The organism is Desulfobacter sp. (assembly GCA_028768545.1).
GTDB lineage: Bacteria > Desulfobacterota > Desulfobacteria > Desulfobacterales > Desulfobacteraceae > Desulfobacter.
The window spans coordinates 1,833,261-1,890,931 of sequence record CP054838.1; the positions used below are offsets into that span (position 1 = coordinate 1,833,261).

42 protein-coding genes and 1 pseudogene (2 of these 43 cut by a window edge) are annotated in these 57,671 nt (G+C 48.8%); 25 read left to right on the plus strand and 18 right to left on the minus strand.

The features are described from left to right. The 5 genes from HUN05_08850 to hrpA all read right to left on the minus strand — a co-directional run. Nucleotides 1–603: the 5' portion of a CZB domain-containing protein gene (locus HUN05_08850; protein WDP85225.1), read on the minus strand. It extends 1,341 nt beyond the left edge of the window; 603 of the gene's 1,944 nt are visible here — the first part of the coding sequence; it begins with the start codon at nt 601–603; its stop codon lies off the left edge, out of view. A 9-nt stretch (nt 604–612) separates the two neighbouring features. Then, nucleotides 613–1,122, minus strand: coding sequence for a purine-binding chemotaxis protein CheW (locus HUN05_08855; GenBank protein WDP85226.1), 510 nt, complete (start codon nt 1,120–1,122; stop codon nt 613–615). A 61-nt stretch (nt 1,123–1,183) separates the two neighbouring features. Further along, nucleotides 1,184–3,658, minus strand: a complete 2,475-nt coding sequence (locus HUN05_08860) for a GAF domain-containing protein (GenBank protein ID WDP85227.1) — start codon at nt 3,656–3,658, stop codon at nt 1,184–1,186. Next, a complete protein-coding gene (locus tag HUN05_08865) occupies nt 3,607–4,329 on the minus strand; it encodes a transporter substrate-binding domain-containing protein (GenBank protein WDP85228.1) in 723 nt (240 codons plus the stop codon). Before HUN05_08865 ends, HUN05_08860 begins: the two co-directional genes overlap by 52 nt. Nucleotides 4,330–4,677: 348 nt before the next feature. Beyond that, nucleotides 4,678–8,718: an ATP-dependent RNA helicase HrpA gene (gene hrpA / locus HUN05_08870; GenBank protein ID WDP85229.1), complete on the minus strand. Its 4,041-nt coding sequence runs from the start codon at nt 8,716–8,718 to the stop codon at nt 4,678–4,680. 198 nt (nt 8,719–8,916) lie between these two features. Here hrpA and HUN05_08875 point away from each other — a divergent pair, with 198 nt between their 5' ends. From HUN05_08875 to HUN05_08895, 5 genes are all read left to right on the plus strand, one after another. Continuing rightward, entirely contained in the window at nt 8,917–10,236 is a 1,320-nt protein-coding gene (locus HUN05_08875) for a (Fe-S)-binding protein (GenBank protein WDP85230.1), read from the plus strand. Between the two features lie 146 nt (nt 10,237–10,382). Next, nucleotides 10,383–11,141, plus strand: a complete 759-nt coding sequence (locus HUN05_08880; protein WDP85231.1) for a ParA family protein — start codon at nt 10,383–10,385, stop codon at nt 11,139–11,141. Next, a complete protein-coding gene (locus HUN05_08885) occupies nt 11,138–12,013 on the plus strand; it encodes a ParB/RepB/Spo0J family partition protein (GenBank protein WDP85232.1) in 876 nt (291 codons plus the stop codon). Before HUN05_08880 ends, HUN05_08885 begins: the two co-directional genes overlap by 4 nt. Further along, nucleotides 12,010–13,719: a 4-hydroxy-3-methylbut-2-enyl diphosphate reductase gene (gene ispH, locus HUN05_08890; GenBank protein WDP85233.1), complete on the plus strand. Its 1,710-nt coding sequence runs from the start codon at nt 12,010–12,012 to the stop codon at nt 13,717–13,719. Before HUN05_08885 ends, ispH begins: the two co-directional genes overlap by 4 nt. 22 nt (nt 13,720–13,741) lie before the next feature. Further along, nucleotides 13,742–15,934: a DUF342 domain-containing protein gene (locus HUN05_08895; protein ID WDP85234.1), complete on the plus strand. Its 2,193-nt coding sequence runs from the start codon at nt 13,742–13,744 to the stop codon at nt 15,932–15,934. A 72-nt stretch (nt 15,935–16,006) separates the two neighbouring features. Here the strand turns inward: HUN05_08895 and HUN05_08900 are convergent, their stop codons facing one another. Both HUN05_08900 and HUN05_08905 read right to left on the minus strand, forming a co-directional pair. Beyond that, nucleotides 16,007–17,029, minus strand: coding sequence for a hypothetical protein (locus tag HUN05_08900; protein WDP85235.1), 1,023 nt, complete (start codon nt 17,027–17,029; stop codon nt 16,007–16,009). A gap of 226 nt (nt 17,030–17,255) precedes the next feature. After that, complete coding sequence (locus HUN05_08905) at nt 17,256–18,053, minus strand: hypothetical protein (GenBank protein WDP85236.1); 798 nt, start codon at nt 18,051–18,053, stop codon at nt 17,256–17,258. Between the two features lie 410 nt (nt 18,054–18,463). Here HUN05_08905 and HUN05_08910 point away from each other — a divergent pair, with 410 nt between their 5' ends. After that, nucleotides 18,464–19,675, plus strand: coding sequence for an IS256 family transposase (locus HUN05_08910; protein WDP85237.1), 1,212 nt, complete (start codon nt 18,464–18,466; stop codon nt 19,673–19,675). 1,055 nt (nt 19,676–20,730) lie between these two features. On the opposite strand, the gene HUN05_08915 is transcribed toward HUN05_08910, so the two are convergent. Both HUN05_08915 and HUN05_08920 read right to left on the minus strand, forming a co-directional pair. Beyond that, complete coding sequence (locus HUN05_08915; protein ID WDP85238.1) at nt 20,731–21,627, minus strand: acyltransferase; 897 nt, start codon at nt 21,625–21,627, stop codon at nt 20,731–20,733. A 6-nt stretch (nt 21,628–21,633) separates the two neighbouring features. After that, the gene (locus tag HUN05_08920) at nt 21,634–23,130 is read right to left on the minus strand and encodes a sigma-54-dependent Fis family transcriptional regulator (GenBank protein WDP85239.1); all 1,497 of its coding nucleotides are present in this window, start codon (nt 23,128–23,130) and stop codon (nt 21,634–21,636) included. A gap of 203 nt (nt 23,131–23,333) precedes the next feature. On the opposite strand from HUN05_08920, the pseudogene HUN05_08925 reads away from it, so the two are divergent. Then, nucleotides 23,334–31,684: pseudogene (locus HUN05_08925) on the plus strand (acyltransferase domain-containing protein). On the opposite strand, the gene HUN05_08930 reads toward HUN05_08925, so the two are convergent. Then, entirely contained in the window at nt 31,632–32,846 is a 1,215-nt protein-coding gene (locus HUN05_08930) for an ISL3 family transposase (protein ID WDP85240.1), read from the minus strand. The pseudogene HUN05_08925 and the gene HUN05_08930 overlap by 53 nt on opposite strands. Before the next feature lie 110 nt (nt 32,847–32,956). Between HUN05_08930 and HUN05_08935 the strand changes: the two genes are divergently transcribed. Beyond that, nucleotides 32,957–34,852 carry a HAMP domain-containing protein gene (locus tag HUN05_08935; protein WDP85241.1) on the plus strand — a complete coding sequence of 632 codons (1,896 nt, stop codon included), beginning with the start codon at nt 32,957–32,959 and terminating at the stop codon, nt 34,850–34,852. 59 nt (nt 34,853–34,911) lie between these two features. Here the strand turns inward: HUN05_08935 and HUN05_08940 are convergent, their stop codons facing one another. Further along, nucleotides 34,912–35,259 carry a cytoplasmic protein gene (locus HUN05_08940; protein WDP85242.1) on the minus strand — a complete coding sequence of 116 codons (348 nt, stop codon included), beginning with the start codon at nt 35,257–35,259 and terminating at the stop codon, nt 34,912–34,914. Beyond that, a complete protein-coding gene (locus HUN05_08945; protein WDP85243.1) occupies nt 35,252–35,629 on the minus strand; it encodes a hypothetical protein in 378 nt (125 codons plus the stop codon). Before HUN05_08945 ends, HUN05_08940 begins: the two co-directional genes overlap by 8 nt. 415 nt (nt 35,630–36,044) lie before the next feature. Here HUN05_08945 and HUN05_08950 point away from each other — a divergent pair, with 415 nt between their 5' ends. The 15 genes from HUN05_08950 to HUN05_09020 all read left to right on the plus strand — a co-directional run bounded on the left by HUN05_08950 (nt 36,045) and on the right by HUN05_09020 (nt 47,273). Then, complete coding sequence (locus HUN05_08950; protein WDP85244.1) at nt 36,045–37,337, plus strand: 2-hydroxyacyl-CoA dehydratase; 1,293 nt, start codon at nt 36,045–36,047, stop codon at nt 37,335–37,337. After that, on the plus strand, nt 37,334–37,708 hold the full coding sequence (locus HUN05_08955) for a 2-hydroxyacyl-CoA dehydratase (protein WDP85245.1): 375 nt from the start codon (nt 37,334–37,336) through the stop codon (nt 37,706–37,708). The genes HUN05_08950 and HUN05_08955 overlap by 4 nt, the downstream gene beginning before the upstream one ends. Continuing rightward, entirely contained in the window at nt 37,701–38,516 is an 816-nt protein-coding gene (locus tag HUN05_08960; GenBank protein WDP85246.1) for a 2-hydroxyacyl-CoA dehydratase, read from the plus strand. The genes HUN05_08955 and HUN05_08960 overlap by 8 nt, the downstream gene beginning before the upstream one ends. 111 nt (nt 38,517–38,627) lie before the next feature. Continuing rightward, nucleotides 38,628–39,383: a 3-hydroxyacyl-ACP dehydratase gene (locus HUN05_08965; protein ID WDP85247.1), complete on the plus strand. Its 756-nt coding sequence runs from the start codon at nt 38,628–38,630 to the stop codon at nt 39,381–39,383. Between the two features lie 5 nt (nt 39,384–39,388). After that, nucleotides 39,389–39,844: an ABC transporter permease gene (locus HUN05_08970; protein WDP85248.1), complete on the plus strand. Its 456-nt coding sequence runs from the start codon at nt 39,389–39,391 to the stop codon at nt 39,842–39,844. Then, on the plus strand, nt 39,793–40,263 hold the full coding sequence (locus HUN05_08975) for an ABC transporter permease (protein ID WDP85249.1): 471 nt from the start codon (nt 39,793–39,795) through the stop codon (nt 40,261–40,263). Before HUN05_08970 ends, HUN05_08975 begins: the two co-directional genes overlap by 52 nt. A 19-nt stretch (nt 40,264–40,282) precedes the next feature. Then, nucleotides 40,283–41,323 carry a substrate-binding domain-containing protein gene (locus HUN05_08980; protein ID WDP85250.1) on the plus strand — a complete coding sequence of 347 codons (1,041 nt, stop codon included), beginning with the start codon at nt 40,283–40,285 and terminating at the stop codon, nt 41,321–41,323. A 16-nt stretch (nt 41,324–41,339) separates the two neighbouring features. Next, nucleotides 41,340–41,798 (plus strand): substrate-binding domain-containing protein, encoded by a 459-nt coding sequence (locus HUN05_08985; protein ID WDP85251.1) that lies wholly within the window; start codon nt 41,340–41,342, stop codon nt 41,796–41,798. Nucleotides 41,799–41,903: 105 nt separating this feature from the next. Next, entirely contained in the window at nt 41,904–42,377 is a 474-nt protein-coding gene (locus HUN05_08990) for a substrate-binding domain-containing protein (GenBank protein ID WDP85252.1), read from the plus strand. Between the two features lie 5 nt (nt 42,378–42,382). Further along, complete coding sequence (locus tag HUN05_08995; GenBank protein WDP85253.1) at nt 42,383–42,790, plus strand: sugar ABC transporter ATP-binding protein; 408 nt, start codon at nt 42,383–42,385, stop codon at nt 42,788–42,790. Nucleotides 42,791–42,816: 26 nt separating this feature from the next. After that, entirely contained in the window at nt 42,817–43,143 is a 327-nt protein-coding gene (locus HUN05_09000; protein ID WDP85254.1) for an ATP-binding cassette domain-containing protein, read from the plus strand. Between the two features lie 10 nt (nt 43,144–43,153). Further along, nucleotides 43,154–44,212, plus strand: a complete 1,059-nt coding sequence (locus HUN05_09005) for an ADP-ribosylglycohydrolase family protein (protein WDP85255.1) — start codon at nt 43,154–43,156, stop codon at nt 44,210–44,212. After that, nucleotides 44,202–45,146, plus strand: coding sequence for a carbohydrate kinase family protein (locus tag HUN05_09010; GenBank protein ID WDP85256.1), 945 nt, complete (start codon nt 44,202–44,204; stop codon nt 45,144–45,146). Before HUN05_09005 ends, HUN05_09010 begins: the two co-directional genes overlap by 11 nt. Further along, nucleotides 45,133–46,014, plus strand: coding sequence for a substrate-binding domain-containing protein (locus HUN05_09015; GenBank protein WDP85257.1), 882 nt, complete (start codon nt 45,133–45,135; stop codon nt 46,012–46,014). Before HUN05_09010 ends, HUN05_09015 begins: the two co-directional genes overlap by 14 nt. 104 nt (nt 46,015–46,118) lie before the next feature. Then, nucleotides 46,119–47,273: a 2-hydroxyacyl-CoA dehydratase gene (locus HUN05_09020; protein WDP85258.1), complete on the plus strand. Its 1,155-nt coding sequence runs from the start codon at nt 46,119–46,121 to the stop codon at nt 47,271–47,273. Between the two features lie 127 nt (nt 47,274–47,400). On the opposite strand, the gene HUN05_09025 is transcribed toward HUN05_09020, so the two are convergent. The 6 genes from HUN05_09025 to HUN05_09050 form a co-directional block, all read right to left on the minus strand. Beyond that, nucleotides 47,401–49,698, minus strand: coding sequence for an aminotransferase class III-fold pyridoxal phosphate-dependent enzyme (locus HUN05_09025; protein WDP85259.1), 2,298 nt, complete (start codon nt 49,696–49,698; stop codon nt 47,401–47,403). Nucleotides 49,699–49,719: 21 nt separating this feature from the next. Further along, the gene (locus HUN05_09030; protein ID WDP85260.1) at nt 49,720–50,532 is read right to left on the minus strand and encodes an aldo/keto reductase; all 813 of its coding nucleotides are present in this window, start codon (nt 50,530–50,532) and stop codon (nt 49,720–49,722) included. Nucleotides 50,533–50,551: 19 nt separating this feature from the next. Further along, complete coding sequence (locus tag HUN05_09035) at nt 50,552–51,850, minus strand: GNAT family N-acetyltransferase (GenBank protein ID WDP85261.1); 1,299 nt, start codon at nt 51,848–51,850, stop codon at nt 50,552–50,554. Between the two features lie 66 nt (nt 51,851–51,916). Next, nucleotides 51,917–52,759, minus strand: a complete 843-nt coding sequence (locus HUN05_09040) for an MBL fold metallo-hydrolase (protein ID WDP85262.1) — start codon at nt 52,757–52,759, stop codon at nt 51,917–51,919. Nucleotides 52,760–52,793: 34 nt separating this feature from the next. After that, nucleotides 52,794–53,411 carry a GNAT family N-acetyltransferase gene (locus tag HUN05_09045; protein ID WDP85263.1) on the minus strand — a complete coding sequence of 206 codons (618 nt, stop codon included), beginning with the start codon at nt 53,409–53,411 and terminating at the stop codon, nt 52,794–52,796. A gap of 300 nt (nt 53,412–53,711) precedes the next feature. Beyond that, nucleotides 53,712–55,103 (minus strand): sigma 54-interacting transcriptional regulator, encoded by a 1,392-nt coding sequence (locus HUN05_09050; GenBank protein WDP85264.1) that lies wholly within the window; start codon nt 55,101–55,103, stop codon nt 53,712–53,714. Between the two features lie 352 nt (nt 55,104–55,455). Between HUN05_09050 and HUN05_09055 the strand changes: the two genes are divergently transcribed. Continuing rightward, complete coding sequence (locus tag HUN05_09055; protein WDP85265.1) at nt 55,456–55,761, plus strand: thioredoxin family protein; 306 nt, start codon at nt 55,456–55,458, stop codon at nt 55,759–55,761. A gap of 51 nt (nt 55,762–55,812) precedes the next feature. Then, nucleotides 55,813–57,671 carry the 5' portion of a DUF4445 domain-containing protein gene (locus HUN05_09060; GenBank protein ID WDP85266.1) on the plus strand. The gene runs 226 nt beyond the window's last position, so only the first 1,859 of its 2,085 coding nucleotides appear in the window; the start codon lies at nt 55,813–55,815; its stop codon lies beyond the right edge, outside the window.

Sequence of the window (57,671 nt, forward strand, 5' to 3'; positions counted from 1 at the left end):
ATCATAATCCCCTTTTTCGTAGGCCAATTTTGCCTGCTCTGTGCCCAACCATTTGCCAAGGGCACAAAGGGAGGGATCGGTTTGAACCCCGAGAGTATCCTTTTTCATGAGAAAGGCGGTCCGTATTTGGGCGGCCCATTTAAGATGGTCCACCTCCCGCTGGAGAAGAAGGGCCGGCAAATTCAGGTCAGCCTGTTTGAATGTTTTGGAAATGGCAATGGCCGAGTCATGCAGGGCTTTGTGCGGTGCTTCAATTTCTTTGAGCAACGGTGCCAGGGACGGCACCATCTGTTCTGCATGTTTTCTGCCTTCCCCAAACAGCCATTTGCCGAATCCGCATTTGTGATCATCTGTTTCAACATCAAGATCGGTAATGCTGTCATCGGTTAGCAGGGCATTGACCCGGTTGGCCCAGTTCAGGTGGTCCACCTCTTTCTGGGCCAGGTTGCCGTCCAGTTGATTACCTGAAATCACCTCTTCGGCATTGGTAACAATGCCTTTGGTCCCTGTATATGCCATGATTCCCACAATAATCAACAGGGTTAGGACAATGCCGAATCCCGTTCCTATTTTTTTCCCAATGGTCATTTCTTTCCAGCTCATATTTTCTCCTTATATTTGGGTTTCTTTGTGTACAATGGAGATTTCGGCCTGGTTCAGGACTTGGTCGATATTTAATAAAATTTTCACCCCGGTCTCTGTCTTGGCCATGCCCAGGATATAGTCTGTTGATAATTTGGTGCCAAAGGCAGGGGCATCTTCAATGGCCTCTTGAACAATGCTCAACACCTCTGATACCGCATCCACAACAATACCGATGAGCACGGTTTCCTCCTGGGTGTCAATTTCAACCACGATGATGCAGGTTCGTTCCGTATAAGGGATTGTTCCCATGTTGAATTTAAGCCTCAAATCCACCACCGGCAGAACCTTTCCCCTCAGATTGATCACCCCTTTGACAAACTCGGGTGTTCTTGGCACAGGGGTAATGGGAATCATTCCAATGATCTCTTTGACCTTGAGAATACCAATGCCGTACTCTTCATTTTCCAGGGAAAATGTCAGATATTTTCCGGTTTCCATGGTCGTGGCCCGTATGGCCTGGTCCATGTCATCACTCATCTTTCCTGTCTCCTGTTTATAAAGTAAAAAATTAAATTTTTTTAAATAGGAATTTACCGTTTTAATTCAAGGTCCCGTCCAAAGCGTCTCTCACGGTTTTAACCAGGTCGGATTTGCTGACCGGTTTTGAGAGGACCCAATTGACCTCTAAGGTTTGTGCCCGTTTGGGGTCCATTCGCTCACTGAATCCCGTACAAATGATGATGGGTATACCCGGGCATATTTTTCTGACCTTTTGGGTGAGCAAATCCCCGGTCATTTCCGGCATGGTCATGTCTGTGACAATAAGATCAAATAAATCCGGGTTGGTACGGACAAGCGCCAATGCGGTTTTGCTCGAGGTTTCGATTTGGACAGTATATCCTGACCGCTCCAGGATTTCCCGTTCAAGCCTGAGCACCTGGAGATCGTCATCCACCAAGAGCAGCCGTTCCGAGCCATGGGCCGGGTCAGGTATTGGCGCCTCTGGGTCAGCCATGGGCTGCCCTGCCTTTGCCGGAATAAAAACCTCGATCCGGGTGCCCCGGCCCGGAACAGAGTCTATTTTTATCTCTCCTCTGTATTTTTTGACAATGCCGTGAACCAGGGATAAACCCAGTCCTGTCCCTTTGCCTGCTGGTTTTGTGGTAAAATAGGGCTCAAAAATTTTTTCAAGGGTTAAAGGATCCATTCCCATGCCATTATCTTCCACCCTGAGCCGGATATACGGCCCCTGACGGGGCAGGTCATGTTCCTGTCCAAGGATGTTTTCAAGTTTGACCGTTAATATGCCGCCCTTGTCTTCCATGGCGTGAAAGGCATTGGTGATAAGGTTCATGGCAATCTGGTGGAACTGGGTGGGGTCTGCCATGATCATTTTACAATCCCGGGCCACATATTTTTTTATATGGATGAAAGAGGGAAGGGTGGACTGAACAAGCCTGATGACTTCCTTGATCACAAGGTCCGGTTTTAACGGGCCAATCTTGTGCTCGGTCTGCCTGCTGAAAGTTAAAATTTGGTCTACCAATTCCCTGGCCCGCATGGCACCGGACAGGATTTCATCAAGTCCTTTATCATGGGCAGGGCTTCCCTGAAATTCTTCTTTGAGCAATTCTGCATATCCTAAAATGGGAAAAAGAATATTATTAAAATCGTGGGCAATTCCGCCGGCAAGGGCACCCAAGGCCTCCATTTTCTGGGCCTGTCGGATTTTGTCTTCATACTCTCTTTGGGTCCGCTCCATTTGTTTGAGCCGGGTGACGTCAGTGGCGATCTGGAGCCTGGCCAGCCTGCCGTCCACCCATTTGATGGCCCGGTCGCGGTAAATATTCCACCGTCCGGTCACAGGGTGCTTGTCTTCCCAGAGATGGATGCCGGTGGGCTCTGAATTTTTGTCTGTTAAAAAACGGTTGGAACAATGGGGACAGGGCTCGTCCAGGTGTCTGAGGGCTTTCCAGCATTTTTTACCGGTCAGGTCCCCGCCAAAGAGAGTTTTCATATAATTATTCATGAACAAAATTTCATGGGTGGTAAAATCAGTCACATAGATGGTGGATTCAATGCCGTTGAGGATGGCCAGAAATCTTTTCTGGGTCAGTTCTATCTCTTCCTGGGTCTGTTTTTTGAGAACAAGTTCCCAGGCGGTATCGGCCAGTGCTTTGACCACCTCAAGATCTTGATCAAGGTAATTATTCTGCTTGTTGCCCACCCCGAGGATGGCCGTGACGGCCTGCCCCCGGATGACAGGGACCACCATCTCCCGGATCACAGGTGCGTGGCCCTGGGGCATCCCCCTTTTATGGGTCAATGCATTATAGTCGTTGTGGATCACAGGTTTTTTCTCTCTGATGCAGTCTGCCCAGACCCCTGCCTGGTGAACCGGATAATGTTTTTTTTCAGGCGCTGCTTTGCACATCTCGTCCCGCGTCCGGGTGGACCAGGCATGCAATTGAATGGTTCTTTGATCTTTGGACAGCAGGTGGAAAAAACCAATGCTGCTCTGGGTAAGTATTTCTGCCTGGTCTAAAAATTTTTGAAGGGTCTGGGCCGTGGTATGATTGGCTGAATATTTATTGAGCATGAGTTTTGATTTGAGCAGTAGCTCATGTCGGTACCGAAGGGAAATATCTTCGAGAAATCCTTCATATATTCGGGTGCTGCCGTTTGACTCGGCCTGCCTAAGATAAAGGTTTCCCCATATCTGTTGTCTGTCCCTGGACACAAGTTCCATCCGTTTGCCCTGGATCGTGCCGGTTTGATCAATTTCCAGGACCAGGTTGTCCAATTGATCAGGATCTTTGAACAGGGTGGCGATGTTTTCATTTTCCTTTAAAAGGGCCTGCTCTGATTCATATCCGAAAATCTGGGCCATTCTCTGATTTGCAAGGACCAATACCCCCTGTCGGGTTACCTGATAAATGCCGACCAGGGCGTTTTGGGACAGTGTCCTGTATTTTTCCTCGCTGGCTTTTAACTTTTGGGTGTGGCGTTTGACCTGAAGGTTTAAAAGCCGGTTCCAGAAACTGCAATGAGACCGGTGATGCCCAGAATCCATTTCAGGACAGTATCCCTATGGGATCCCAGGTTTCCATACCAGCGTGCAAGAATGGCATAATAGACCGAGTCTTTGTCTTTTTTCCACAGGGATAGACAGCGGTCTATGCCTGAAAGAATATGGCTGTTCGTTCCTTTGCGGACGGCAAAATAGGCATCAATCGGGCTGAAGAGAATCGGGGTGGGGTGTAGCTTGTATTTTTGCTGGAAATGGGCACCGTTAATGTTGTTTATGACGGCGGCATGGATTTTTTTTTCTGCCAGGGCAAGGCAGAGGTCATCGTAGACTGGAAAATCCATGAACCTGGCATTTACCTTGAATTTTTGGACAAGATTTTTTAGATGGCGGCCGTTAATATCTTTGGCCATGATTCCAATGGTTTTTTTTTCCAGATCCAGGATACTGGATATGATTTTTTGGGGTTCGGTATAAACCTGGCCCCAGGCCGTGACAACCGGAAGCGTGGAAAAATCGTAGATTTTTTGTCGTTCCGGGGTGCGGACGATGGAGATCATCAGGTCAATTTCTCCTGATTCAAGACGGGCCAGGCAGCCTGACCAATTGTCTTTGATAAATTCAAGTTCCCAGCCTTCCTTTTTGGCGATTTCCCTGAGCAGGTCCGGATAAATACCCTGGGCCTGACCGCTTTCATCCAGGAAACTTAAAGGCATATTCTGGAAAATTCCTACCTTTACACGGATTTCGCCATAGGCAGGGACAAGTCCCCAGATCAGAATAATAGAGGCCATGAAAAATTTATACATAACAGCAACAGGGCGAAAGAATATAGATGCCCGGATGTCCTTTAAATGTTTAAACGAGTTTTGACAAATGTTCTCAGTTTAGTCGAGATAAATTAATGTTTAATTTATAATAATTTTATCAACAAGGCAAATGATTTTCCTCAATGGGTCTTGCCTTGTTTGGAGTGCGAAATAATTTAGGGGATAGCCCAATAGATCAAAAATCAAAGAGACTGTTTGCTTTGATTTGGCCAAAAATATAGAATATCCCGGTTTTTAAACCATGGTTGACAGGTTGGTCAATGCCTTGTCCAGGCGCTTGGCAGAAACCTTGAACCGGGTTTTCAATTCCTGGGCATACACAGATATCTTGTATTCTTCAAGCATCCAGAAAAAATCTTCAACAGCCCTGGTTTTTTCCGGGGATGCATTTTCGGTCAGCCCTGAGATCAGGGATTCAAGCCTGCGTTCAAACGGGGCGATCAATTGCGCTTTTTGGCTTTCTTTGGTTGGGTTGTCAACGGCTTTTCTGGCACGGATGCCCAGGCAGGTGATGATCTTGGGCAAATGGGACATCCGGTTAAAATTGTAAAGTTCTGGAAAATGGGGAGGGCAAATATTTTTAAGCTCTTTAAATACACGGGTCAGGGCTTGGAAGGGCCCGGGTCTGTCCTTGTACTGCAAGGAGAATTTCTGGATCAGGGAAAAACAGTCTCCATAAGCATCTCCTGCGGCTATGACCAGGGCTGAGGCTTTTTGGCCCAGGGCATAAAGCCTGGGGCGGATTTCTTTGACATGGGCCTGGAAATCCTGCTGTGTTCTGATGTCTTTTTCAAGGTATTGTCTCACAATGGCCGAAACCACCATCTCCTGAAATTTTCCTTGACCTTTGAACCAGGGGGAAATTCGGCGAAGTCCAGAATCTTTGTTTATATCTTTTTTCAAGGCTTTGATATCGTCGGGATATTCAAGCTCAAACAGACGGGAAATTCCTTTTTTATGGCTATTTATGGCCTGGTCTTTTGATTTGAACAGGCGCAGGGCCAGTGTTTGTTCTATTCCTTCAACGGCAAGCCCCGGGAAAGCCATTCGGGCAAACCCGGTTTTATCGTCCAGGGGAATGCCGGGCAAAAGATCCGGGAAATTCCAGGACTGGATATCTGTTTTTTCGTAACGAGACCGGGCCTGGTCAAAGGCATTGTTTTTGGACGCTGGCCTTTTTTGGGCAAAGGTGCCGAGCCTTGACAGATCTCTTAAAGATTTGATCTCTCTGTTTTTTTCATCCCTGATGGAGATCCGCATTTTCAGGTGGTCAGGCAGATCTTTGTCCGACCAGGTTGACGCCGGGATAATGAGGTTGTAATGGGCCCGGATAAATTCAGAGAGCAGGGTGTACAGGGGTTTGTCCTCTTTGGGTATGTTTTGGGCAATAAAGGCGGCTTTTTCCTGGATGGGCATGAGCCTGACCCGATGTTTTTTGGGCAGGGCCTTGATCAGAGCCACTATCTTTTCCTTGAACAGTCCGGGCACCAGTGTTTCCACCTGAAAGGCGGAAACCAGGGATGCTGAATCTGCCGGAACCTTGAGGGTGACCCCGTCTGTTTCTGAACCGGGGTTGAACTCATAGCCCAGGGCGAATTCCCCCTGGTCCATGGCCAGGTGGTCGGGAAATTGAGAGAGCAGGGTATGGTCCACCTGGGTTTTTTGAAGATTTTTTCGGGTCATGCGTAAAAACAAGTCATCATCCTGGTCCTTGAGAAATTTTGCAAAGGTCCGGATATTGAAAAAGGGGGTTGGCAGTCTTGACTGGTAAAAAAGGTAGATGTCTTCCTCAGATGCCAGGATATCCCGTTTTCGGGTCTTGTGTTCCAGGTCTTCAATCTCTTGGATCAGGGTCTGGTTATGGTCCATAAAGGCGAATTTTTGGAAAATCTCTCCCTCGACCAGGGCATGGCGGATAAAAATTTCCCCTGATTCCTGGGGGTTGATTTTCCCATAGGCCACCTTTCTTTTGTCCACGATTACAAGCCCGAACAAGGAGACCTGTTCATTGGCCACAACTTCTCCTCGTTTTTTTTCCCAATGGGGATCGCTATAGGTCTGGACACAAAGATCCTGGCCGATCTCCTCCAGCCAGGCCGGATCTATATTGGCCACACACCGGGCAAAAAGCTGGCTGGTCTTGACATATTCCGAAGCCACGATCCAGGTGCCTGCACGGTTAAACAGGGCAGAGCCCGGAAAGATCATGGCCAGTTGACCCTTGGCCGCCATGAATAGATTTTTTTCTTTTTTATGTGCGATTCCGGCAAGATATCCCCGGAGCAGGGCCTTGTGTATGGCGGTGTACAAGGGCCCGCCATGTTCAAACTCTTTGGATTTCTGGGGATCAGACGCCTGAACCGGCAATGGGTTTTGGGGGCCGATTTTATGTTCTTTGAGCATCCGGGTGATCTGGCGGTGGATATCCTGCCACTCCCGGAGACGCTTAAAGGAAAGATAGTTTTCAATACACCATTTTCTGACCCTGGATCTTGATTTAAGCCGTTTACCGGCATCTTCACAACTATTCCAAATATTGAGCAGGGTAATAAAATCTGAAGAGGGATCCTTGAACACCCCGTGTTTTTGGTTTGCGGCCTGGAGTTTGTCCGCCGGACGCTGGCGAATGTCGGAAACGGTCAGGGCCGTGGCAATGATCACTGCCTGTTCTAGGCATCCGGTCTGGGCTGCCTGTATAAGAATTCTGGCAAGTTTCGGGTCCACAGGCAGCCGGGCCATGGTTCTGCCCATGGGGGTGAGAAAAAAAGAGCGGCCCGGTTTCGACCCCTGTTTTTTGCCTGTTTTTTTTTGCCTGATGGCAGATAATTCCAGGAGGGTGTCAAACCCGTCCTTGATGCTTTTGGGGGACGGGGGATCAATAAAGGGGAAGGTGGCAACATCCCCGAGGTTCAAAGAGATCATTCTCAGGATGACCTCAGCCAGGTTGGATCTTAAAATCTCAGGGGCGGTGAAAAAGGGCCGGGACCCAAAGTCTTCTTCATCGTAGAGCCGGATACAGACGCCGTTTTCCACCCGGCCGCAACGCCCCATTCTCTGGTTGGCTGAAGACTGGGAAATGGGCGAAACCGGCAGGGCTGTGGTCCTGGTTCTTGGGGAATATGAGGGGATTCTGGCAAGGCCTGTGTCCACCACATATTTGATTCCCGGTATGGTTAAAGAAGTTTCCGCCACATTGGTTGAAACCACCACTTTTCGGCCCACCCCTTTTGAAAAAACCCGGGCCTGTTCCTTGCCGGAAAGCCTTGCAAACAAGGGCAGAATACTTACCCCTGCCAGGTTTTTTCCTCTCAGGATTTCCATGGTTTCTCCGATATCCTGTTCCGTGGGCATGAAAATCAACAGATCCCCCTGCCGGGTCCGGCTTAGGATATTGGCTGCGGTCTGGGCTGCGGCTTCTACATACCCCTGGTCATCGCTGTTCGAACGCTGGGATTTGCTTTTTTCTTCCGACCGGGAAGAGAGCATGGGGGCATAGGTCAGTTCCACCGGGTACATCCGGCCGGATACCTCTATTACCGGGGCATTGTCAAAGGCTTTGGAAAATTTTTCAGTGTCAATGGTGGCCGAAGTGATGATCAGCTTTAAGTCTGATCGTTTTTTGACCAGCCCCCGTAAAATACCCAGGGTGAAGTCAATGTTCAAACTTCTTTCATGGGCTTCGTCCACAATCAAGGTGTCGTATTGGGTTAAAAAACGGTCCTGCTGGGTTTCGGCCAAAAGGATGCCGTCGGTCATCAGTTTAATATAGGCATGGGCAGGTGTTTTATCGTCAAACCTGATCTTGTATCCCACGGATGCCCCCAAAGGCTCGTTGAGCTCAAAGGCGATTCGCTTGGCCACGGTCATGGCGGCGATGCGCCGGGGCTGGGTACAGCCGATCATTCCGCTGCAGCCGCAGCCGGCCTCAAGGCAGAATTTGGGGATTTGGGTGGTTTTACCCGACCCGGTTTCTCCTGAAATAATCACCACTGGATGGTTCTGGATGGCCTGGATAATTTCGTCTTTTTTGGCTGTGATGGGCAGGTCCGGGTCGAATCCTAATTGTTGGGGCCGGTTGTCCATTCGAAGCTGTCTGCAATTTGCAGAGGCCCTGGCTTTTTTTAACAACCCAAGGGCTGAAGATTCTTTTTTTTTTACGGCATCAGAAGCGTCTGCTTTTGTTTTTCTGATTGAATTTAGACGCTTATGGATGGTATGCTTGTCCTTGCACATTGCTTTTGGAACAAGGGCTTTTATTTGGTTTAGGTGTTTCATGGCAGCTTGAATATTAGCTCTCAGATTGAAAATGTCAAATTAGAATGGATTAAATTTTTTATTGACATGATCTATGGAATAGGAGAAAAAGGAAACTTGCATTTAAAAATAATGGGGGAATTAGGTTTAATTGCAAAGTGAACGAGTATTGTACGATTGCATTTTTAATCTCATTTAAGATAGGGGGAAAATAATAGCATGGGAGAATCAGCTATTAAAATTGGAGGCGCCAGGAAGAGCGTCTTCAAAGACAAGGTTATGACGCTTTTGCCCGACGGTGGAAACCTCAATGCCTGTTTGACCTGCGGGGCCTGTGCATCAGGGTGTCCTGCAACAGGGCTGGACGGGATGGATCCCAGAAAATTTCTTCGCATGGCCGCCCTTGGCATGGACGAGGAAATTTTGAAATCCAATTGGGTATGGATGTGCTCCATGTGCACCCGCTGCATGTATGTATGTCCCATGCAGATCAATATCCCGCAGCTGGTATTTAATGCCAGGGCTACCTGGAAAAAAGAAGACAAACCCAAGGGGATCATCGGATCCTGCGACATGGCGTTGAAGCATGATACCTGTTCTGCCATGGGCGCCAACGAGGAAGATTTCCAGTTTGTTGTGGAAGATGTCCTAGAAGAGTACCAGGAGTCCCAGCCTGAATTTGAGACGATGAAGGCCGATGTCAACCGTAAGGGGGCTCACTATTTTCTGAATCAGAACTCCAGAGAACCGGTGACCGAGCCCGATGAAATGGTGCCCCTGTGGAAGATCATGCACCTGGCCGGAGCCGACTGGACTTACGGGACCAAAGGATGGGCCGCTGAGAATTATTGCATGTTTTCCGCTGATGATGAAAACTGGGAAAAAATTGTCAGAACCAAGGTTAAGGCGGTGGAGGATTTAGGCTGTAAGGTCTGGCTCAACACCGAGTGAGGGCATGAACTCTTTGCAGTCCTGGCAGGACTGAAAAAATTTGACATCCCTTACAACTTTGAAATTAAATCTATTATTCAACTTTACGCCCAGTGGATCAAAGAGGGAAAGCTTAATCCCTCTTCAGACTGGAACAAGGACCGCAAGGTCACATTTACGGTCCAGGATCCCTGTCAGCTGGTAAGAAAATCCTTTGGCGATCCGGTTGCCGAAGATTTAAGATACGTGGTCAAGGCAGTGGTGGGTGAAGAAAACTTCATTGATATGACACCCAACCGGTCCAATAATTTCTGCTGCGGCGGGGGCGGGGGATATCTCCAGTCCGGGTTCCAGGAACAGCGCCGTGCCTATGGTCAGACCAAGGCCAACCAGATTCTGGCCACCAAGGCAGACTATTGCATTACTCCCTGCCATAACTGCCATGCCCAGGTCCATGATATGGCAGATGTCAATGAGCATGCATGGGAAACCGTTCATCTCTGGACCCTTTTGAATCTTTCTTTGGGCATTCTCGGACCCAATGAAAGGGAATACCTGGGTGAAGATCTCAAGGAAGTGGATGTATTCCACCCTGAGTCTGCCATGTAGACCCATGCCCAATATGAAATAAAAAAGCCCGGCCTCTGGCCGGGCTTTTTTATTGAAACCGCTGGATATTCACGGATGTTGATAAAGAGAATCTTGTATCGTATCTGTTTGCCTCTCCGTTTTAATTGTGATAAGAAAATTGGATTATGACTCAAATTATCAGTATTGTAAATCAAAAAGGCGGTGTGGGCAAGACAACAACAGCAGTAAACCTGGCTGCGGCCCTTGCCAAGCTGGGCAAAAAGGTGTTGCTTGTCGATTGTGATTCCCAGGCCAACGCCACCACGGGGTTAGGCATAGACAAACCCTCTTTACCCGCCTCCTTGTATCAGGGATTAATCGGAGAGTCAGGCATTGAAGAGGTGCTTTTACCAACGATGCTGCCCAAGCTTATGGTGATCCCGGCCAATGTTGATCTTATCGGCTTTGAGGTGGAAATGGTTGCTGCCCCGCAGCGGGAGGCCCGGTTAAAATCGTTTATCGCCCCTGTGGCTGAACGGTTTGACTATATTTTTATTGACTGCCCGCCTGCATTAAGTCTTTTAACCCTCAATGCCTTTGCCGCTTCCGATTCTGTGATTATTCCCCTTCAAAGTGAATTTTTTGCTCTGGAAGGGTTGGGCCAGCTTTTAGATACCATTAAGCGGGTCAAAAATGCCTTTAACCCGGGATTGAAAATCAAGGGCATTTTATTGACCATGTTTGATAGCCGGACCAATTTATCCCAGAATGTCGTGGATGATGCCAGGCAATACTTTAAAGATCTTGTGTTCAAGACTAAAATACCGCGGAATGTTAAACTCGGTGAGGCGCCCTCCTACGGCCTGCCGGTTATTTTATACGATAAATTATCACAGGGATCTAAAAGTTATATGGCCTTTGCCAGGGAATTGCTAAAACGATGATGAAAAAGAAAAAGAAACAGACCGGCCTTGGCCGGGGAATCTCTGCTCTCATTCCGGATCTGGACCTGGACAAACCTGAGGCTGGTTCTGATTTTTTTTATTGCAGTGTGGGGGAAATCAGTCCCAACAGATACCAGCCCAGAACCCGGTTCAGTGAAAATGAACTGGAACGCCTTAAATCTTCCATTGCCCAGCAAGGGGTGCTCCAGCCCCTGTTGGTCCGCAATATGGACGGGGCATATGAGCTGATTGCCGGAGAAAGGCGGCTTCGGGCTGCAAAGGCAGCAGGACTTGAACAGGTGCCGGTGGTGGTGCTGGATCTTTCCGACGAGCAGGTCCTGGAAGTTTCCATTATCGAGAATATCCAGCGGGAGAATCTCAACGTTCTTGAAGAGGCTGAAGCCTATTTCAGGTTGATTGACGAATTTGGGTATACCCAGGAAAAGGTGGCGCGAAAAATCGGGAAAAACCGGTCCACCATTGCCAATCTTTTGAGACTGCGCAGTCTTCCCCAGGAAATTAAAGAGAGTTTGATTTCTGAAAAGATCAGCATGGGACATGCCCGGGCCCTTTTAGGGGGCGGGTCTGTGGAAAGCCAGCTCTATCTGTTCAACCAGGTGATCGACCGGGGTTTGTCTGTGAGGGAAACCGAACGCCTGGTGAACCAGGCCAAGCAGCAGCCCAAGAAACTGGCGCTCAAAATGTCTGCACAAGAGCAGCGTTTCCTTGAACAGACCTCTTCTAAAATTTCCTCTTGGATCAACACCCCCGTGAAAATTAAAAAGAACGGGGACAAGGGAAAAATAGAAATCAAATTCAAGTCCGGCTCTGAATTCAACCGTCTTGTGGATCTTTTAAGCCGCATTTCATGAAGATTTCCATAGCAAAAACAGCCGGCTTCTGCATGGGGGTCCGGCGGGCTGTTGATATGGTTCTGGATGCCTCAAACATGGCCAAAGAGCCTATTTTTACCTATGGCCCGTTGATTCATAATCCCCAGGTGCTGGAGATGCTGGAAAGCAAAAAAATTTTCCGTCTGGACACCATTCCTGAAACAGGGGAGGGTACAGTCCTGATCCGTGCCCACGGCGTACCACCCGAGGATGAAACCGCTCTTAAAAAGGCCGGGTTTAACGTGATCAATGCCACCTGTCCCAGGGTGGTCCGTGTCCAGGTCATCATCAATAAATTTGCCCAAAAAGGATATACCACCATTATTATCGGTGATGAAAAACATCCTGAAGTGGTCGGGCTGTTGGGGTATGCCAAGGGAAACGGCCATACCATCACCTCCATGGAACAATTTTGCGCCCTTCCTGAATTTGAAAATGCCGTGGTGGTCGCCCAGACCACCCAGAATACAAAATTTTATGACCAGATCAAACGTTTTTGCGCAAGCCATGCACCCCATTATAAAATATTTGACACCATCTGCGGGTCCACGGAAAAAAGGCAGGACGAGGTCAGGGAACTTGCCAAAACCCATGATGCAGTGATTGTCGTGGGGGGCAAACAAAGCGGGAACACAAAGCGCCTGGCCCAGGTGGCAAGGGAAACCCACACCCAGGCCACCCATATTGAAGATGCAAAAGAGATAGATTATAAGGCCCTGGTCTCGGCAAACTCCATTGCCATCACCGCCGGAGCATCCACCCCCAACTGGATTATTAAAGATACCTGCCAAAAGGTGGATCATGCATTAAAGCATAAGCGGCCTCTGCTGGGAAAATTGACAGGAGGGCTTGATGTGCTGCTCAAGACCAACCTCTTATTGGCCGCAGGTGCGGCTGGATTGACATATGGGGCAGCTGAAATCCAGGGCGGGGCCAATACCCTTATCTATGCCGCCATTGCCATGCTCTATGTCTTGTCCATGCAGATTATGAACAATCTGATGACCATTAGATCAGACACCTATAATAAACCGGACCGTGCTGCATTTTATAGAAAATACGGAATTTATCTTCGGGCCCTGGCCTTTGTATCCGGAGGGGCAGGGCTTTACCTGGCCTATACCCAGGGCCTGGTCTGTTTCGGGGTGCTGTCTGCCATGAGCCTTTTGGGACTTTCCTATAATCTGAACATTATTCCGGCCTTTTTCGCGGGCAGCCGTATTCAGAGTTTTAAAGATGTGCCCGGATCAAAAACCATCCTCATTGCCTTGGCCTGGGGCATTGTCACCAGTCTTTTGCCGGCAGTGGTGGAAAAAAGCCAAATTGGGGCCGCAGGTCTGGCCTTTGGCTTTTCAACAGGCCTGGCCTTTGCCAGGACGGCTTTTGTGGATATTCTGGCAATTCAGGGCGACAGGATTGCCGGCAAGGAAACCCTTCCCATTCTCCTGGGCGAGACAAAAAGCTTTACGGTGATTGGAGCCTGTCTGATACTGACGGCAGCAATGCCTTTGGCAGCAATGTTTTTTCCCCGGGGAAATATGGTGTTCTGGCTTGCTTTGGTCCCTGTTTTTATGCTTTTATTGATCAGACTATTTCGGGAGGATAGTTTTTTATCCGGCAGTCCCTATGAGTTTTTGTTTGAATCAAGTTTTTTGCTGGCTGGTGTTATGGCTGCTGTGATTTAACCTAAATTCCCTTGGAGGCGTCATGACAGACAAGTATAGAAAGAAGAAAAAAGTGCCCCTGATCGGGATGCTTGCATTGAAAAATCAATTGGTGACCAAGGCCGAACTCGAGGTCGCCCTGACCCAGTGTCAGGGATCCAAAAATATTGAAGCCGCACTGAAAAATTATTTTTTATCCAAAGAACTGATTTCCGAGAAAAACATTAAGCGCCTGACCCTGGCGGCCAAAGCCGTTTCCATTCGCCAGAAAGAATATACCTTTGGTGCCGTTGCCATGGCCAAGGGGTTTATTAATAAAAGTGTATTGGACCTGGCATTGGAGGAGCAGCAGGCGGACTTGAAAACCCGTCAAAAACCCCGGTTGATCGGTGATATGATGGTGGAAGCAGGATTGCTGACAATTAAGCAGCGCGACTATATTCTCAAGCTTCAGAACCGGTATCGCAAGGCGGCATCCCAAGCCCTTGCGGGGGATCAGGCATCTGAAAAATCGTTTGGGAAAACAGAACTCCCGGAGACTGAGGCCTTGGCGGATCCGGCAGTTTCAAACCAGGATGAGGCGGACAATGAAAATTCAACCCCAAAAGAAGGCACGGCTCCCCAGGAGGCTGAAGAACCGACCCTTCTGGAACCTGAGATGCTTACCGGCGGAGTCCAGCTTCAGGTGTCCAGTGATTTTATGTCTGCGTTTTTGTCCAAGTCCCCGGAGTTTGACGAAGACGTGCTGGCCTTTGATCTCCGAGATGAATTATTCGACCGGGGGATTATTTCAGGCGTGGTGGCCGATGACCTGATCGACGGATTTATCCGGTCGTCGGGATTCAAGACCCAGGCATTTCGGGTTGCCAAAGGTATTCGGGCCATCCAGGGGCAGGATGCAAAAGTTGAATTCTTTTTTAACATCGATTACCTCAAAGCCGGGGGCATGGGCGAAGACGGCACCATTGATTTTAAGGAAAGAGGGCATATCCCTTTGGTTGAAAAGGGAACGGTGCTTGCGGAAAAAACGCCCAAGGTCGAGGCCCGGTGGGGTCAGAACATCTATGGTGATGAAGTGGAAACGGTCAAGGGAGAGGACAAGGCCCTCAAGTTTGGCAAGGGCGCGGTCCTGTCCGAAGACGGGCTTAAAATTCTTGCAGGACTCAGGGGCTATCCCAAGTATTCTTTGGCCGGAGTTATCTTTGTCCATGATGAATACATCACTTCCGGAGATGTGGATTTTGAAACCGGGCATATTGAATTTGACGGCAATGTCAATGTCAAAGGCTGCATTAAATCAGGATTCAAGGTAAGAGGAAACGATATTGCCACGGTGGAGCTGGACGGGGGGAGTGTGGAAGCCGACGGCGATCTGAAGGTGGTCGGCGGTATCAATGAAGGCCATGTCTATGCCCGTGGTAATGTCTATGCCAAGTTTATTCATAATTCCACCATTGTCTGCATGGGAGACGTGTTTGTTCAAAAAGAAATTGTGGATTCCGCCATTGAGTCTTCAGGCGCCTGTTCCATTGTGAATGGCAAGCTGATTTCATCCAAGGTCTCTGCTAAAATGGGGTTTTCAGCCAAAAATATCGGTACTGAAATGGCTTCTGCCTCGTACATCAAGGTGGGACACGATGCCTTTACCCAAAAGGAGTTGAAAATAAACAAGGTCAATGTGGCAAAGATCAAGGAGAAAATTTTGGGCCTTGAAGAGAGAAAATCACAGATAACACAAGAGAACGCTGAGCTTCAAAAGGAAATTACAAAGCTGGCTCATATTCAGGACAGGACCCAGCTGGAACAGCGGGAAATGGAAGAAAAACTCAAAGATCCGGCCCATTCAGATGAGGTGGACCAGATCAAGCCCAGACTTGCCGAACTGGGAGTCAAGGTTGAAGAGGCTGAAAAAAATCTTGATCTTTGTTTTGAAAAAAGTGAAGCCTTTGACAAGTTGATTGAACAGGTTACCCGGAATATTTTAAAGTTAAAAAAATCAAGGGATATTCTGGTTGAGGAAAAAAATAATCTGGTTAAATGGTCCAAAGGGAATCCCGGGAAATCGGTGGTGGCTGTGGACGGCGTTATTATGGCAGGGACTGTTATTTCAGGAAAACACAGCGAATACACCGTGGACAAGATGATCCGGCATGCCAAAATCAGTGAGGTTTTGTTTAAAAGCGATGACAGCGGTGAAGAACGGACCACCTACCAGATGAATGTGGGGAGTTTTTAGACCTGACGTGCAGACATTTTTAATCAGTGCCTCCCTTCGTTCTCTCCGTCCCCTTGATATCTCCTTAATATTTCATCTGTTTTTAAGAATTCGGCTGATTTCATTCGTGTGACCCCTAATATTTTTTTGGATAAGGTCATATTCAGATGGGCCGGCATGCCATGAATTCACCATCCTGGCTGTGATTGCCTCAAGCTGATCTGAACTGAAATTTAAAATAAATTCATGAAAGATTTCAGGCAGGTCCTGGAAAAATCCTTTATCCATAGCACTCTGTCCCGGACCTGCCTCAGCCTTGCCGGCCAGGGCCTTGAAAAACCCGTTTACGGATGCCTGTGCCACTTGTTTTTTAAGAAAGACGGCAGGGCCGGTGCCATCCAGCCGGTCCAGCCGCATACGCAGAATTGTGCAAAGAAAGAAAAACAACAGGGAGGGCAGTCTGGCATCCTTGCAGGATTTCGTCTCTGCAAGAGGCGAAAACCCCCTGGCCGTGATCAGCCGTACCGGCAATCCAGCTGCTGTGGGGTTTACCACAAAGTCACCAGCCCCATGATGCCAGGGGAAAATAGATGCGCCAGTGCTGACATCATAATATAAGGTGAGGATGTGGGCCGCCTGTTCATAGAGCGGGGCTGCCGTTTCATAGGAAAGGTCCTGCAGATTTTTTCCCCAAACCGCAATGCCCTCTTTTTTCCCGGTCCGGGTCACGTGAAATTCATAAAATCCCTCCAGCCATTCCCCTAAAAAAAAGGCGGTTTCCATTCCTCTGATTTTCTGCCGGCCCGCTCCAAATACTTTGGGAAGACAGCAGGGAGTGAAGGCAGCACCCAAATCCGCCATCAGCTGGCATTCCTGCTCAACAAGGTCCAGGCCGGGACGGTCAACCGCCCCGTTGAGCACCAGGGTACAGCCGTGGTTGTCATTGGATTTTACGGTAATTTTTAGGGGATGGTAAAATGCCCCGTGTTTTTCCAGGGAAATATTCAGACCCTTGACCTGCCCATGGCTTCCGGTGAGGGTGGTTACGGCATTTTCAAGGGCCGGATTATCCGTGTTTGTGAGAAAATGTTCAGCTGCAAGAAAATATTGGCCCACGGCCAAGGTGCCCGGCGATTGGTCTTTACCGGGTAACGACAGGTCCCACAAAGGAGACCCGGGGCAAATCGGTTGGTTTTTTCCTGATATGAAAAAGGAAATCTGCTCGGGCCTGATCATTCAACCCTCCTTGGTTTACCCTTTTGGGTGCAAATCAAGTCAGTTCATTTGCCAGGTTATCCTGAACATTGGCAGGATTGCAAGGGAAATGGTATCCGGCGGCTGTCTAAATTGCCCTTGCCGATATAAAACTAACAACGCCCCGCTCAGTTAAGTCTGTGGTAATTTTATATCGTGTCCCTTCTATACCGGGTGTGGAAAAATCCATCCTGCCATCCCGGGGGGTATACCCTCTCCACGGGGTGGCATGGGGCCGAAACGCTGTTAACCTTATGAATTTATCATTTTCAAGGATAAAAAAACAATGAATAGCAGATTTTCTTCCCCAGACCTTGAAAACCAATTTTCCAATATACCTTCCAGGGGCAATATCCGAAATTTTATATTTTTGGGGATTTAAACCGTCCTGGGCTGCATCTTTAAATCGGTATGCTTTGGATGCACAGATGATATTTTCTCTTTTTAAGGTGGCATATGTAAAAGGGTCGAGTTTTACGCTGGGTTGCATGAACTTAAAAATTGCCCGGGTTTCACAATACTCAATAAACTCTTCAGCATCTTTTTTAGGGAAATTTCGTTGGGTCAGGGGTCTGCCGGATTTGGGGCAGATTTGCTGTGAATAAAAAGAGCGTTTTAACAAATGGCAGCCCGGAGTTTTTTTAACTTTTTGGATTCTATTAATGGATACGCCCAGCCGCTTGGCGATTTCAATAAATGAGTAGGCATCCTTATACAGATCTTTAAATGCCTGCAAAGACGATACTGACACACGGAGATTGGGTGTGTTTTTCCCTGTTTTAACCTCTGAGAAAATATTGGGATGGGTATCCATGATTTTTAAAACTTGGTTCGGCCCAACTTCGATCACAAGCGCGGCATCTTCCAATGAACAGGTGTTTGTCATGATATTCTTACTCCGGAAACTAAAAAAAATTGTATATTCACATTAAAATTGTTTTTTGGCAGGTTGTTTTGTCGGTGCACTGAGCCTGTGATGATGATTATCAAAGGGGTGTTTCATTGCTTCTTTATATGTATTCAGGGTGATAAAAAAAAGATAAATGCCATGTTAAGGCGTTTGAGTCAAGCCATTGTCTTGGTCTGGAATGCAAAAAGGAGAGATTTTTTTGATATATTGATTCTTCCAGAGTCAAGCTGACTTGCATGACCTGGTTTGGCCCATGGTGAAAATCGGGTTTTGAATATGTTTTGCCCAGATAAAACTGCAAATTTTTTGATCGAACTTGAGGGCGTTCAAAATTCTGTGTCAGTTGAATGAAAGCTGATATACTCAGCTAAATAAGGAGAACTGACATGACCGAAGAAAACACCGAATTTGATTTTCAAAAAGCCCTTAAAGGCATCCAGGAAGGTAAACCCTTCACAGGTAAGGGCGGCGTCCTTACATCATTAATCAAAAATCTTGCTGAAGCTGCTCTTGAAGGAGAGTTGGAGTCCCATCTCGGGCAGGAAGTTTCTGCCAACCGCCGTAATGGAAAAAGCAAAAAGACCATTAAATCCCTGGATGGTAAATTTGAGCTAAAAACCCCGCGTGACAGGGCCGGAACCTTCTCTCCACAGATCGTCAAAAAACATCAGACAACGCTCAGCGATGAAATTGAAAGAAAGATAATAGCCCTTTACGGCCTGGGCATGAGTTATAATGATATGGCTTCCCATTTACAGGAAATCTATGGACTTGAGATTTCAAATGCCACTCTGAGCACCATTACCGATAAAATCATCCATACCGTCAAAGAATGGCAGGCCAGGCCGTTGGAAAATGTGTACCCAATCGTATGGCTTGATGCCATACATTATAAAGTACGAGAAAACGGAAAGGTCGGCAGCAAAGCCGTTTACACAATTCTTGGGGTGAATATCGAGGGCCGCAAAGAGGTTCTTGGGCTGTACATATCCGAGAATGAGGGTGCGAACTTCTGGCTGCAGGTGTTAACAGACCTTTCAAACCGAGGGGTAAAAGATATCCTGATTGCCTGTGTTGATGGTCTAAAAGGTTTTCCCGAGGCCATTGAGACCATATTCCCGGACACAGAAGTTCAACTCTGCGTAGTCCACCAGATCCGAAATTCATTGAAATACGTTGGTTCCAAAAATAAAAAGGAATTTATGGCAGATCTAAAACGTGTTTATAAAGCGGTCAATAAGGATCTGGCCGAAGAAGAACTGGATATCTTGGAAAATAAATGGAATGACAAATACCCGATTGTGATAAAATCCTGGCGGAACAACTGGGAACGCCTCAGTCATTTCTTTAAATATCCAGAAGAGATTCGACGGATAATATACACCACAAATACCATTGAGGCTGTGCATCGACAGTTTCGAAAACTGACCAAAACAAAGGGATCATTCCCGAACCAGGACAGCCTGTTAAAGCTGCTTTACATGGGGATCCAGAACGCCAGTAAAAAATGGACAATGCCGATTCAAAATTGGTCACTGACAATTTCCCAGTTGGCAATTTTCTTTGAAGGCCGGCTGGATAAAGAGCTGGGAATTTGATAAGGATTTATTTACAGATGGAAAAGATGGTTCCAGGAACTCCACTCCAGCAAAAGTCAACTCCTCCGACGTGGCTGATTGAAGGCCCATTCTCGGACCTGACTTTTACTTCCGCTGGCGCTGAGGCAGATCCGGGAACCGAAACCGTGACACAGAATTCTGAACATTCCCTCGAACTTTAATTTTCAGGTGTATAAAAATAGTTGCCCTTTGAGCGGTGAATCTGTAAAAGTGCCGAGGTGCATATCAAGACCATACTATGTTTGGGTGTAATAACAATCAGCTTTTTTGGTACATGCTATCCCGAATATTTCATGAACTTTTAAGTGTTTTGTCAAAAAAACATATTATTACAATTGGTTGTGTCGTTTTTTAAGTCGTTTTCCATTATACAAAACCTAACCCTCCGGGCAAAGCGTTTTACCTCATCTGCTGGGTTAAAGTCCGCTCGCAGTAAAGGACTACGGCTTCTCGGTCTGTGCCTTGCAGCTAAGGCAAAAACGCTTTGTAAAATATGCGGTCTATGGGGAATTCATACATAAAAGACTTCTTCTTCACCATAAACTTAGCGCTACCTTTATCGCACCAGGTTCTGAGGGGGATTACATTATCAGCCGGGGCTATCACCTTGATAATGAAAAGGATACAATCCAAGACTATTCTGATCTTGATCTTTCCTATGTCTGGAGTGCAGGGGGACTGTGTCAACTGCAAAGGACCTTGGCCAATGGATTAGGCTTGTAGGGACGGATCAGGCCGTTCCTCTGTCCGTGAAAGAGTATGCTCACAAAGGGATGAGCATTGAAAAAATATATATTACACTGCCGGAGTGATCAATGAGCCTGAAAAGATTTGGCCTAATGGTATTGTTATCGGATTCCACGGAGAGATGTGTTATGTGAAAAACAAAGGTCTTGCCGTTGTCGTTCTTTCCAATTGTACTATTGCCGATGCCGAAGGTGACCCGGTCAAGGAGATCCTCAACAGCATCATTAATTTTTGCAGTCAATAGGCCGACAGGGCTGAATTTATTAAATTCCCCATGGTCTATAGAATCATCCCTTTATGGGCATGATCTGCTTTTGCTTTTTTTCCTTTTCCTCCCAGAGGCGGTTTAGCCAGTCACAGAACTCTTGTTTGAACCCAGGGTCGCTAAAATAATCCCCCATGAGTTCCGGTCCTGTCGAAGTCACCTCAATATCCACAATGATCTGGCTGACCTTGCCGGAGATATAGTCCCAGAATGTGGGGATCCCGTTGGGATAGACAATGGTGACATTGATGATTTTGTGAAGGTATTCCCCCATGGACCCCAGGACAAAGGCGATTCCGCCGGCCTTGGGCGGTAAAAGGTTGGAGAACGGGGAGTTGAATTTTTCATGTTTTTCCGGTGTGAACCGGGTCCCTTCAACAAAGTTCATCACAGAGACCGGGGTGTGTTTGAATTTTTCGCAGGCCTTTTTGGTGCTTTCAAGGTCCCTGCCTGCCAGGTGGGGGTTGGCCGCTAAGAATTTTTTTGAATAACGTTTCATAAACGGAAAATCAAGCGCCCACCAGGCCAGGCCCAGAAAGGGAACCCAGATCAACTCTTTTTTCAGGAAGAATTTGAGCATGGGAATTTTGCGGTTCAGCACTTTTTGAAGGACCAGGATGTCCACCCAGGACTGGTGGTTGGAGATGACCAGATACCACTCTTTTTTTTTGAGCTGGGCAAGCCCGGTCACATCCCAGCGGATCTGGCTGAAAATACGGGAGTTGAGCCCGTTGATGCTGATCCACAGGGTGGCAATGCTGATGAGTATTTTGTCGAGGATCACAATGAATCCTTTGACCGGAATGAGAAATTTGAAAAAGGACAATAGGATGAGAGGAACGGTCAAAAGGATGGTGTTTAATGCATAAACAAGAAAGGAGAGAATGCCTTTGACCGGAGAAGGAAGAAAATGGAGCATGGATGCTTATCCTTGGGTATAATAGTTTATATCTTTTTTAATGGTCCGCCTGTCCAGCCCGGTTTTCCGGGCCACTTTTTCATATGTGCCAAATGCATCGTACAAGAGTTTACAATAGCCTGACACAAGATCGGGCACGGCAATGCTCTTTTCCCGGATACCCTTGCCCAGAACCTGTGCCAGGTCTGTTTGATCGGTATCCAGGGTTTCCTTGCCCGTATAATCCCTTCTGAGCAGGATTGATCTGACGCATTGCTCCAGTTCCCGCACGTTACCTGGCCATTGATAATGTTTTCCCAGGTTTCGGTCAATAATTCTTTTTATTTTTTCAATAAGATCCGGAGCATGGGCGCCTGTCATCCGCTCTATGATAAAGCCGAGAAGATGGTCCAGCTCTTCCGGGGCCTCACTGATACGCACGCTTAAAGGGGGGACTTCAATGATGTCCGAGCAGAGTCTATAATAAAAATCATCCCGAAATGTTTCTCCGCCGACGATTTGTTTTTTGGGCCGGTTGGTGGCGGCAATCACCCGGCCGTTGAACCGGGATGATTCATGGGCGCCCACTGGGGTGAAATGTCTTTCCTGGAGGACCCTGAGCAGTTTGATCTGAACATGTCCGGGGATTTCTCCGATTTCGTCAAGCAGGATGGCCCCGTAGGGACTGCACCGGTTAAATGCGCCCCTATAATTTTCAACCGCCCCTGTGAATGCGCCCTTGGTATGGCCGAACAATTCTGATTCCAGCAGGGTTTCAGGGTATTGGGAAAGGTTGATGGAGGAAAATGCCCGGGTAAAGCTTTGGGCAAATCGTTTTTTTTCAGGATCAAATGGGATAAACCCGCTGCTGCCGATGGCCTTGGCCGCTGTTCCCTTGCCCGTGCCTGTCTCTCCTAGAAGCAGAGTGGAAAAATCTTCCATCCGGTTCCATAAATATTTGTCATACAGTCCGATGTTATGGGTGAACACATTGTACCATAAATGTTTTTTCAGGGTGCGCATGCATGGGCTTGAACCCACCAGGCTGTTTGAAATAAAATAAAAGGCCCTGCGCAGTTGAAAAGACAGGGCAAAATAATGGTAAAATTTATCCGGATCAAACCCTTTATCCAGCCAGATTTGTTTTGCATCATCCACAAAATCGACTTTGATGGGGGTATCTTTGGCCTGGAGCTGGGTTTTGATGTGGTTGTCAAAATTTTCCCTGAACTTGTGGAAAATATCAAAAAGGTAGACCACCCTTAAAATTTCTCTGTCCGAGTCCTGATAGGCATTGATATCAGCCCGGTTAGCCCTTTTCAGCAGGTCTAAGCGTAGGTCCACCTCCCGCACGCAGTCATCCTTGCTTTTTCTTCGGGAGGCAGAGGAGATCAGGCCGGCAATCCGCCGGTCCAGCCGCTCCCTTAACCGGGAAAAAGGGTTGGCAAAGGCGGCATTGTAAACCGTCTTAAAAAAATGTCTCTCTTCTCTGTCCAGTGTCAGTATGGTTTGTCTTTGAGGCATATTCAGTCTTTTCTATAAAAGGTGTGCAAAATTGTACATTGAATGTTCATAAAATGCAAGGCAACTCCAAAGCCACTCGGGGGGCGTATAGTGAGGTGCTTAAAAAAAACTTATTATTTCAAGGTCTTGTGTTCTTTATCCTCGGTTTTCTCCTTGGGGCATTGATCTTGGAATTGGCACAAATATTTTACGGAGATTCAACAATGATCAGAAGAATACTGGGCTCAAGACTGCCTTTGATGATTTATACCCCCTCTAAGGTTTTTGACCTCAAATATATCAAGGCAATATCTGGGGCCGGTGCCCTGCCCGTGTTTGACACCGAGTTTTTAACCCGGGAAGATATCCTTGAAAAAGCCTCGCTGCTTTCCAAAGAGGGGCTTGGGTTCGGTTTGAGGCTGGCCTGTTTTGACAAGAATATTATCAATGAGCTGAAACAGAAAAATCTGCTGAATCTGGATCTTCTGGTGGTTCCTGTTGACCCGGAAGATGATTCCTTTGACCTAAAAACAGGCCTGAAAGATTTTGGAGATACCAAGATCCTTCTCGAAATTCTGGATATAGGGCTCAATGAGGTCATTGGAGAAATAGAGCCCCATGCCTTGGTGGTTAAAGGGAATGAAGCCGGTGGAAGAGTGTCCCGGTATTCGTCTTTTATTCTCATGCAATGGTATCTGAAAAACAGCGGTCTGCCCGTTTTTGTCCATGGCGGGGTAGGACAGTATACGGCTGCCGGGATGTTGGCCGCAGGGGTTGCAGGGTTTGTCATGGACAGCCGGATGCTTTTGGCCGAGGAATCTCCGGTTTCAGACCGGTTTAGACAGGTCCTGGCCAATGTGGACGAAGGGGATTCCACCCAGATCCGGTTTGGAAAAAATGTGATTTTCAGGGTGTTTGCAAAACTTGGGACAAAGATTGTCAAAGACCTGAAACAAGAGGCCATACGCCTTTTTCAAGAAAAAACCGGGGATATTTATCCGCGTATTGCAGAAGAATTAACCGCCCTTGATGATCCTGAAGCTGAGTTTTTCCAATCCCTGTTTTACCTGGGCCAGGATAGTCTTTTTGCCAAGGATTTTGTCAAAAACTCAAACTCCTTATCCCAGATGGTTCATGGGTTTTTTACGCGTTTGGGGATTCATTTGGACCTGGTGGACCAGCATGATCCGGTCCGGGAAAACTCTGAATTTGCCATGGACCAGAATATCCAATATCCTTTGATCCAGGGACCCATGGCTAATATTTCAGACAATCCCGCCTTTGCTTCCAAGGTGCTGAAAGCCGGCGCGCTTCCTTTTTTTGCCGTGGGCAGCCTGCCTGTGGATCTGGCCGACAAGATGATCCGATCCGGGGCTGACAAACTGGATAATTTCGGGGCCGGCCTTGTGGGGATAGAGGCCTTTAACCCCCAGGTGCAAAACCATTTGGATATGGTCAAAAAACATAAGGTGCCCTATGCCCTGTTTGCCGGGGGCGTCCCCTCCCAGGTGGCAGAACTGGAAAAGGCCGGCACAAAAACATACTTGCATACCCCTTCGGTTTCCATGATGAAAAATGCTTTGGAAAACGGATGTACCCGGTTTATTTTTGAAGGAGGAGAGGCCGGCGGGCATGTGGGGTCTTTGACCTCAATGGTGCTCTGGGAGGCAGCCATTGCCGATCTTATCAATACCGGCCGGGATCTTTCAGGTCTTTTTTTGGTATTTGCCGGGGGGATTACCACCTGTTATGCCTCGTTTTTCATTTCTGGCCTGACCTCTTTTCTGGCGGCCAAAGGGGCCAGGATCGGCCTTCAGGTGGGCACTGCCTATCATTTTTTCAAATGAAGTCGTAGAGACACGGGCGGTTCAGAAGCAATATCAGGATATTATCCTGGAACAAAATGAGACCGTGGTCATCGGCAGGACTTTAGGGCTTGCCTCCAGAACCGCACCCACCCCCTTTGCCCGGATGATCCGGGAAAATCGCTCTTTGTCAGACCGGAAGCGCGCTTTTGAAAAGAAGAATATCGGATCCCTCCTCATCGGTGCCAAGGGATTTTTACCTGATTTTAAACAGCCTGGAGAGGAACATTATACCTGGTTTGAGGGTGAGGAGCACAGGGAAAAAGGAAATTTCCTGGTGGGGGACAGCCTGGCCTTTTTTAAGGAACCGGTTTCCATTCAAAATATCTATGAGCAGTATTTTGCAGGTAAATCTCTGATGTTCAGGCATTTAAACGGTCTGGAGATTTTTTCAAGTCCCCAAAACAGGATTCATGACGAGATTGCCGTGGTGGGCATGGGCTGCACCTTGCCGGATGCCGACACCCCGGAAGAGCTGTGGGCCCATATCGTTGACAAGCAATACTCCATTTCGCCCATGCCGGACTCTCGTATGGACCGGGCGCTTTACTATGATCCGGATAAAAAGGCCGAAGACAAAACCTATACTGATCTTGCCGGCCATATCAAGGGATTTGAGTTTGACAAAGAACGGTTTGGTTATCTTGACGGCAAGGAAAAACATTTGTCCAGAAGCCAGCAAATGGTGCTTTCCACAGCGTATAAAGCCGTGGAAAGTGCAGGGCTTTTGGATGAAAATGATAAGATGATCTGTGATGATCCCAAACGGACAGCCGTGATCATTGCCACCTGCCTGTCAAATGAGCTGGGAAACGACCTTCAGCTCAAATACTGGTATCCGGAACTGGTCTCCATGCTGGAAAAACTGCCTGGTTTTTCAGATCTGAGCCAGGCACAAATCCAGGATGTAAAAGATGCCCTCAAGGCAGGCCTTGAAGGGGAGAACAAGGGGTATAATCCGGTACACGGGATCCTTTTGAATATTGAAGCCTCAAGAATTGCCAGATATCTGGGCATACGGGGGATCAACTATATTGTGGATGCTGCCTGCGCCTCTTCCATGATCGCCATTGATGAGGCCTGCGGTGAACTTTTATCCGGGGACCATGACCAGGTGGTGGTGGGCGGGGTCAATACCCATTTGGCCCCTGAATCCTTTGTCGGGTTTGCCAAGATGGGGACCTTGTCGGCCAAAGGCTCTTTCCCCTTTGATTCCAGGGCTGACGGGTTTGTCCTGGGCGAGGGTGCCGTGGTTTATGTGCTCAAGCGGATGAAGGATGCCATCCGGGATAAAAATAAGATTTTCGGGATCATCAACGGGATCGGATCCAGTTCCGACGGGCGGGGAAAGTCCATTGCCGCTCCCAACCCCAAGGGCCAGGTCTTGAGCCTGGAACGCTGTTTTGAGGCGGTCCGCCCCGGGATCACCCTGGAAGATATCGGGTTTATCGAGGCCCACGGCACTTCCACCACAGTCGGTGACCAGGTGGAGCTGACCACTTTGGATGCGGTCTACAAAGATGCCCGGGCCGGGGTTTCCTCTATTAAATCACAGATCGGACATCTTTTGGGATGTGCCGGTGCTGCGGGCATGTTAAAGGCAATTCTGGCCGTGAACAAGGGCATGCTTCCCCCCAACGGACAGTTTGAACAGCTTTCTGAAGATCATCATTTGGATGATTCTTCTCTTTTTATTGTCAAGGATGCCCAGGCCTGGGAACCTGAGAACAAGGCCAGCAGAAAGGCCGGGATTTCATCCTATGGATTTGGCGGCATTAATTACCATCTGGTGCTCGAAGAGATGACCTCCCAATATGATCCCCTGAAGCGAAATATATTCAAGGACCTTGCCTATGATTTCAATGATGACCGTATTGTGGTGGCCGGTTTGGGGACATTTTTGCCCGGGGCTGCCAATAGTGACACATTTTGGGAAAAACTTGAATCCGGGGAAAAGCAGCTCGCCCAAATTCCCGTGGACCGGTTTGACAATCAGGCCTATGCAGATGAAAGTAAGGATTCGTTTTACCATTTGCCCATGGTCAAGGCCGGCATGGTCAAAGGCCATAAATTCAACAACCTCAAGTACAGGATGCCTCCCAAGATGGTGGCATCTGTGGAGCGGGGTCAGATATTCGGCCTTGAGGCGGCAGACAATGCCTTGAGTTCTTCAGGGCTTTTAAATGCCAAAACCGAACTGGCAAAAACCGGGGTCATTCTCGGCACCATTGCAGGAGAGCGCCAGAGCCGGAATATCATCCGGGTGAGAAAACAATTTATCGGCAATCTCATTGAAAATTGCCCGGGCCTGGACAAGACCGTGGGTAAAAATCTGTCCCGTGCCATGGTGGATGCCATTAAAAAGAGTATCCCGGAAAATAATGAAGACACCACCCCCGGGCTTTTGTCCAATATTATTTCAGGCCGGATTGCCAATTTTTTCGGCCTGAACGGTGCCAATTACGTGGTGGATGCCTCCTGCGCCTCTGCCACAATTGCATTCCGCAACAGCATCCGCCATCTGAAACAAAAGGATCTTGACTTTGTTCTGGCCGGAGGGGTGGATTGCAACCTTTACCCTGCCGTGCTCATGGCTTTCAAGCGCCTGGGGCTTTTGTCCCCGGGGGATTGCAATTTCTTTGATTCCAGGGATAGGGGGTATGTCATGGGAGAGGGGGCGGCCATCCATGTGGTCACCACCCTGAAAAAGGCAAAAGCGTCGGGCATGGATATTCTCGGAGAAATTAATGCCTGCGCCATGAGCTCTTCCGTGCTGGATCATCTGCTGGCACCTTCTGAAAAGACCTTTGTGGATGTGATTGACAAGGCCTATGAAGAATCAGGTGTCAGAAAATCCGATGTCAGCCACCTGGACCTCTTTGCCTTTTCCAATATTTTTGGGGATATGGTTGAAAAACAGGTGACCCAGGCCTGCTTTAATCATGAAATGCACTGCGGGAATGTCAAGCCCCAGTTCGGGTATTTCAAGGCAGCCAACCCGGCCGTGGCCCTGGCCAAGCTCATGCTCATGAATGCCAGGGGAAAAATTCTACCGGATTTCAACTATGATGAAAAATTTTCCATTCTCAATCAATGCGAAAATTTAAGGCCTGCCCAAAAGATGATTGACCAGACCCCGGGCAAACCATTGAGGTTTGCCGCCAATGTCAATGGGATCGGCGGCAACCACGGCCATCTGATCATGGGCAGCCTGCCCAGAGCTCTGGACCCGGCCGGAAATACCGCCGGAACTGAACCTGCCCTAACCGCTGATTCGCCTGTGGCGGCCGCCATGGCAGTCCCGGCAGCGGCCATGTCCAAAGAACACCAAACGCCTGAATCAAGAGATCTTGTGCTGACCGATACCCCCCATTCCGCAGACCCCCGTGGTAAACGACTGCGCATGGTGGCCCTTCTCTCCGGCCAGGGGGCCCAGCGTCCGGGCATGATGAAAGAGCTGTACGCGTCTGACGATCATATCCGATCGGTGATGGACAAGGGCGAAGCCATTTTTAAAAAATCCAGGGGATATTCTCTGCTGGATCTTATGTTTGGAGAAGATGATCAGCTCAACTCCACCCAGAACACCCAGCCCAGTGTGTTTCTTTCCTCTGCAGCGCTGTGCAGCCGGCTGGCCATGGAAGGGTTTTCACCCGATTATTATATCGGCCACAGCGTGGGAGAATATACCGCCCTTTTTTGTTCCGGGGTACTCGGGTTTGAAGATGCCATGAATCTGATTATCAAACGGTCGGATCTGATGTTTCAAAGCACCCTGGAAAACCCGGGCAAAATCATGGTGGTGTTTAAAAATGAAAAACTCACCCAGGCGTTGATCCGCAAATCCTATGTCTCCAATATTTATATCACCAACAAGAATTCGGAAAAACAGACGGCCGTCTCCGGCCGGGCCCAGGATATTGAGCTTTTCTGCAAGTTTTTAAGCAGGGAAGGTGAGGTGTATAAAAAACTCAACCTCACCGGCGCCTTTCACACCCCCATGCTGGACGGGGCGGCAACATCCCTTCGGACCTATCTGGATACATTGAAGTTTAGTTCCTCAGGTTATGGCCGGATTATTTCCAATACCCTGGCCAGACCCTATCCTGAAGATCCGGAAGCGGTAAAAGATCTTTTGGCCCGCCAGATCACAAGCCCTGTGGAATTTATAAAATCCATTGAATATGTATACCGGTCCGGCCAGACCCATTTCATTGAAATCGGGCCATCAAGACTGCTGGTCAACCTGCTCAAACATATCAATATCGGAGAGTTCGGCACAGCCGTGTCCGTGGACGGGCGCAAGGGTGAACTTGAGTCGTTTGAGGCCTGCCGCAAATATCTCATGGACTGCTCCAGCCTGTTTGAACCGCGGCCTGTCCAATCGGTCAATGAAAATTTTGAAAATAAAGAGGAGCTGTCCCCAATAGAAATGTCTCAGGATTTTGAGTCCTTTAAACAAAACAACAAGTCTGCAGTTGACCAGATTTTATTCAAGGAATTTAAGCGCCTTAAAGAACAGGCGGCCGTAGATGCCATGGAACGGTTTGAATTTAACACCGATGGGATTGTGATTTCAGGCGTTTCCGTGGGGCTGCCCGGCAAGGGGCGTTAGGTCTTTGCCAAGGATAATTTTGATGCCATTCTCAACGGGGAAAATTTTATTGAACCCCTGGATTCAAGGGCCCTTGCAGGATTTACCGACAAGAATATCACCAAATTGTTCAAGCAGCCCGACGGAAATGCCAGATTTGTCCAGATTACCCGAACCGAGGATGTGATCCATCTGGCAGGGCAGCTGGGCTATTTTAATCTCACCGATGAATACGGCATAAAAGAACAATATGATGTGGCCATGGCCATGGGCATTGCCGCAGGCATTGAGGCCCTCAAAGATGCCAACATCCCTCTGGTCATGCAGTACAAAAAGGTCAAAGACGGCCGTTCCATGATTCCGGACGGTTTTGCCCTGCCCCAGGAGATGCAGGAGGATACCGGCATCATCATTACCTCGCTCTGGCCCAACGGAGAGACCCTGATTTCAGAACTTGAAAAATACTATTATGAAACCTTGTTTCTCAAACCCTATGAGGAATTTGAAAAAATTTATTATTACCTCATGGAAAAGGTGAGCGATCTTGGGATCAAAGATGAGCTCACCGACTGGTTTTTCAAGGCCAAATCCCGGAAAAGAGCGGATATTGGATCCTATAAGTTTGACAGAAATTTTCTGCTCAATGCCTGTCCTCTGGGATCGGCCCACCTGGCCCAGATCATCAAGGCCAAAGGGCCCAATACCCTGGTCTCTTCTGCCTGTGCCTCCACCACTCTGGCCATGGGCATTGCCGAAGACTGGATCCGGGTGGGCCGGTGCAAACGGGTCTTGGTTGTGGGGGGAGAGAATGCCACATCCCCGCACCAGGGCCAGTGGATTGGTTCGGGATTTTTAGCCCTGGGCGCCGCCACCATTAAAAAGCGGATCTCCGAGGCAGCCAAACCCTTTGACGAGGATCGGAACGGCACCATCCTCGGTGCCGGTGCCGTGGGCCTGGTCATCGAAGACAAAGGATCTGCCGCCCAGAGGGGCATGAACGGCCAGTGCGAGATTTTGGGCACCCACATTGCCAATTCCGCCTATCACGCCTACAATATTGATGTGCCCCATATGTCCTATGAGATGAAAAAATTTATCGTCAAGGTGGAGAAAAAAAAATCATCTGACCAAGGACCAGTATGCGGACAAACTTTTGTTCATGTCCCATGAAACCTATACCCCGGCCCGGGGCGGAAGTGCCGATGCCGAAGTCCAGGCCCTGGAAAGCACCTTTGCCAATCATTTGAGCAAAATATGCATTTCCAATACCAAGGGATTTACCGGTCATACCCTGGGAGCGGCTGTGGAAGATGTGGTCATGGTCAAGGCCTTGCAGAAGAGAAAAGCCCCGCCCATTGCCAATCTTTCCAAAATTCCAAAAGAGTTTAGAAAGCTTAATTTTTCCGGCCAGAAAAAGATTGACGCTGAATACGGACTTCATCTGGCGGCCGGGTTTGGGTCTCATTTTGCCTTTGTATTTGTCAAACGGGTGGAGGAAAATCCCGTCAAAGGCAACCGGGTCTATCAAAAATGGCTAAGACAGGTTTCCGGCTCCCAGAATCCCGAACTTAAGACCATTGACAACACTCTCTGCCTGGTGGCCGGGGACAAGGCCCCCTTAAATTCCCGGGATAAGATGGTGTCGGCCAATGAAAATATGGCACCCTTGCAGAACAATAGGGCTGAAAAATCCGTTGTTCTACCGGCACTTTCCTTGACCGGGGCATCAGCCCAGGTGCTTGAGCCTGCGGCCAGGCCCGTGGCAAAGGTCAGGCAGATCATTGCCGAGCAGACCGGGTATGAACAGGATATGCTTGAAGATGATCTGGATCTTGAGGCGGACCTTGGCATTGACACGGTCAAACAGGTGGAGATCTTTGCGAAAATTGCATCTGTGTTTGAATTTTCAGTGCCCGATGACCTCAAGCTCAGGGAGCTGAACACCATTGCAAAGCTTGGGGCCTATATTGAGGCACAATCTTCGGGTACCGCCTCCAATGCCGGGGACAGGGTATATTTTCAGGCCTCGCTCAACAATGAAATCTGGATATCTGATATTAGGTTCATCCGATTAATGCGTACCTTTTATTGTGAAGGTCCAAAAGTTTCAACCTGAAAAACTCCGAATCCCTGTATCCATAAGCTTTCCGTTTCATGGTTTTTATCTTGTTATTTGTCCCTTCTAAAGGACCTGTAGATATCCTGTAATCATAGTATGAAAGGATTCTTTGCCTGTGCACAGCCAAGGTCTTGGCAAATTTCATCAACATTGGAATTTTGGAAATATTGGCCAGATTGATCCAATTGCTGACTATCTTTTCAGCTGTTTCTTTTTTCTTTTGATTCCATATTTGCCTGAGTTCCTCTTTCATGTAGTAGACTACCAATAGCGGCTGATTTATTTTCAATGCTTCTTCTAACCGTTGGGCCTCCTTCTTGTCATCACTGAGGTTTTCGGGATTTTTTAACAAAAGCCACCGGACTCCCTTCAGAAGTTTTTGTTGCCCGGTATTGGCAAGAAGGTTGTAGAGCTTTCGCCTGAAATCCGACAGTTTCTCATTGAACAATTTAACAACATGAAATCTGTCAAAGACAATTGCTGAACCAGAAAGATTTTCAATAACAGCACTCAAGTATGCCGGGGACATATCGATGCTGACGGCTTTGATTTTTGCTTTCGATATTTTCACTTTTGTCCAAAAAGATTTCAAAGCTTCACCACCTTTTCCTTCTCCCACGTGCAGAATTCTACCGGATTCCAGATCCATCACGATGGTCAAGTATTTATGCCCTTTCCCTATGGAAATTTCATCTATGGCAATCTGCCGGACTTTCTCAAGGGGGATATTTCGATAACGCCTCAGCAGGTCTTCTTTCTGGATCTGCTTTATCGTATCCCAGCTGATCCTTAAATGGATGGCAATATCTTTGATTGTCATGAACTGAGACAACTCCAAGACATACCGTTCAAAAGCCCGGGTATAGCTTTTCCCCTCCTGGGCAAAGGATAGTTTGATTTGCCGGACAAATTGACAGAACGAACACCAAATTCTCTGGATAGCCGTCCTGAGAATCACGGGTTTTGAACCTACCGGTATTGTTCTGAGATCTCTTGTCACAATCCCTTTCCTGGTGACGGACCTGGAATTACATTCCGGGCATTTTACCGCCTCCGGTTTTGGTATGAGTTCAAAAGTGATTATTCCACCGATGAAACGCGTTGTTTTATAAAAGTAGTCACGAAGGCCAAAGGCATGGTATATGAAGCTTGTGGACATTAATTCATTCTCCGATTTTGTGCGAATAACACAAAAAAATTAGAACATGATCATGTTCACACCATCATTTCAAGCATAAAAATCCTTACTGTGTTATTGCCTTCCCAGTGATGTTTCTCAGTCCAGGTACGCGATTTTCTGATGAACCTGATATTATTGTCTCACGGGAGTCCGGAAAAAAGGTCTTTGTGATCTCAGTCCCCCTGAGAAAGGGGGGGAAGATTGTGGGGGTTCTGGCCGGCGCCGTCAATGTTTCCGGGTTCAGTTCTTTTTTTATCCATGATTTTGAGCTGGGCCAGGAGGGATTTGCCTATTTGGCCCAGGAAGACGGTCTGGTCGTGTCGGTCTCAGATCCTTCCATTCCCCTGACCTGGATTGGTATCCATGAGTTCGGACAAACGATTCTGGCCACAGGCAAGGGGTCCATTGTCTTTGATTATATCCAAAGGCAATGGCTATCCGCCTATGAGACCCTGGAAAATAAAAAATGGATTTTTGTGGTGACCCAGTCTCTGGATGAAGCCTTTCTGGCAGCCCAGAAGATCGGCTGGTACACCGGGGTCATTGGGTTGGTCTCTTTGGTTCTCATTGGGGTGGTGGTGGTTTATTTTTTCAGAAAATTGGTTTATGAACGGTTTGACCGGATGCTGGATGCCATTGGCAAGGTGGAGAGAGGAGACCTGGATGTCAGAATCACAGGCGGAGATGAAAATGATGAAATCGGCGCCCTGTCCAAGGCCTTTAACCGGATGGCAGACCGGCTTAAAACCACATTGTCCAGCCTCCATGGAGAAATCCAGGTCCGGAAAAAAATAGAAGCCTCCCTGGCCAGGCACAGGGATACGCTGGAGGTCTCCGTGGCCCAAAGGACATCAGAACTGGTTTCCCTTCAGAATTATCTTGAAGATGTGATCAATTCCATGCCCTCGATCATTGTGGGCGTCACCCATGAAATGGAAATCACCCAATGGAACCTCAAGGCAGATGCGATTACGGGGATTTCAGGAAAGCGTGCCAGGGGCAGCTTGTTCCAGGACAGGTTTCCCCATCTCAAATGGATGGCCAAAGAGATGGCAGATGCCGTGGGGGATAAAAAGGTTTTTTTTAAAGCCCGGGTGGCAAGGCCGGATGACAAAAGGCCCGGGTACGAAGATATTACCCTCTATCCCCTGATGGCCAAGGATATGAAAGGGGCCGTGATTCGCATTGACGATGTGACCGAACAGGCAGCATTGGAGGCGAGCATGATCCAGACGGAAAAAATGTTTTCCCTGGGCGGACTTGCCGCGGGCATGGCCCATGAGATCAACAATCCCCTTGCCGGGATTATTCAAAATCTCCAGGTGATGAAAAACAGGATTTCTCCTGAGTTGCCCAAAAATCGTGAAACAGCAGAAGAGCTGGGCCTGGATTTAAACCTGTTTGAAAATTATATGGAAAAACGCGGGATGTTCAGGCTCATGGACTCTGCTGTCATGGCCGGGGGCAGGGCTGCTTCAATTGTGGACAACATGCTTTCGTTCAGCCGCCAGGAGTCTGCCCATCTGTCTGAGATCCACCTTCCCGACCTTGTGGACCAGGCCATTGAGCTGGCCTATAATGATTATTCTTTGAAAAAAAAGCATGATTTTAAAAATATTAAAATCATCCGCAATTATGCTGCCAAGGATTTAAGGATCAAGGGGCATCCGTCCATGCTCCAGCAGGTCTTTTTCAATCTTTTGAAAAACGGCGCCCAGGCCATGGGTGCCCCCCCCTGTCCCGGAATCCTGAGTTCACCATTTCCATTGACCTTAAGGACCGCATGGCGGTTATTCATGTTGCAGATAATGGGCCGGGCATGGATAAAAAGGTCCGTCAAAGGATATTTGAACCTTTTTATACCACAAAGGAGATCGGGGACGGTACAGGGCTTGGTCTTTCTGTCTCTTACTTTATCATTGCTGAAAACCACGGTGGTACCATTGACGTGGTGTCAGACCCTGGAAAAGGCTGTACTTTTGTAATTGAACTGCCCGTGGACGGACCTGATGGGGTCCGTCCTAAGGCCTAACCGATAGATGGGTTAAAAGGTTATAATTTTATATCCTTTTTTTGTAAAATCTGTCATTGACGGATGGCCTGACATTTTACCAACCAGCTCAATGCCTTCCTTTTCAATGGCCTCGATAGCCTTGAGTTTTGTGGCACAGGCCCTGCAAGCCCCGTAAAACAGGTTCAGGGATTTGGCTTTCTGGTAAAGGGTGTTTAAAAAATGTCCGGGTTTGGCCATTTCTTCCACCAACGTGACAGATTCTCCTTCCAGAACAATGAGCCCCTCCTGTCCTTTTTCTTTCATTTCAATACTGTTGAGCAGCACATGGATAAAGCAGAGGGGATCTCCCCTGAACGCAAATAAAACCATTTTATTCATTTTTATTTTCTCCTTTGATGAGGTTTAGCATGGAACCGGGCATGGGGGCTGCCACCACCCGTCCTTTAACACAGAGCCTGCCTTTGGCATGGACTTTGACGGAGACAACCACTTTTTTAGGGGAGATCTCTTCTGTTTTTCCTCTGATTTCAAGCTCAACTCCCAGGGGGGTGGGGGCCAGGTAATCCACATGAATGGAGGCCGTGACAAAGCGCAGGGCAGGTTCGGAATCCATGGGCCGTCCCTGTTGGCGATATGTTGCGCCAGCCGCCGTTCCTGTACCGTGGCAGTCGATTAAAGAGGCAAGAAGACCGCCGTAGACAAACCCGGGTACGGCGGGGTAATAGTCCTGGAATGCGTTTTCAGACATGGCTTTCTCCAAGATACGGGTGAACTTTTTTGTTGCAACCTTAGGGCTAAAGAACGGATCCAAGTCTAATACGATTCTGATGGGAAATCAAACAGGTTCCTTATTTTTATTTCCGCATTCCTGATACCTGGTCAAGGCCCCGGACAAACATGCCAGCGTCCTGCCGGCGAATGACCGTGTGGCTCACACCCAGGCGCGTCATGCCAATGGTCCATTGTTTTTTTCAATGGGTTTTGGATTTTATTAGTCAAATTATGAATTTGATTCTCCAAGGAGGTTTGTATTAGGGATATGTGTCTTGTACCGCCATCCTGCGGAATGCATATTTTTTCGTGAAAAAAATGAGTTGACGCGGATAAAAGTAAAAATGCGCTACCCAAAAAACGGTTGAATACCCAAAGAAGAGGAGAAAAAAATGATAGAATCCTATGAACCCATGTGGAAGGACCTTGGACTGGATCTTGAGGCCCATGACGCCCTGCTCACTGTTTTGGGAACGGCCTATACCGATATTTACCTGGCCCAGGAAAACCGGCCCGAAGGCATGGCTTATTTTGATTTTGTCATGTCCGAGGTGCATGGTCTGAGAATCAAGGAATTGTTGGATGAAAAAAAGGCGGGCCGGAAAATTATCGGCTCCTATTGCGTGTTTGTGCCAGAAGAGATCGTTCTTGCGGCCAATGCCACCCTGGTGGGGCTGTGCTCCGGTGCTGATTTTGCCATGGATGCCGTGGAAAAGTACCTGCCCAGAAATACCTGCGCTTTGATCAAATCCGCCATGGGGTTTAAACTGGGAAAGGTCTGTCCCTATCTTGAAGCCGCAGACATGGTGGTGGGGGAAAACACCTGTGACGGCAAGAAAAAAGCATATGAATCCATGAACGACCTCATGGACAATCTGTATATCATGGACCTGCCCCAGATAAAAACAGACCAGGGCAGAATTCTTTTAAAATCGGAATACAACCGGTTTAAAACTGCTGTGGAAGAACTGACCGGGACTTGCATTACAAAAGAGTCCCTTGGGGCCGCCATCGAACAGGTGAATGCCAAGCGGTCTGCCCTTCATCGCCTGGCAAAGATTAGAAGCGCTAAGCCTTCTCCCATATCCGGCCTGGATGCCCTGCTGGTAAACCAGGTGGCCTTCTATGACAATCCGGACCGGTTTACCCAGTCGTTGAACACGATCTGTGATGAATTGGAAAAACGCATTGAAAAAAAACAAGGTGGTTCCGGCCCCGGGATTCCCCGGGTGCTCATCTCCGGATGTCCCATGGCGGTGCCCAATTGGAAGCTGCCCTGGATCATAGAATCTTCAGGTGCCGTGATTGTGGGGGAAGAATCCTGTGTGGGCGAGCGGGGATGCCGAAACCTTACAGATGTTTCCGGCACTACGGTAGATGCCCTGATGGATGCCATAACCGACCGGTATTTTGGGGTGGACTGCGCCATTTTTACCCCGAATCAAGAACGGCTGGATCACATCCTTGAAATGGCCCAACGCTATGGGGCAGACGGGGTGATTCATTACGGCCTTCAATTTTGCCAGCCCTATACCATGGAAGCCATTCCCGTGGAAAAGGCATTGGAAGAAAAGGGGCTGCCCTGCCTGAGACTTGAAACAGACTATGGCATGGAAGATGTCGAGCCCATAAAAACAAGGGTAGAAGCCTTCGTGGAACAGCTGGGAGATTCTGACCGGGTATGAAGAACAATGATCAAGACGCCATTAAAAAGCCCTTGCCCTATCTTTTGTTTGACGATGTTTATTTAAAAAAGATTGAGAACAGGGGGTATGAACAGGCCGTGGCCTTGAGTGCTGGGGGAAATAAAGTTGTGGGCACCTATTGTGCCTTTACCCCCAAAGAGATTGTGGCGGCTGCCGGCGGCATACCCGTGTCCCTGTGCGCCGGGTCTGAAGATTCTTTTACCGCTGCCGAGGCCCATCTGCCCCCCGTCCTTTGTCCTTTGATAAAATCCAGTTACGGCCATGCCCTGGCAGATACCTGTCCCTATTTTCACATGGCAGACTTTCTTTTGGCCGATGCCACCTGTGACGGGAAAAAAAAAGATGTTTGAACTTTTGCCTCGGCTCAAACCTCTTCATCTGCTGCTGTTGCCCCAGAGTCCGGATCCTGAAATCAGCCTGGGTGTCTGGAAGGATGAATTGTTCTGGGTTAAAAAGTTTTTGGAAACCCAGATGGACACAAGGATCACGGATGAGGCCTTGGCCCAAAAAATCCGGCTCTATAACCGGCTTCGCAGGACTGTGGAAAAGGTGTATCAGATGAATACCGGGCCGATTCCTCTGGTCTACGGATATGAGATTAATAGGATCACCTCCATGGCGGGATTTGAATGCGATCTTGAGGCCAGGATTCAGGACATGGCCGCGGCCATGGAAAAAATCCGTGAGCGGGTCGGCCAGGATTTTCTAAACGAGATGAAACACCGGCCGAGAATACTGCTCACCGGCTGTCCCACCACCAATAAAAAGTTGCTCCACCTCATTGAGGAACAAGGCGGGGTGGTGGTGGCCATGGAGACTTGCAACGGGCTCAAACCCGTGGGGAAAAGGGTGAAAGAGGGCCAGGACCCCATGGACAGCCTGGCCCGGAAATACCTGGACATTGCCTGCGCCTGTATGAGCCCCAATACCCGACGCCTGGACCTTATCGGCGACCTCATTGAGCAATACCGGGTGGACGGGGTCATTGATCTGACCTGGAATGCCTGCCATACTTATAATGTGGAGTCATTCACACTCCAAGAAGCGGTTCAGGACCGGTTTGACACCCCCTATATCCAGATTTTAACGGACTATTCCCAAAATGATCTGGGCCAGCTTGCCACCCGGGTCCAGGCCTTTCTTGAGATGATTGTTTAATACCTTTGCCCCCCCCCTGCAATTAAACGAAAAAAGGAAACAAGGACAGGGGAGCGGATCATGATTTTGAAAATTAAATCGTTTATATAGACCCAAGATGAAGGAGTACCCATGACCTATGCTGGGATTGATATTGGATCACGGTCCATTGAATTGGTAATTATCGATGAAAACGGCCAAATAGCTGAATGCCTGAAAACAGATACCGGGTTTAATCCCGTGGCCCAGGCCCAAACACTGATAAAAGGGCGCACCTTTGAAAAGATCATGGCCACAGGGTACGGCAGGGGCCTGTTTGAAATGGCCTTTGACCATGCCCAAACCGTGACCGAGATCAAGGCCCATGCCCGGGGGGTTGTCCATGAGTTTGAGGATGCCGCTTCCATTCTGGATATCGGGGGCCAGGATTCCAAGGCCATTGCCCTGAATGCCAAAGGACGGGTGATTAAGTTTGAAATGAATGACCGGTGCGCCGCAGGCACGGGCAAATTTTTAGAGATCATGGCCAAAAACCTGGGATTTTCACTGGACCAATTCGGTGTGGCTGCCCTGGCTGCAAATCAGGATTTAAGCATTAATTCCATGTGTACGGTTTTTGCCGAATCCGAGGTTACCTCCCTCATTGCCCAGGGCGCAGACCGGCAGGAAATTGCCCGGGGCCTTCATTTAAGCGTTGTTAAAAGGGCCGCCGCCATGATCGGTCGGGTCTCCTCCCAGGGGCCCATTGTTTTTTCAGGAGGGGTGGCCAAAAATCCCTGTATCCGGGATTTGGTGGCAGAAAAAATGAATCGCCAGGTTCTGGTGCCGAAAGATCCCCAGATGATGGGCGCCATGGGGGCGGCCCTTTTGCTTTTGGACAGGGGCTGAAATCAATGACACGGTTCAATCAATTTCAGCAAATAGGGCTTTTTGTTTTTCTGGTTGCAATGGGTTTGTTTTTTAGTTTCATGTCCCCCTATTTTGCTACCTGGGAAAATGCCACCAATATTCTGGTTCAATCAACGGTTCTCATTATTGCCGGCACCGGCATGACATTGGTGATTGCCACTGCGGGCATTGACTTGTCCATTGGTTCCATTCTGGCCCTCAGCGGTATCATTATGGCTGCTGCCATGAAGGCCGGACTGGGGGTGCCCATGGGTATTTTTTTTGGCGTATTGTCCGGGGCTCTCATGGGGCTCTTGAATGGAATGGGGATCGCCCGGCTTGGCATATCCCCCTTCATCGTTACCCTGGGAACTGCTGGAATATACCGGGCACCGGACGGCTGGGCCCGTTGCCCTTATCTGCTGTCCTCGCCTTTGTTGTTCTGGGGCTTGCCTATGTGATTATTGCCTGGACCCGGTTTGGCATCAATGCCCGGGCTGTGGGTGACAACCCTCGGGGGGCTTTTTTGATGGGGATTCCCCTCGCGCATGTGCTGGTTTTTGTGTATGTGCTTTCAGGGATAGCCGCGGCCTTGGCTGGCATTGTGGTGACCTCCCGGCTGAATACCGCAGAAGCCATTGCAGGACTTGGGATGGAATTGGAGGCCATTGCTGCCGTAGTGATGGGAGGCACCAGCTTTAGCGGCGGAGAGGCAAGTCTTCTGGGAACGCTTTTGGGGGCCTTGATTATCGGGACCCTTGCCAATGGCCTGACCATCATCAATGTACCCTCCTATTACCAGCAGCTGGTCATCGGCATTGTTTTCATTCTGGCGGTAATGGCTGACAGAATAAAAAGAGGTAAAACTCAAAGATATTAACGAATTATAAGGAGTAAAAATGGAGAGAGTATTGAAACCCGTGTGGGGCTTTTCGGCCCTGATGGTAATTGCCGTCAGTTTTTTTGTCCAAGGGACCTTAAACGCGGAACCCACCCGCTGGCAAAAGGTCCGGTCCGAATCTTTTGCAAAACTTGGGGATATTCCTAAGGTCGATCTATTCACCCGCATCGGCGCCATCATCATTACTGAGGCAAACCCTTTCTGGGTGACCGTAAAAGAGGGATATTTGGCTGCCGGAAAGGAATTGGGCATTCAAATGGACGTTCAGGCAGCCCCCCAGGAAAACAGTATTGCCGCTCAATTGAACATCCTTGAAAATATGGTTGCAAAAAATTATAGCGCCATTGTGGCCCATAGCATCACCCGGCACAACCTTATTCCGGGCCTTGTAAAGGCCAATGAAAAGGAAATTGCCACCATTACCGACAGCATCCGGGTGGACATGAAGGCCGCCCGGGACGCCGGCGCCGATCCTTTTGATATTGCGCTGGTGGACTTTTTTGCCCAGGGAACCATTGGGGGAACCTATATTGTAGAAGCGCTTAAACGTCAGGGCGGCGGAAAGGTGGCCATCATCGAAGGCCTTCCCGGTGCCCCCCAGTCCCAAGCAAGAAAAAACGGGGCAAAAAAAGTCTTTGACCAGGATCCTTCCGTTTCCCTGGTCTCTGTGCAACCTGGAAATTGGAACCGCCAGAAGGCCTATGATATCACCACAAATCTGCTCCAGGCCCACCCGGATCTCAAGGGCATCATGTGTGCCAATGACGTGATGGCCCTGGCCGCAGTGGCAGCCATTGAAGAAAAGGGCAAAAAAGGAGAGGTCATGGTTGTGGGCATTGATTTCATTGCCCAGGCCAAGGATGCCATCCTCGACGGCAGCCTGGCAGGATCGGTGGCCCAAACCCCTTTTATCATAGGAGAGCTCTGCTCCCGGGCGGCGGTAAAGGCTGCTGCCGGTGAGACCATTCCCAAAGAACTTTATATTCCCCCTGTATTGGTGACAGGAGAGAACGTCAATGAATTTGCTGACTGGAAATAAAAAAATAGGAGAAAAAATGACTCGTAAATCCCTTGTTAAATTAATACTGCCTTTTATTCTGATTGGCCTTTTTCTGGTGACAGCCAGTCAACCGGCCGCCGCTGAACCCTCTTTGTTTGAAAAATCCCGGGCCCAGGCCTTTGCCATGCTCGGAGAGGTTCCAAAACCTCTTCCCGGATTTCGCATGGGCGCTGTGCTCATCACCTTGTCCAACCCCTATTGGGTTTCCATGAAAGAGGGGTATGAAAATGCCGCCAGGCAGTTTGGTATCACCCTTGACATCCAGGCGGCGCCCCAGGAAAACAGCACCACTGCCCAGTTGGACATCTTAGAAAATATGGTGGCCAAGGATTATAATGCCATTGGTGTTCATACGATCACGGCCCACAACCTGATTCCGGGCCTGGCCAAAGCCCAAAAAAAAGGGATCATCACCGTGGCCAGCAAGCGGGTGGATTTAAAGGCGGCCAAGTAAGCCGGGGCCAGTCCCATTGCTTTGTCATTGGTGGATTATTTTGCCTAGGGCAAAGCCGGGGCCACCTATATTGCCCGGGAACTTGCGAAAAAGGGCGGCGGTAAAGTGGCCATCATCGAGGGACTGCCGGCGGCTCCCCAGTCTTGGGGAAGAAAAAACGGGGCCCGGGAGGGATTCAAGACCGAACCCTCTGTTGAAATTGTTTCAGAGCAGCCGGGAAATTGGAATCGGAACAAGGCATATGACATAACCATGGGGCTGCTCCAGGCCCACCCGGATCTCAAGGGCATTATGTGTGCCAATGATGTGATGGCGCTGGCAGCCCTGGAAGCCATTGACAGCGCCGGAAAAACAGGTCAGGTCCTGGTCGGAGGGATTGACATGATTGATCAGGCCAGACAAGCCATTGCCCAGGGGAGGCTGGCCTGTTCCGTGGCCTTTAGTCCCTATGTCATCGGTGAAATTGTCACCCGCACCGCCATTGCCGCTTCCATGGGACAAAAAATTCCAAAAAATCTGCGGGTGATCAATGTTCTGGCAAACAAAGAGAATATTCACCTGCTCAAAGACTGGAAATAAAGCCAATGGCTCTTGCATTCTCCCAGCCAATGGTCCATATGACAGATACCCAAAAGCGATTTGGCCCAAAAATAGCTCTGGACCGGGCCGAATTGTCCTTGTATCAGGGCGAAATTCTCGGTTTGGTAGGGGATAACGGGGCCGGTAAATCCACCTTGCTCAAAGTCTTGTCAGGCGGTTTAAAAAAAGACGCAGGGACTATTTTTATCCAAGGTCAAAAAGCAGACATTGATTCCCCCATTCAGTCAAGAAACTTGGGCATTGAAATGGTTTACCAGGATTTTTCGCTCTGTGAAAACCTGACGGTCTGGGAAAATGTGTTCCTGGGGCGATGTAAAACCCGCCCCCTTTTTAAATCAATTCTGCCGGTTCTTGATAAGCATAAAATGGTTAAAAAACCATTGAGGTTTTAAAAACCTTTGGAATCAAGCTGTCTGACGTGAATGGTCCGGTTCGCAATCTTTCCGGTGGTGAACGGCAGGCCGTGGTCATCTGCTGCTGCCTGCTGTTTCATCCAAAGATTGTGCTCTTAGATGAACCCACCGCCAGCATGGCGCTCTGGGAACAAGAAAAAATTTTAGACCTGATCTGCACCCTTAAAGCCCGGGGATGCGCCATCATTATGGTGATCCACAATCTGCCCGAGTTATTTAAGGTGGCTGACAGGGTTCTGGTATTGAAAAATGGCCGGGATATCTGGCAGGGGTCTTTGGAAAATCTGACGCCGGATGATCTGGCCCAAATGATGTTCTTGGGAAAAGCATAAAAAGGAAATTATGGAAAAGAATCTGTATAAGAAGATCCTTGGCTGTCTAAGCATGGTGGCCATTGGAGATGCCTTGGGCATGCCCTGCCATGACATGACCACTGACCAAATCCTTGAAAGATTCAAGGGACCGGTAAAAACCTTTTACCCTCCCTTTGATGATACACGGGTTCATTCAACCCTTGGTGCGGGCAGCATTACCGATGACACCCTGCTGACTCTGGCGTTGGCCGACGCCTATATTCAAAACAAGGGTGAGATTACCCTGTCCTCAATTTGCACCTGTTTTTTAAAAACCTATCAACAGGCCGTTGATGCCGGATGCAAAACCATGTTCGGTCCTAGTACCCGGCGTGCCATGGACCTGGTGGCTGCCGGCAAGGATCCGGTGAAAGAAGGCCTGGCTCAAAACCATCCCACAGCAGGTGCGTCCAACGGGGCGGCCATGAAAATTTCCCCGGTGGGGTTGGTTCATCCGGGGGATCTGGATGCCGCCATTGAAGATGCGGTGATGGTCTGCCTTCCCTCCCATTGCACCCAGACGGCCATTGCGTCTGCCGCTGCCATGGCCGCCGGTGTGGCCCAAGCCCTGTCTGATGAGGCAGATGTTTTTAGCGTTGTCCAGGCAGCCTTGTACGGTGCCCGCAGGGGGGAAACCTTGGGTATAAAAAGGGCAAGAACCGTTCCCCTGACTTGTGTGGCAGACCGAATTGAGCTTGCGGTTTCACTGGCCGTAAAAGCCCGTGATCTGGAAGAGGCCAATCGTCTGTTTGCCAGTATTATCGGTACCGGGCTGTCGGCCTATGAATCCATCCCCACGGCATTGGGGATTTTTGTGGCTGCCGCCGGGGATCCGTGCCAATGTGTTATTGGCGGGGCAAATGTCGGATATGATACCGATACCATCGCCTCCATGGCAGGCGCCCTTGCCGGTGCGTTAAACGGATTTGACAAGGTGCCTGAAACGCTGTTCCAGGGGGTGGTCAAGGCAAATGATCTTTGTCTTGAACAAACCGCCCGTGGATTGGAGCAGATTGCCCTGGAAAACCTTAGAAAAAATGAGCATTGATGTATTGGGGCTGGGCGCCATTGCCATGGATATCCTCCTGAATTGCCAAGGCTTGCCAGAAGAAGACGGCTACGCCATCATTGACAAAGAAGCTGCCACGCCAGGAGGAAGCTGTGCCAATGTTATAACGGCATTGGCAGGGCTGGGAACCCAGACAGGGTTTGTGGCCCGTCTGGGAGAAGATGATGCAGGAAGGGTGCTTGAAGCGGATTTAAAAGCCCATGGGGTTTCCACACGATATGTCTCCGTCAAAAAAAAGGGCGTTTCCATGCATTCATACGTGGCCGTGGGAAAAAACGGTTCTAAGATCATCTTCTGCAATATGGGCGACAGTCTTTTGTCTCTGGACGAACAAGACGTCCATGAATCAATGCTTGACGGGGTCAGCTGTTTTTATACGGCATTGCAGCCGGCAAGACCTGCATTGAAGCTTGCGCGACTTTGCCGGAAAAAAGGGATCCCTGTGATTTGCAACCTTCAGGTGGAGCCCCAATTTTTAAACCGTTGCGGGGGGCATGCCTCTCTTGTTGACGAGATGCTGTCTTTGTGCAGTCTTTTGATCACATTTAAAAATGGGGTGATTCTTTATACCGGTCAAAAACAGATCCCCATGGCAGCCAGACAATTGTATGAAAAATACCGTCCGAACATGGGCGTGATCGTCACCCTGGGAAAAGACGGGGCCGTGTGGGTGGATAAACAAAAGACCTTAAGCCTCCCCTCTTTTCATGTTTCTGCAATCGATACCACCGGGGCCGGGGATGCATTTATCGGCGGTATGATCCATGCCGTTTTATTTGAAAAATTTGACCAGGCGTCTGCCATGAGATTTGCCAGTGCCTGTGCTGCACTGAAATGCACCCAGCCAGGGCCGCGGTTAAAGGCGTCAAAACAGGATATTTTAAATTTTATGGGGCAAAATGAAATCATATAAGCTTGGGATTCTTTTTGGACAAAGAGCCAATTCATTCTGGCTGAAAATGAAACAGGCATATGAAACCGCAGCACCAAAATATTCGGTTGACCCTATTTTTGCCTGGCCTGTCCCGGGCAGGGAAGAAAAAACACAACTCGTTGAATTGTTTAAACTGCTGGATGCTGATTTGGACGCCGTGATTGTGAATCCTTTGGACCGATTTAATCTGATTCCGGGAATCCTGGAAGCGGCGGGCAAACAGATACCGATTTTTGATGTGGGTGCCAAGGCAGATGCCAAGGCTGTAAGATCGGCACACCCCTTTTATGTCCCTGTGAAAACCGTTGATTTTTATCAGCAAGGAATTCTTGGGGCCGATTATATCATCCAGCGCCTCACTTCCATGGGCGGCGGCAAGGTGGCCATTCTTGAAGGATCTGAAAATTCCACCCAATCCATTGAACGGTGCAGGGGGGCTGTTGACCGATTTGCACGAGTTTCCCAAATCAGTATCGCTGGCAGGGTGGCGGCAGATTTTGACATGGACAAGGCAAGAAAGGCCTCTGCTGATATTCTTTGTTCACATCCGGATCTGGCGGCCATTTTTTGTGCAAATGATTATATGGCCCTGGGGGCTGCCCAAACCGTTGACACCTGGGGAGGGGCCAACCCGGTTATCATTGTGGGGGTTGATTTGATCGACGAGGCCAGACAGGCGATTTTGGCCGGTAAAATGGCTGCCAGCGTTGCATTTTCCGTGTCAGAGGTTGCCACCCTTCTTCTGAGGGCTGCAATTCAAGGGATTCAGGGGCAAATGACCCCTCCTGCGGGCTATGCCATTGTCAGCCACCTGATAGATAAACACAATAAGACGCTGGGCGAATGAGTTTGATCCTCCTGGATATTCCAATGACACAGCGCCATTTTTGATCTTAGAAAAAATACGGTGAGGCAATACAGAAACTTTACAAAAAAAAGGGGAATCAAATCATGGGGATTGAACCATTAATGAATGACGGGTTTGACGGGGAACCTGCCAAAAGAGTTTTGGCCTACATGGAGGACCATAAGAAAAAAGGGCACCCCATTGTGGGTATTTATTGCGGCTATGCCCCCATTGAGCTGATTTATGCCATGGGCATCGTTCCCACCGTCTTATGCGCTTTTTCCAAGGGGCCGATTCCCAGTGCAGAGGCCATCCTTCCTGCCAATCTCTGCCCCCTTATTAAATCCAGTTATGGCTTTATCCTGGAGGGTACCTGTCCCTTTTTTTCCCTGTCCCAGGCCGTGATTGCAGAAACCACCTGTGACGGGAAAAAGAAAATGTTTGAATTGGCTGCCGAGGTGAAGCCTTTGCACGTCATGGACCTTCCCCAGCTTCCTGATGAAAAGGAAGCCTTGAATAATTGGACGGTCATGATTCGCAAACTTCAAGGATTTTTGGAAGATACATTTGAAAAAAAGGTAGACGATCAGCAGATTGAAGCCGCCATTCAAAAGACCAACCTTAAGAATCGCATGATGAGAAAATTTTATGAGTTTGCCGCCATTCACCCGCCGGTGATAAATTGGCAGGAAATGTATGATGTGGGATTTCTGGCCTTGCCCTCCACAGGAGATGAAATGATTCCCATTTTAAAAACCCTGTTGGAGAAATTGGAAAAACGGGTGGAACAAGGGGTGCATTACGGGTCTCAAGATTCTTTTAGGGTGCTTGTAACAGGCTGTCCTGTCGGCGGTGATGCCCTTAAAATATTTAAGATCATCGAAGCTGCCGGCGGCCTGGTGGTGGCACCGGATGCCTGCACCGGCATCAAGGCCTTCATGGGTGAGATTAAAGAAAACACCCTATATCCTGTCCAGGCCATTGCCCAGAGGTATCTTGAGATTCCCTGTGCCTGTATGACCCCCAATGATCGCCGGTTGAGTTCCCTTTCAGAAATGATTGAAAAATTTAAGCCGGACGCCGTGGTGGATTTTGTGCTGACGGCCTGTCATTCCTATAATGTGGAAGCCCATAAGGTCGGTGAGTATGTGGGAAGACAGCATGGCTTGCCCTATTTGAAAATAGAGTCTGATTATTCGGACAATGATGAGGGGCAGATTCGAACAAAGATTGAAGCCTTGTTTGAAATGCTGGGGTAAATATCATTTGCTGAGCCAGAAAAATAGAAGCCGTATGGATTGCTTTGAGCAATTTAAGACGGCCTGACAGGCAAAGCCCCAATGTCCGGAAATCCATAAACAGCAGGTTCCCCCCTTTTTATGGGGGTTAATCCAACGCTTCCAAAACCTGGTCAAGGACCCGGACAAACATGGCAGCATCTGCCCGGGTAATGACCATGGGGGGTTTGATCTTGATCACATTTGAAAAAGGCCCGTCTGTTCCAAGGAGTATTCCCTGGTCCCTGAGGCGGTTCACTACAAAGGCGGCCTCTTTGGCCGCAGGGGCCAGGGTCTCCCTGTCCTTTACCAGCTCAATGCCCATAAAAAGGCCTGCGCCCCTGATATCCCCGATAAGGGGATGGCGGTCCATGAGAGGCAAAAGCTGGCTCAGCAGAAATTGTCCCACATCCGCTGCATTTTTTTGAAGTGCTTGATTTTCAATGACATCCAGAACAGCCATGCCGATGGCGCAGGAGACCGGGTTGTCCCCGAATGTGGCAAAGAACTCCATGCCGTTGGCAAAGGTTTGGGCAATCTTTGCAGTGGTGACCAGGGCAGACATGGGATGGCCGTTGCCAATGGGCTTGCCCATGACCACGATATCCGGCACCACATCCTGGGCCTCAAAGGCCCAGAAATGGCTGCCAATTCTGCCGAATCCCGTCTGGACCTCGTCGCAGATGCACAAGCCCCCGGCATTTCTCACATGGGCAAAGGCGGTTTTAAAATAATTTTCAGGCGGGATCACCTGGCCTCCACAGGAGAGCAGGGATTCTGTGATAAACCCGGCAATGGGCCGGTCCAATTGCTCAATGATCTTTCCCACCTCATCTCCATAGGCGGTTCCTGCGGATTTGTCTTTTCTCCTGTACTTTCCTCTGAACCCGTCAGCCACGGGCACCACATGGACCCAGGATTCGGGTCTGCCCTTTCCCCCCTTGTCCATGAATTTATAGGGGCTGATATGGATCATGGCCTGGGTATGGCCGTGGTAGGCATTGTCCACCACCAGGAGGTCGGACTGGCCGGTCACTGTTTTGGCCATGCGCAGGGCAAGTTCATTGGCCTCACTGCCGGAGTTGACAAAAAAACAGGTGTCCAGGGAAGGGGGCAGGGTGGCCGTAAGGCGCTGGGCATACACCATAAGGCTGTCGTAAAGATAGCGGGTATTGGTATTGAGTTTTGCCATCTGAGCTTGCCCTGCCGCCACCATATGGGGGTGGCAGTGGCCCACATGGCAGACATTGTTGTACAGGTCCAGGAACGGACGGCCCGAGGCCTCGTGGAGAAATTGTGCTTTTCCTTCAACCATTCTCAAGGGCCGGTCATAGGCAAGGGAGATACAAGGCCCAATGCAGGATTTTCTTTTTTGTGCAAGTTCATCATGAGTGCATCCCGGATCTGGATAGGGACGGATTTTGGTATGGGCCGCTAAGATGTTTGCCGCCTCGGCAGGTGAAAATTTTGAATAGTATTCCAGTTTTTCCCAGGCCCTTTTTTCCGAGACAAACCAGGAATCGCGTCCGGGATTGAGTTTTCTGCGCTGGGCAGAGATAATGACCGAAACCGCCAGGCGGGTGCAGACTAGGGGGAAAATGACTTTGAGTTCATTTTGGCTTAAGGGCCTTTTTTCGTGGTAGGCCTTGATGATCTGAGCGCCTGCCCCAAGGGGGTCGGGTTCATCCAGGGTATGGTAGGCCAGTCCAATGGCCAGTTCATTGACCAGGGGGTTGTCCAGGCAGTCCCCAAAGTCAAGGATGCCTGCCACCCGGGGGCCTAAGATCAGGACATTGTCATCATTGATATCTCCGTGAATGGGTCCCCTGGGCAATTCAGGCAAAAGGGGCTGAACAATGGCTGAAAATGCCAAAAAGACCTGTTCCAAGATACCTCTGTGATAAGGATCCTGGATCAGTTCTATGGATGCCCTGTGCTGGTCCGCTTTTTCAAGGTCCCAGGGATGGGTCCGGGCCAGGTCCGGATGGCGAATGTTTGACATGGCATGGGTCATCCGGGCAATGGTGGCACCTAAATTTTTGAGCCGTTCCTTTGGGGCGGGGGCATCTGTACACCAGGCAGCACCCGATACAAAGCTGAGCAGTCTTGCCCGGATTTCTCTATTGTTAGTGTCCCTGAATTTTGCCTCGATTTTTTTGTCCAGGGTGGGGATGATCCTGGGCAGGCTCAGTCCAAGATCTGCTTTTATCAGGGATTCCACAGCCAGGTGTTCTATTTCAATCATGCCTGAACGGGTATCTTCATCGGCCAGTTTGAGCACATAGGCCATGTGTTGATCTGATTCCACAAGATAGTTTTCATTTTCACCGGCAAGCCGGGTGAGTTTTGCCTTGATTTTGTATTGAACAGCTAAAAGTTCAAGGATTGTACTATGGGGGTGGGTCATGTCAGGTGCCTTGCTTTGGGGTCAGGAAAAAAATCCAGGAGATTTGTCATGGACATAATTGCCGATTCTGGTGATATGCTCTTTTTCTTCTGGCAAAAGGGGGCCTTTTTCCAGGGCGGTCAGTGCATGGGTCATCTGGTCCATATTTTTAGGACCGCACAAACAGATGTTCACCCTGGGGTCTGACAGGGAAAATCGGTAGCAGTCCCTTGCCTTGAGCGGTGCTTGACCTTTGGGCATCTGCCGTTGGGATAATAGATGTCCCCACCGGGTGGCCGTATAGGTGACCAGGCCCGGGGGATTTTCTTTTTCAAATGCGGGAAAGCAGTCCATTGCCGCGCCCTGGTGGGCCGGGTTGTACCGGATATGAAAAAGATCAAACCGAGGGTCATCTGCCAATGTTTTGAACAGCCCCCGGTTATGGCCGGACAGGCCGATGAACCGGGCCAGGCCCTTTTCTTTCATTTCCATGGCAAAATCCATGAGCCGGGCTGCGGGTGGGCTGTTGTGCCAGCCCAGCATGAGGATGTCTGCATAATCAATGTTCATGGCCGAGAGGGCCTGTTTAAAGAAAACCTTTGTCATCATGCCCATGCGGGCATAGGTCTGGATGGAGATTACCATTTTGTCCCTGTGGCCCTGGGCCACCAGGGTGCGGATGGCTTTTTTCATGGCAGACCGTTTCCTGCCTGATCCTGAATAAAAATAGTTGCACCCCTGTTCAAAGGCTTTTTCATAGGTTCGTGCAGGTGCACCATAGCTTCCGGCAAGGCCTAAGCGGCTCACCTTTAATCCGGTTTTTCCCAGGGTGGATATTCTAAAGTCAGAATCCATTTTAGATTTTCTCCTTTGCCTAATACCGTTCGTAAATCCATGATTTTTGGGGCGCAAATAGCAGATCCATCAAAAGGCCCGCCTCATCCGGTTCAATGGCCGATTTAAATCTTAAGTGCTGGTTCACAGGAAAGATATCCGGTCGGCAGTGCTGGAGCTCCTGCCATGATTTATATCCCAATACCAGGGCCGGGAAAAGGTCTTTGGGAATATTAAATGTTTTTTGGGTCTCTTTGTCATCCCCCCTGGCAATGGTCATTTTGCCATGGACAAATTTAAGGTCAATGGATTCAGTGTAGAGGTTGAGCCTTAACAGGCCTGAATAATTGTTAAACATGGTGTTTTCAAGCCTGGATTCAAGCGCAGGCCTGATCCGGTTCAAAAAACCTGTGCTGTCCCAAATTTTAATCTGCCAGGCATAGGGCCTTGAATGGACCGCCCCCATGGCCATGGCCATTTGTCCTGCAGGGGAGGCCGGGGGCAGATTGATCCGGATATGATCTTTTTCCTGCGCCCAGGCCGTTGTTTTTAGAAAATTAACCAAAGCCATAAATCCCCCATGGCTGATCTTTTCTGAAACTTCGCTGAGAATCAGTCCCTGGCCGAATCCTTCAAAGGGGACCCTGGCATAGAAACAAGGTCTGTTTTCTTTTTCCATGATCCAGAAATCAGATCCGTATTCAGTGGCTTTTGAATGGGTGAGCAGATATGCCCACTCCTCTTTGGACCGGTGCACCGAAAGAGAATGGTTTTCTTGGTAGACCCTGTCCTGGTCCATGAGAAACCCGACATCCTGAACCTTTGCCCTGCGAAACTGAAATTCTGTATTCTGGGTGCTGTTTTTTTCGGCCTTGGGTTCAATATCCGGGTCCGGGATAAGGGTCAGGGGCAGGTTCACGTGGTGTTCGAGTTCAACGGCCCAGTGAAATCCAAAATGATGATAAAATCCCGGGATTCCCTGGATCACGCAAAGATCATAGCCCTGTTCTCTGACATGGGCATCAAACCGGGTGTTTAGCTGTTTCATCAGCCCTTTGCCCTGGCAGGATTCACAGGTGCCCACCAGGCCCATTTCCGCCACCTTAAGGCGGATCCCGTTGAACGCCCAGGTCCATGGGATCAGGGCAAAGGCGGATACAGGATCACCTGTGGCCGGGTCAGCCATGGCAAACCAGTTTTCTTTTTTCATTCTGGGCAGATGGGCAGAAAAGACACGGGCCAGATCCCCCACTTTTTCAGGGTGAAATACCCGGTTGAGCAGGGTTGAAATTTTTTCCAGATCCTGGTCTGTCGTTGGTGTTTTAAATATATATGTCATTATGGGTTTCCTTTGTCATGCCCCTGGCATCCCTGAACCCGGGCGGTTTATCCTTTGCGTTTAAAATCAAATAGAGGATTTGTAGTCAAGGGTCATTCCCACCCCCACTTCCCGAACCTGTGCCACCTTTGACAGGGCGATTTTTGAACTCAGATCCGTGCAGTGGCAGGCATGGACTGCTGCCGGGGCAAGATCCTTGAAAAATGCCAGGGTGGGATCCAGCTGAGATTGGGGCGGGTCTAAAAGGTGAAATCCCCCGATAACGTCGGCCACCCGGGTCTGGTTGCAGATGTTTTGGGCATGGGCAATGGTGTTGCAGATGCCTGAATGGGCACAGCCTGCGATGATCACAAGGCCCTGGTCTGATTCATAGACCAGGGCGGAATCGTCCAGGATATGATCAGGCCCGCCTGTGTCCTGTTTAACCCCGATGGTGGTTTTGCCTTCAAAATCGTTTTTCCTGGGGATTTGCCCCAAAAAGGTCAGTCCCGGAAAAAGACAAACAGGTTCCCGGATCAGCCTGAGTTCCATGTGGCACTCGGCTTTTTTTTTGGAGACCAGACTTCCCAGTTCCGGTATCCCGTCCATGGAAACCGAGGTGAACATGTCTGGATGACCTGTGAGGACCGGCCGTTTATACGCCCTGTTTTCAATGGCCAGTTCAGTCAGATATTGAATATAATGAAAAAGACCCCAGGTATGATCCAGGTGGCTGTGTGAGATGACCAGATGATCCAGACAGGAAAGATCTTTTCCCATTTTTCCGGCGTTTTTAAGAAAAAGATCAGAGTATCCCGTATCAAAGAGCAGTGTTTTGTCTTTCTCCTCAATGAGCAGGGAAAGTCCGGGTTCTGCGGTGAAATATCTGTCAATCAGGGTATTATTGTCAACCAATACGGTGAGTTTCATAGGGGCGCCTCCTGGGTTCGGGTCATTCCGGTGTTTATTGGTTACCGACTTTCGGGGGTCGGAGCAAAATGGTGTACGAGGCTGCGGTAAACGGTTCTTTGATGGTTTTGACAGGTTCAAATCCCAGGTTTTGGTAGAACCTGAAGTTTTTGGGGGTAAAGCTTTCCGCATACACCGCCCGGCCAAGATCATCAATTTGCCTTAACACTTTTGTCATTATGCTTTTTCCAAGACCTTTTCCCTGGCAGTTTGGGGCTATGCCCAGAATGGACAAATACCAGGATTGTCCGGGGACCAGGCCCTGGGACTGCCCAGCCATAAAGTCCACCATGGTGCAATATGCCCTAAGGCTGTCCCGGCCCAGATGATGATCGATAAAATCTTTTTTCCGGTCTGATAATTTTTTTTCTGTCACAGTATCCATGGGTTTGGCCCAAATGGATGCCCCCGAAGTCCGATCCTGGGTAAATACCACCCGGCCATGGTCCTTTGCCTCTTTAAGGGCATAATCCATATAGCAGAACATGGCCTGTTTTGCCTTTTTCGGGTCTTTAAAACTTTGTTTTTCCAGGGTGATGTAAAAGGGGTCCAGGATCAGGGCGGAATAGAGAGCCTTTGCGACCGGCTGATTCATAAAGGTATAAGGGGGCATGATCATTTCCTGCTTTTATTATATCAAACCAGACCCATACCATATATGTCCAGGTTAAATCAATGTATGGCATGGGCCCTGATCCACCATCAAGGCCCCATTTCCTTTATTGCCAAGGTTTTGCGGCAGACGATTACAGGGGTAGCCTTGGTGCCTTTAATCTGCCAAATTTTATGTATCAAGCCTACAATCCGCTTCCATCCTCAGAGTTATAGATAGGCAAAGACTCGATCCTGATTTGATTTACAGCACCTGAGCTAACCGACTCTTTTTACAAGCGAACCCGTTTTGATGGGGTAATCATTTCTGCAAAGGGATGTCCCATTTTTTCATATATTTCCATACTGCTGTCCGGCTTTTCCCAATTTGTCGGGCCACCTCCGCCTTGTTCCAACCGTGTTTTTCTAATAGTCGGATCAATTTATCCTTGTTAACCTTCTGTTTTTTTACAAACCCTGCCGGGGAATGTATCGAGGTGTCATAAGATTCCGTCTGACCTGGCTTGCGGATTTCGATGGGCAGGTGCGCTATACCAATTTTATCTTTATCACAAAGGACAAAGGCATGTTCAATTGCATTTTCAAGTTCTCGGACATTGCCGATCCAGGGATGCTCAATGATCCGTTTCATGGCGTTTGTATCCGCCTGTTTAATGGACTTACCCTCCCGTTGATTCCCTTTTTTTATAAAGTGTTTTACCAGAAGGGGGATGTCATCCCGGCGTTCCCGCAGCGGCGGAACCCGGATGGGGAAAACCTTGAGGCGGTAAAAAAGATCTTCCCGGAATATACCTTCCCGGGACAGTTGGAACAGATCCTTGTGGGTGGCGGCTATGACACGGATATCGATTTTTATTTTCTTTGAATCACCCACCCGCTCAATTTCTCTTTCCTGGAGAACCCTCAGAAGCTTCACTTGCATATATGGTGTCAGTTCTCCGATTTCATCTAAAAAAATGGTGCCGCCATGGGCTTCTTCAAACCGGCCTTTCCTGTCTCGGTGAGCGCCTGTAAACGCCCCTTTGACATGGCCGAACAGCTCGCTTTCCAGGAGGGTTTCGCTTAGGGCTGAGCAGTTTACCGTTACCATGGGCTTGTCTGCAAACTGCCCCAGGTAATGGATGGCACCTGCCACCAGCTCTTTACCTGTACCGCTTTCCCCCTGGATCAGAATATTGGCCCGGCTTTTGGAAGCGGCTCTCACGGCATCAAATACATTCTGCATGGCTGCGCTTTTGCCAATGATACTGCCCAAGCTATAGTTTTTTTTCAGTTTTCTCTGGGCTTCCTCTGCCCTTTGTTTGATTTTTTTAAGTTCGGTCAGATCGGTAACGGTCTCCACAATACCGAGGGTCCGCCCGTCTTTATCCCTGGCCAGCCTGGCATTCTTTATCACGGGGACTTCATACCCTTTTTTGTGACGGATAAAGCATTCTTTTGCTTCTGTTCTGCCATGCTTGAGAACACCGCAGGTATTGACGTCTGCCGGGCACATTTTTCCAAAGCATCGGCTGCATTCGATCAGGCGGCATGTTTTTCCCACGGCCTCGCCTGCCTTATACCCGCTGATTTTTTCCATGGATTTGTTCCAGGATGTTATGTTGCCTTTAGCATCTAAGGTGAACAGCCCCTCTGCCATGGTGTCCAGGATCTGATTTAGAAAAGTTACATTCCAGATTTCATGTGTTTGCATTGTTGATCCTTTTTTATAGAGTAACGCTTGTTTGTCTGATCGTAACGTTACTATAATTATCAAAGAGGGGGCGAGTCTAATTTTTAATTATATTCCGGTAAAAGAGCGCCAATTAACATTCTAAAAAGATAACATTTATTCCGGAAAGTCAAAAGAAATATAAAAAACCGTTACTAACGTTTTGTTTGCGTTACCTTTTGTGCAGATCCGGCCCTCAGTTAGAGCAATTGTATATCTAAAATCACAATTTTGCCTATTATATCGTACAGTTATATTTTGCTGATTAATCTGGCATGAAATTTGAATTTCTTAAGTGCTAAACCACATCTTAAATACTGAATAAGAGGTAAGCATGGATAAGGTAGAATTTGAAAATCATCTAAAGGGAAAAATCGTTCTGGCGGATTTTAGCGCATCATGGTGTGGGCCCTGCGTGGCAATGGCACCTGTGATTAAGGAAGTCGCCCGTTCTTACGATGGCAGGGCTAGGGTGATGGAAATAGACATTGATCAAGAAAAACAGCTGGCCACAGACTATATGGTTCACAGCATCCCGACATTAATCCTGTTTGAAAGCGGAAAAGAAAAACAGCGGCTGATCGGTCTACAGTCCATATCTGCCATTGAAAAAGTACTGGACGCAGTGCTGGGAACCTAAGATTCGGCTGAAAGCCTGGTGCAGGCCAAATTCAAAAAAGGAAGCTAAATTATGGGAAAATGCATTAATCACCCTGAAATTGAAACCCGTTACCATTGCATAAAACACGACACTTATCTTTGCCAGGATTGCCTGGAATGCCGAGACCTATATCTATACTGTAAATTCAGGCCGTCCTGCCCAATTCATTTTATGTCCAGCAAAGGATTTGATAAAGAGAAGGAAACCCTCCGGGGACCGGGGACGGTGAATGTACGGTTTTTTCCCGGAGATCATGAAATTTTTCTGAACAAAGGGACAACTCTTTTATCAGCAGCTCAAAAAGCCGGCATTTATATCAATGCATCCTGCTCAGGCAGCGGCTCCTGCGGTAAGTGCAAGCTGATACTGGAATCCGGGAATATAGACCATCGGGAAACCCGTCTGCTGAGTCCGGGCGAAAAAGAAAAAGGCATGGTGCTGGCCTGCCAGGCTAAAATTCTTTCCGATGTCACCGTGCGGATTCCGGAAGAGGCCCTGGAAAAAAATCTTAAGGCTGCCGGCATGGGAAAAGAGGCCACCAAAAAACTTTCAGGCCTGGTCCAGGACATTGACCCCCTGGTTAAAACCTATTCTTTAACCTTAGATCCGCCTGATTTAGACGATACGGTTTCGGACCTGGAACGGCTCAAACGTGGATTAAAACAGCAGGGGTGCGACACATTCTCCATGAGCACTGATCTGCGGCTCATGCGTCAACTCACAAATGCAGTAAGAGAAGATAACTGGCATGTCCGGGTTGCGATTTTACAGAAAAAATGTTCCTCCCATATTGTGGATATCCAGCCGGAAAAGGACCATGTAAATCCTTTAGGGCTTGCCGTGGACCTGGGTACCACTTCCATTGTTGTTTATATTGTGAGCCTTGATACAGGAGATGTGCTCAGTGCGGCATCCGGCCATAACAGTCAGGCGGCCTGCGGTGACGATGTTATCAACCGTATTGTCTGTTCGGAAAAAGACGGTGTACAAAAATTAAAGAAAATGGCCTTGTCCACAATCAACAACCTGACCCAGCGGGCATTGGCACCCATCAATGAAACCCACAAGCATATACAAAGCATCGTGGTTTCGGGAAATACCACCATGGTTCATCTGGCATTAGGCATCCAGGCTTTGTATATCCGGCGGGAACCCTATATCCCTACGGTATCCGAATTTCCTGTAATCCTGGCCCGGGAGGCTGGATTAAAAGCGGCCCCCTATGCCGGCGTTTTTATTATGCCCGGACCAGCAAGCTACGTGGGCGGGGATATTGTGTCAGGTGTCCTTTACACGGGCATACACAAAAGTCCGGAGTTGACCCTGTTCATTGACGTAGGCACCAACGGTGAAATCGTTCTGGGCAGCAATGACTTTCTTATGACGGCAGCATGTTCTGCCGGTCCGGCCTTTGAAGGCGGGGGGATCCGCTGGGGCATGAGAGCTGAATCCGGGGCTATCGAAAAAATCCTTCTGGATCCTCTAAGCTTTGTACCGCAGTATTCAACCGTGGATGACAAACCTGCCCGGGGTATCTGCGGATCCGGTATGGTTGACCTGCTTTCGGAGATGATGGAAAAAGGGGTCATTGGTCAGGATGGAAAATTTAACCTTCCCGTTGACCATCCCCGGATGACCCTGTTCAATGAAGAACCCGTATTTGTCCTTGAAACCGGCGATGCTGCCGCCCAGGACGAGGACATCATCTTTACGGAATCAGACATTGGGAGCTTGACCTTGAGCAAAGCTGCTGTCTATGCCGGGTTCACCGTTCTTATTGAAGAAATCGGCATGGATTTTTCCATGGTGGAAAAGATGATCATCACCGGTGGATTTGGCCAGTACCTTGACATTGACAGGGCTGTTTCCATCGGTCTTCTGCCGGATAT

Excerpts from the sequence above, each read along its gene's own strand:
- HUN05_08855 (WDP85226.1), bottom strand. The coding sequence starts at position 1,122 with ATGAGTGATGACATGGACCAGGCCATACGGGCCACGACCATGGAAACC.
- HUN05_08860 (WDP85227.1), bottom strand. The coding sequence starts at position 3,658 with ATGGATTCTGGGCATCACCGGTCTCATTGCAGTTTCTGGAACCGGCTT.
- HUN05_08865 (WDP85228.1), bottom strand. The coding sequence starts at position 4,329 with ATGCCTTTAAGTTTCCTGGATGAAAGCGGTCAGGCCCAGGGTATTTAT.
- hrpA (WDP85229.1), bottom strand. The coding sequence starts at position 8,718 with ATGAAACACCTAAACCAAATAAAAGCCCTTGTTCCAAAAGCAATGTGC.
- HUN05_08880 (WDP85231.1), top strand. The coding sequence starts at position 10,383 with ATGACTCAAATTATCAGTATTGTAAATCAAAAAGGCGGTGTGGGCAAG.
- HUN05_08885 (WDP85232.1), top strand. The coding sequence starts at position 11,138 with ATGATGAAAAAGAAAAAGAAACAGACCGGCCTTGGCCGGGGAATCTCT.
- ispH (WDP85233.1), top strand. The coding sequence starts at position 12,010 with ATGAAGATTTCCATAGCAAAAACAGCCGGCTTCTGCATGGGGGTCCGG.
- HUN05_08895 (WDP85234.1), top strand. The coding sequence starts at position 13,742 with ATGACAGACAAGTATAGAAAGAAGAAAAAAGTGCCCCTGATCGGGATG.
- HUN05_08905 (WDP85236.1), bottom strand. The coding sequence starts at position 18,053 with ATGACAAACACCTGTTCATTGGAAGATGCCGCGCTTGTGATCGAAGTT.
- HUN05_08910 (WDP85237.1), top strand. The coding sequence starts at position 18,464 with ATGACCGAAGAAAACACCGAATTTGATTTTCAAAAAGCCCTTAAAGGC.
- HUN05_08915 (WDP85238.1), bottom strand. The coding sequence starts at position 21,627 with ATGCTCCATTTTCTTCCTTCTCCGGTCAAAGGCATTCTCTCCTTTCTT.
- HUN05_08920 (WDP85239.1), bottom strand. The coding sequence starts at position 23,130 with ATGCCTCAAAGACAAACCATACTGACACTGGACAGAGAAGAGAGACAT.
- HUN05_08930 (WDP85240.1), bottom strand. The coding sequence starts at position 32,846 with ATGTCCACAAGCTTCATATACCATGCCTTTGGCCTTCGTGACTACTTT.
- HUN05_08935 (WDP85241.1), top strand. The coding sequence starts at position 32,957 with ATGTTTCTCAGTCCAGGTACGCGATTTTCTGATGAACCTGATATTATT.
- HUN05_08940 (WDP85242.1), bottom strand. The coding sequence starts at position 35,259 with ATGAATAAAATGGTTTTATTTGCGTTCAGGGGAGATCCCCTCTGCTTT.
- HUN05_08945 (WDP85243.1), bottom strand. The coding sequence starts at position 35,629 with ATGTCTGAAAACGCATTCCAGGACTATTACCCCGCCGTACCCGGGTTT.
- HUN05_08950 (WDP85244.1), top strand. The coding sequence starts at position 36,045 with ATGATAGAATCCTATGAACCCATGTGGAAGGACCTTGGACTGGATCTT.
- HUN05_08955 (WDP85245.1), top strand. The coding sequence starts at position 37,334 with ATGAAGAACAATGATCAAGACGCCATTAAAAAGCCCTTGCCCTATCTT.
- HUN05_08960 (WDP85246.1), top strand. The coding sequence starts at position 37,701 with ATGTTTGAACTTTTGCCTCGGCTCAAACCTCTTCATCTGCTGCTGTTG.
- HUN05_08965 (WDP85247.1), top strand. The coding sequence starts at position 38,628 with ATGACCTATGCTGGGATTGATATTGGATCACGGTCCATTGAATTGGTA.
- HUN05_08970 (WDP85248.1), top strand. The coding sequence starts at position 39,389 with ATGACACGGTTCAATCAATTTCAGCAAATAGGGCTTTTTGTTTTTCTG.
- HUN05_08980 (WDP85250.1), top strand. The coding sequence starts at position 40,283 with ATGGAGAGAGTATTGAAACCCGTGTGGGGCTTTTCGGCCCTGATGGTA.
- HUN05_08985 (WDP85251.1), top strand. The coding sequence starts at position 41,340 with ATGACTCGTAAATCCCTTGTTAAATTAATACTGCCTTTTATTCTGATT.
- HUN05_08995 (WDP85253.1), top strand. The coding sequence starts at position 42,383 with ATGGCTCTTGCATTCTCCCAGCCAATGGTCCATATGACAGATACCCAA.
- HUN05_09005 (WDP85255.1), top strand. The coding sequence starts at position 43,154 with ATGGAAAAGAATCTGTATAAGAAGATCCTTGGCTGTCTAAGCATGGTG.
- HUN05_09010 (WDP85256.1), top strand. The coding sequence starts at position 44,202 with ATGAGCATTGATGTATTGGGGCTGGGCGCCATTGCCATGGATATCCTC.
- HUN05_09015 (WDP85257.1), top strand. The coding sequence starts at position 45,133 with ATGAAATCATATAAGCTTGGGATTCTTTTTGGACAAAGAGCCAATTCA.
- HUN05_09020 (WDP85258.1), top strand. The coding sequence starts at position 46,119 with ATGGGGATTGAACCATTAATGAATGACGGGTTTGACGGGGAACCTGCC.
- HUN05_09025 (WDP85259.1), bottom strand. The coding sequence starts at position 49,698 with ATGACCCACCCCCATAGTACAATCCTTGAACTTTTAGCTGTTCAATAC.
- HUN05_09030 (WDP85260.1), bottom strand. The coding sequence starts at position 50,532 with ATGGATTCTGACTTTAGAATATCCACCCTGGGAAAAACCGGATTAAAG.
- HUN05_09035 (WDP85261.1), bottom strand. The coding sequence starts at position 51,850 with ATGACATATATATTTAAAACACCAACGACAGACCAGGATCTGGAAAAA.
- HUN05_09040 (WDP85262.1), bottom strand. The coding sequence starts at position 52,759 with ATGAAACTCACCGTATTGGTTGACAATAATACCCTGATTGACAGATAT.
- HUN05_09045 (WDP85263.1), bottom strand. The coding sequence starts at position 53,411 with ATGCCCCCTTATACCTTTATGAATCAGCCGGTCGCAAAGGCTCTCTAT.
- HUN05_09050 (WDP85264.1), bottom strand. The coding sequence starts at position 55,103 with ATGCAAACACATGAAATCTGGAATGTAACTTTTCTAAATCAGATCCTG.
- HUN05_09055 (WDP85265.1), top strand. The coding sequence starts at position 55,456 with ATGGATAAGGTAGAATTTGAAAATCATCTAAAGGGAAAAATCGTTCTG.